Origin of the sequence: Brevundimonas sp., from assembly GCF_035626535.1 — a bacterium.
Classification (GTDB): Bacteria; Pseudomonadota; Alphaproteobacteria; order Caulobacterales; family Caulobacteraceae; genus Brevundimonas.
This window is the reverse complement of record NZ_DASPNO010000058.1, coordinates 1-55,376: the sequence shown is the minus strand read 5'-3', so window position 1 is coordinate 55,376 and position 55,376 is coordinate 1. Positions and strand designations below refer to the sequence as shown.

Genomic DNA, 55,376 nt, shown 5'->3' with positions numbered 1-55,376 from the left:
AAGCTGGTCGACATGATGTCGAACTTCAGACCCTGCTTGCGGCAGATGCCCAGCGCCTTGGGCAGGTTGGGCTGCTCCATGAAGCCGTAGGAGATGATCAGCTTCTTGAAGTCATCCGAGATCGGCTCGATGCGGATCCGGTCGACCTCGGCGACGCGCGGCCGGTCAGTGGTTCGCACGGTCAGGATGACGTTCTTCTCGTGCAGCACCTTGTTGTGCTTGAGGTTGTGCATCAGGGCCACCGGCGCGATGTCCGGGTCCGAGGTCAGGAAAATCGCCGTACCGGGGGCCCGGTGCGGCGGCCGCGCCCGCAGCATCTCGATCAGGTCGGTCAGCGGCAGACTGTCCTTGCGGGTCTTGGCAGTGAGGATCTGCGTCCCCCGCGTCCAGGTCCACATGACCAGCACGATGCCCGCGCCAATGACCAGCGGCGCCCAGGCCCCGTCCGGCACCTTGAGCAGGTTGGAGCCGAAGAAGGCCAGGTCGATGATCAGGAACGGCGTCACGGCGAGCAGGCTGAGCGGCAGGCTCCACTTCCACAGCCGCCGGACGATGAAGAAGGCCAGCAGGCTGTCGACCAGCATGGCGCCGGTCACCGACACCCCATAGGCCCCCGCCAGCTGCGACGAGGTTGGGAACAGCACCAGCAGGACCAGAACGCCGAGCAGCAGCATGGTGTTGACGGAGGGCACGAAGATCTGCCCGGCCTGGCTCTCGCTGGTCTGCAGGATGTTCATGCGCGGCAGCAGGCCGAGCTGCACCGCCTGTTGGGTCAGGGAGAAGGCGCCGGTGATCACCGCCTGGCTGGCGATGATGGTGGCGAGCGTGGCGAGGATCAGCACCGGCCAGTAGATGATCTCGGGGATCATGGCCCAGAACGGGTTCAACCGCGCCGCCGGATCGCTGAGCACCAGCGCGCCCTGGCCGAGATAGGTCAGCATCAGGCAGGGCAGGACGAACCACAGCCAGCCGGCGCGGATCGGCGCCTTTCCGAAATGGCCCATGTCCGTGTAGAGCGCCTCGGCCCCGGTGACGGCGAGGAAGACGCTGCCCAGCAGGATGAAGCCCAGCACGCCGTTGTCGATCAGGAACATGGCGCCGTAGTGCGGCGACAGGGCCCGCAGGATCGAGGGATCGTCGAAGATGTGCCAGACGCCCAGCCCCGCCATGACGAGAAACCAGACGGCCGTGATCGGTCCGAAAGCCCGCGCCATGCTGGCGGTGCCGCGCGACTGGACCATGAACAGGGCGATCAGGATGCCCGCCGCGATCGGCACGATGAAGGGCGTCACCTGATCGCTGACGCCGGGAGCCGCGCCGAGTCCCTCGACGGCGGAGAGCACCGACACCGCGGGGGTCAGAACGCCGTCGCCGTAGAACATGGCCGCGCCGCAGACGCCGAGGAAGAACACCAGGCTGGAGCGTTTGCCTATGGCTCGCTGGGCCAGCGCCATCAGCGCCAGGGTGCCGCCCTCGCCCTTGTTGTCCGCCCGCATCAGGAAGACGACGTATTTGACCGTCACAACCAGGATCAGGGCCCAGAACACCAGCGACACGGTGCCGAGCACGGCCAGCTCTTCGGTGCCGCCGCTGCGCGAATGGGCCAGGGCCTCGCGCATGGCGTAGAGCGGGCTGGTGCCGATGTCGCCGAAGACCACGCCGATCGCGCCGACGACCAGGCCCCACTTGCCCGCGCGGACGTGGCCGCCCTCTCCGGCCGCCGCGGGATGCGGGTGGGCCGGGGCGACGGACTTGTCCTGGGGATTCGGGGAGCTTGCGGCGGCGGGCTTGCCGTCTTCACCTTGGGGAGGGGCCCCGACCATGAAGTGCCTCCGGGACGCCGCACGGCGCGGTTCCCATCAAACGAGCGGCGAGCCTTTAGGCCCTTTCATCGGGCGGTTCAATCGTCCGCAGGGCAGCGCGGCCGAACCCTGTTTGTGAAAGCGCCGTCGTCATCCTATCTTGGGGACAACGCCATGTCCGACAGCCAACGATTTCCCGTCGCCGCCCACGCCCTGGCCTATCTGGCCCACAAGGGCGCCTACTCGCCGGCCGAGGCCGCGCCGAGCGCGGTGCTGGCCGCCTCCATCCCGACCAATCCGGTGGTGGTGCGGCGGGTGACGGCGCTGCTGGCCAAGGCCGGACTGATCGCCACCCGGCCCGGCGCGTCCGGCGGCGCCTGGCTGCTGCACCGGCCCGAGACCATCAGCCTCGACACGGTGCTGCGCGCGGTCAATGGCTGCGCCCACCTCGGTTCGCCCCCCGCCGGCAAGCGCGACTGCCCGGTCAGCACCCACATCCCGCGTCAGGTGGCCAAGGCCCTGACCGCCGCCGACCGCGCCGCCGGCGAGGCGCTGGCGAAGATCACCATCGCCGATCTGCTGGCCGAGAACCCGCCGTCGCTGGCGGCCTTCGCGCCCCACTCGTCCTGCCCGGTCGCCGCCTGACCGGCGCCTTGAGCCCGGTCTGCAGCCCGACAGTGCTCATCACCGGCGCCTCCGCCGGGATCGGTTCGGCGCTGGCCCCGGTGTACGCCATGCACGGTTGGGATCTCGTTTTGACCGCGCGCCGCCGCGACGCCCTGCAGGACCGGGCCGACTTCCTGCGCGACATCTATCAGGCGACCGTCACGGTCATCCCGGAGGACCTCGCCGATCCCGCCGCCCCGCGCCGCCTGTTCGAGGCTGTCCAGGCGAAGGGCCTGACCGTCGACGGGCTGGTCAACAACGCCGGCTTCAGCCGCACCGCCGGCTTCCTCGACACTGACCCGGAGGCTCATGCTGCCATGATCCGGGTCATGCTGACCGCGCCGGTCGAGCTGGCCCGGCTGTTCGCCCCCGGCATGGTCGAGCGCGGCTACGGCCGCATTCTCAACGTCGCCTCCCTGGCCGGGCGGATGCCGGCGACGGGCGGCGACACCCTCTACGGCCCGATCAAATCCTTCCTGATCAAGGCCTCGCAGGGCCTGCATCTGGAGCTGCGCGGGACCGGGGTGCACGTCACCGCCCTCTGCCCCGGCTACACCCTGACCGAGTTCCACGACGCCAACGGCACGCGGGCCGAGGTCTCGGCCGCCTACCCGGGCTGGATGTGGCAGACGGCGGACCACGTCGCCCGCGTCGGCTATGAAGCCTGCGAAGCGAACCGCCCATCTGTCACGCCCGGGATCGTCAACAACCTGCTCGCCGGCCTCGCCAAACACCTCCCCGACCGGCTGGCGCTGGCCATGGTCGGCGGCCACGCGAAACGGCTGAAGCGGATCTAGTGCCCGCCCTGCGGATAGGGCGCCGTCACCGCCCCCGAGATCATCCCCGGAATGGCTTCCGACAGACCGAGCAGGATGAACTGGATGGCCAGGGCGCACAGGATCAGGCCCAGCACCCGCACGATGATGGCCATGCCCACGTCGCCGAGAATGCGCGTCAGCGGTCCGGTCAGGGCGAAGCAGACGAAGGCGACGAAGCCGGCGGCGCCGATCGCGGCCAGGGCCGCCATGGTGCCGGTCGGGCCGATCTGCTCGGCCTCCCCCGCCACGATGATGATGGTCGAGATGGCGCCCGGGCCGATCATCAGCGGGATGGCGAAGGGCACGATCAGCCGCTTGAAGCGGCGGGTGGCGTAGCCGCGCACGTTCTGGGCGTCGGTGGCCGAGTCGACGTCGGCGAACATCTTGAGGAAGTCCTCGCGCACCATGTCGAGGCCGAGCAGCAGCAGCAGGATGCCGCCGGCGATGCGGAAGGCCGCCATCGAGATGCCGAAGAACTGCAGCAGCGCCAGGCCGGTGAACAGGAAGAAGGCCAGGAACAGCACGGCGAACAGGCAGATCAGCGCCGACACCGAAATCCGCTGGCGCAGCGAGGCGCCCACGGTGGCGGCGGCGAAGATCGGCAGGTTGCCGATCGGATCGACCAAGGCGAACAGGGCCACGAACAGGTTGACGCCCAGTTTCACCGCGTCCATGTGCTGACCTCGCCCTGCAATTCACCCGTCCGCGGCCATCAAGGCTGACGCCCGCCCGCGCGTCCAGTCCCTAGCCGACCCCGAGGAGCGACGCCATGACGCCCGTGCTGACCGACCCGCGCCTGATCATCGGCCTCGACCTGCCCTCAATCGACGCCGCCCGCGCCATGGTCGAGCGGCTGGGCTCCACCATCTCGGCCTACAAGGTCGGGCTGACCCTGCTGGCGCGGCCCGGCGGCGTGGCCTTCGCCCACGAACTCCGGACGGCAGGCAAGTTCGTCTTCCAGGACTGGAAGCTGCACGACATCGGGGCCCAGGTGGAAGGCGCCGCCCGCGCCGTGGCCGAGGGCGGCTGCGACCTGCTGACCGTCCACGCCGAACCGCAGGTGATGCGCGGGGCCGTCAAGGGACGCGACGCCGCCGGGACGGGCACGAAGCTGCTGGCGGTGACGGTGCTGACCAGCCTGTCGGACGCCGACCTCGCCGAGATCGGCTACGGCTCGACGGCGGGCGACCTCGTCGAGCGGCGGGTGCGCCAGGCGCTCGACTGCGGCGTCGACGGCGTGGTCTCGAGTCCGCTCGAGGCGGCCCGGGTCCGCCGGCTGGCCAACGAGGCCGGGCGGCCGGACTTCCTGATCGTCACCCCGGGCGTGCGGCCCGAGGGCGCCGAGCTGGGCGACCAGCAGCGCGTGGCCACGCCCCGCGCGGCGCTGCAGGCCGGCGCGACCCATCTGGTGGTGGCCCGACCGGTGGTGGCGGCCGACAATCCGTTGCTGGCGGCCTCCTCGATCGTCGAGTCGATCGACGGGGTCGCCGTCTAGCCCCGCTCTCCGGGCTCCTGCCGGTACTGCTGGCGGGGCGGCGGCGCGTCATGGCGAGGACGCCTCGGCCGGTGCGGACGCGCCGGCGGCGGGGCCGGAGGCCCGTAGCGCGGCGGTTCGGGCAGATAGGGTGGCGGATACGGCGCCCGCTCGCGGCAGTCGCAGTCCCGCCGGTCCCGATCGTCGTGGCCGCGGTCATGGCGGTCGCGGTCGTAGTCCCCGTAGGCGCCGTACTCCTCGTAAGCCCCGTACTCTTCGTAGGCCTCGTACTCCTCGTAGCTTTCGTAGCTCTCGTACGAGCGTTCCTCGTAGCTGTCGTGACGCTCGCTGTAGCCGTAGCGGCCGCCGCGGTCGTAGTCGTCCTCGTAGCCGTATTCGTAGCGCGCGCCGCAGGACGGCGGCTGGCGGCCTTCGCGGCCGAAGCCGCTGACCACATAGCCGAACGGGGCGCTGGCGCAGGCGATGACCCGCCGGTCGATGTCGTAATAGACCGGCGCGCCCGTATAGCCGTAGCCCATGTCGCCGCCGTAGCCGCCGCCGACGTAGACCGTGCCGCCGCCAAAGCCGCGGCCGCGGATTCCGCCGACGTCGAAGGTGCGGGTGTTGAGATGGGATCTGGCCGAGGCTTCCGCGAAGGCGTGGGCGCTGGCGTTCACATTGATGTTCACGTTGCGCGAGCCGCCGCCGTGGCTGCAGCACGGAGGGGGCGGCGGCGGCGGGGGGGTGCAGCACGGACCCCCCGGATGGCCGCCGCCCCTCGGGTCGCCCGCGAAAGCTGGCCCGGCCGCGAGCAGGACGAAGGCGGCGGCGGAAAAGGTTAACACGCGCATGACACGGACTCCGGATGCTGGAGCCACACTAAGTCACTGGAAAGAAAAGGGTTCGGAATGCACCGAGAGGGCGAAAACCGGGCCCCGGCATTCCCCGGACGGCGTCAAAATTAACCTTCTCCGGCCTTCAGCGGTCGTAGAGGTAGACGTCGCCGCAGCCGCAATCGCGGTCGTAGCGGTCGTAACGTCGGTCGCGGTACGCGCGGCGGGACGACGGGTGCCGGTCGTCGTTGTAGCCCCAGACGTCGCGGTAGCCGGGGCGCGGACGGGGTTCGTAGCCGCCGTGATCGTAATGGCGCCCGTATCCGCGCCGATGGTGGCCGTAGCGGTCGCCGTAGCCGTAGCGCCGGTCATGGCCGTAGCCCTGATCATGGTAGCGCTCGCCGTAGACCGGAGCCGGCACATAGACCCAGGCCGGATCCGAATAGCCGTCGGCCCAGCGGCCGGTGTTCACATAGGACCGGGTCTCGACCTCGGACAGGGGCGTGCCGCCGACCACCCGCCCGTACGGGCTGACATAGACTGGCTGGCCCCAGGTCTGGGCCGCGGCCCCGCCCGCCAGTGAAAGGAACGCGAGGGCGCCGGCGACGGCGAGGGGGCGGATCATGGCGGCGAACTCCTGTGCGACAGGGTTAACGCCGTTCGCCCGCCGCGGTTCGCCGGCCTCAGAAATCGACCGCGAGGCCCTTCTTCTCCCAGTCGCCGTAGCGCGTCGGCTCGGGTCCGCGCGGGCCGCCATGCTCGGGCGGAAGGTCCGCTCCGGCCGCGGCCGCCCGGCGCTCCGCGGCTTCCAGCAGGGCCCGGCGCGCAGCCTCGCCGAGCGGCCGCTCGGGCGTGGCGTGCGGCACGTCCGCGTTGAAGGCGGCTTCGGGAGCGGGAGTGTCGGAGGTGGGATGATCGGTCACAGCGTTCGCGTCTTGAGCCAAACCCCGGGGATGCACAAGTTAGCGCCCGGCGCTTTTCGCGCCAGACACCGAGCCAGACACGACGAGAGTTTTCGCCACCGATGAACCACCTCAAGACCTTCGCCTTGCTCGCCGCCCTGACGGCGCTGTTCGCCGGGCTGGGCTATCTGATCGGCGGCGCGACCGGCATGCTGATCGCCCTGGTCTTCGCCGGCGGCATGAACCTGTTCAGCTACTGGAACGCCGACAAGATCGTGCTGCGCATGTACCGGGCCCAGCCGGTCGACGAGCAGCACCCCAACGCGGTGGTGCGCACCTATGTCGCCGACGTGGTCCAGATGGCGCGCGACGCCGGCCTGCCGCGCCCGGCCATCGCCATCATCCCCAACGACCAGCCCAACGCCTTCGCCACCGGCCGCAATCCGCAGAACGCCGCCGTCTGCGCCACCACCGGCCTGCTCGACATGCTGACCCGCGAGGAGATCCGCGGCGTCATGGCCCACGAGCTGGCGCACGTGAAGAACCGCGACACCCTGACCATGACGGTAACCGCCACCGTCGCCGGCGCCATCGCCGCCCTGGCCAATTTCGCCCTGTTCTTCGGCGGCGGCGACGACCGCGAGCGGCCCGGCGGCGTCATCGGCATGCTGGCGCTGATGTTCCTCGCCCCGATGGCCGCGGGCCTGGTGCAGATGGCCATCAGCCGCACGCGCGAATATGAAGCCGACCGCGTCGGGGCGGAGATCGCCGGCGACCCGGCCGCCCTGGCCTCGGCCCTGCAGAAGATCGAGGCCTGGTCGAAGCGGATCGTGAACCCGACCGCCGAGCGCAATCCGGCCTCGGGCCAGCTGTTCATCATCAACCCGCTGGCCGGCCGCGGCGCCGACAACCTGTTCTCGACCCACCCCGCCACGGGCAACCGGGTGCGGGCGCTGATGGAGCTGGGCGCGAAGATGGGCCTGGCCCGGCGCTCCGCGCCCCTCGTCGAGGTTTCGGCCGGACGCGCGACGACCAGCGTGCCGACCACGCCGTCGCACACGCCAGGCCCGTGGGGCTGACGAGCCGGTCTCTTGTCGTTTCAGGGCCGGGCGTTAGTCTGGCCCCATGGCTGACGAACCCACGACGGCTGAAGACGCCGCCGCCGGTCTTTTGAACGGCGTGATGCTCTGCCTTCTGGGCAGCGCCGTTCCGGGCCTCTTCATCTGGCAGCTTGTCAGTCGATGGCGAAGCCAGACACTCGATCTTGGTCTCGCCGCAGGGTCCGAGGCGGTCCCGTTTTTCGCCCTGGTGTTCTTCAGCCTTCTGTTCATCCGCACGGGCGTCCGGCTGCTGCTCGAGAATCTGAAGTATTTCCGGCGCCGTCCGGCTGCGCCGCCCCCGGAATAGGCCCGCCTCAATCGCGCCCTTGCATCGCGGGGCGTCTGGTCCTTTAAGCGCGCGCAACGTTTGAAACGCCTCCCCGCGTTCGAAGGACCCTTCCATGACCCTGCCCGCGCCCAAGAAAGTCGTGCTCGCCTATTCGGGCGGGCTGGACACCTCGATCATCCTCAAATGGCTGCAGACCGAATACGGCGCGGAGGTCGTGACCTTCACCGCCGACCTCGGCCAGGGTGAGGAGCTGGCCCCGGCGCGCGAGAAGGCGCTGAAGCTCGGCATCAAGGAAGAGAACATCTTCATCGACGACCTGCGCGAGGAGTTCGTGCGGGACTACGTCTTCCCGATGTTCCGCGCCAACGCCCTCTACGAGGGGCAGTATCTGCTCGGCACCTCGATCGCGCGGCCGCTCATCGCCAAACGCCAGATCGAGATCGCTCGCCAGGTCGGCGCCGACGCGGTCTGTCACGGGGCCACCGGCAAGGGCAATGACCAAGTCCGCTTCGAGCTCGGCTACTATGCGCTGGAGCCCGATATCCGGGTGGTGGCGCCGTGGCGCGAGTGGACCTTCAAGTCGCGCGAGCACCTGCTCGACTTCGCCGAAAAGCACCAGATCCCGATCTCGAAGGACAAGCGCGGCGAGGCTCCCTTCAGCGTCGACGCCAACCTTCTGCACTCGTCCAGCGAGGGCAAGGTGCTGGAGGACCCCGCCGTCGAGGCCCCCGAGTTCGTCCATCAGCGCACGATCTCGCCCGAGGACGCGCCGGATGCGCCGACCGTCATCAACATCGGCTTCGAGCGGGGCGACGCGGTCTCGATCAACGGCGAGGCCATGTCGCCGGCGACCCTGCTGACCGCCCTGAACCAGTACGGCCACGACAACGGGGTCGGCCGTCTCGACCTGGTCGAGAACCGCTTCGTCGGCATGAAGTCGCGCGGCGTCTACGAGACCCCGGGCGGGACCATCCTGCTGGCGGCGCACCGCGGCATCGAATCCATCACGCTGGATCGCGGGGCCATGCATCTGAAGGACGAGCTGGCGGTCAAATACGCCCACCTGATCTACAACGGCTTCTGGTTCTCCCCCGAGCGCGAGATGCTGCAGGCCGCCATCGATCACTCGCAGGCCAGGGTGTCGGGGACCGTGCGGGTCAAGCTCTACAAGGGCAACGCCACCGTCATCGGCCGCGAGAGCCCGCACAGCCTCTACGACCAGGAGCTGGTCACCTTCGAGGACGGGGCCGTGGCCTACGACCAGAAGGACGCCGCCGGCTTCATCAAGCTCAACGCCCTGCGGCTGCGGGTTCTCGGCAAGCGGGATCAGCGCGGCGAGGGCTGAACCCGCGCGATCCTGAGGATGGTCCCGGCGCGGTCGTCAGCGATCCGGATGGAGCCGTCCCGCGCCCCCGCCAGCCCGGCGGGCGAGCCGCGCGGATGGGCGCCGGGCACGGCGTCCCAGCCGGGGGTCAGAACCAGGGCGCGGCGCGCCGGCGGCGTCGGTCTCGATGGCGACCCGGATCATCGGATTTCCCCCGTCCCGCCAAGCTTGTCCCCTGCGGGTCGGCTCACAAATGGCCTCGCCACCGCCGTGGATTGGCGCCAACTTGCGGGCAGGAGCATGGGCTCCTTCGACCTGTCAGGAATCCTCTATGTCTCTTCGCATCATTCTCGCCGCCTCGGCCGTTCTGGCCTTCGCCGCGCCCGCTCTCGCCCAGGACGCCCCCGCCGCGCCGCCGGCCGCCGAAGCCCCGTCCGCGGCCGAGATCGCCATGGAAGCCAAGGGCGAGGCCTTCAAGGCGCGCATGGAGCAGATGCAGGGTGAGATTGAAGCCGCCATCAGCGGCGCCGGAACCGACCAGACCAAGGGCCTGGCCGATGTCGACGCCATTCTCGCCCGCTACGAGCCGGACATCGAGGGCTTCATCGTCGATTTCGAGGCCTTCATCGACGCAGAGGCCGCCGCCGAACCGGACGAGACCAAACGCGCCGAGATGTCGGGCGCCAAGATGGGCGTGCGTATGGCCCTGAGCGGTCTGCCGGCCCAGATCCGCGCCGCCGCCCAGTCCGCGCTGACGGCCCAGGCCACGGCTGCGACCGCCCCCGCGGCCGCCGAGTAACGCGCCATCCGGAAGGCGGCGGGCCGGTGCCCCCGCCGCCTTACGGCGATTTCACTTGAGACTGGACGATGTTCGGCGGATTTTGGCGAGGTCCCTCAGGAGCCCCGCCATGATCAAGGCCCTTTCCCTCGCCGCCGCCCTCGCCCTTCTGCCCCTCTCCGCCTCGGTCGCCGGGGATGTGCGGGGCCCGTCCGAAGACGCGCTCGAAGCCGCCGCCGAGGCCTTCGAGGCCCGGATGGAATCCTTCGGCGAACGCGCCGAGGCCATTTCCGACGATGAGAGCCTCACCGACGCCCAGCGCGAGCAGCGCATCGCCGCCCTGTGGGCCGAGTATCAGCCGGACGTGAACGCCTTCACGGCCGTGGTCACCGAGCACGCCGCCGGGATCGCCGCCGAGGCTCTGGCCGAGATCGATATCGAGGCCATGGTCGCCGAGGCGCTCGAGGGCGTCGACGCGGCCGCCCTGTCGGCCGAGGCCTTCGCGGGCCTGGACCTCGAGGCCATCACCGAGGAGGCCCTCGAGGGCGTCGAGGAGTCGGGCGGGGTCGAGGGCGCCCTCGCCACCGCCCAGGGCGTGGCCATGAACGGCTCGTGGGCCTCCAACGATCCCGAGCACATGGCCACCTACGGCCTCGTCGCCGAATACGCCCTCGGCGAGGCGCTGGATGCGGGCGACGCGGCCCTGGCTGCAGAAGTCGAGGCGACCGAGGCCGTCGAGGTCGACGTCGACGCCGACCCGGACCACGACGAGGGCTGAGCCTTCCGGGCTTGACCGCGGCCGCCGCTGACGCGACACGGCGGCCATGTCAGGCCTGCCCGTCGATCCGCACCTCTATCTGACCTTCCTCGGGGTCATGGCCGTCATGGCCGTGACGCCGGGGCCGGCCAACCTGTTCTCGGTCGCAAACGGGGTGCAGCGCGGCCCGGCCGGGGCCATGGCCGGCGTCGTCGGCATGAACGCCGCCACCCTGGTGTGGTTCGGCGCGGCGGCGCTGGGACTCGGCGCGCTGGTGGTCGCCTTTCCGCAGGTGTTCCGGCTGGTCTCGATCGGCGGCGCCCTCTACGTCGCCTGGCTGGGGCTCAACGCCCTGATCGGCGCCTTCCGCACCGCCGCCGATCCGCACGCCGCGACGATCCGGCTCGGCCGCAGCGCGCTGCTGGACGGCTTCATGGTCTAGATCGCCAACCCCAAGGCCGTGCTGTTCTTCACCGCCGTGCTGCCTCCGTTCCTCGACGTGGACCGGCCGGCCGCGCCCCAGCTGGCGCTGTTCGCCCTCGCCACCATCGGCATGGACGTGCTGTCGATGTCCGCCTACGGTCTGGGCGGCGCGGCGCTGGCCCGGCGCATGTCGGAGCCGCGTTTCCGGCGCGGTTTCGCCCTGGTCACCGGCGGACTGCTGCTGGCCGCGTCGGTGCTTATTGTCACGCGTTTATAAAGGCTTGTCCGGTGGCGGAACCGCGTTGTTCATGTGCCGTTCAGCAGCCAAGGCGTTTTCTGGGCGCCCAAGGAGAATTCCCATGAAGACTCGCGTCCTCAAGCCCGTCCTGCTGGCCATGACGGCGGCGCTGGCGCTCTCCGCCTGCGCGACGGCGACCCCCTACGGCCCGGCCGGACACGGCAGCCGCTACGGCTATTCCGACATGCGGGTCGACGACGACCGCTTCCGCGTCAGCTTCGCCGGCAATTCGGTGACCTCGCGCGAGCAGGTCGAGATGTCGCTGCTGCTGCGCGCCGCCGAGGTCACGCTGGAGAGCGGCCACGACTGGTTCGCCACCGTCAACCGAGTCACCGATCGCGACGTGCGCTACTCGGCCTCGCCCGACCCGTTCTATTACGACCGCTACCGCCCGTTCTGGGGCCCGTCGTGGCGCTACTACCGCCGCGGCTACTGGAGCCCGTGGCGCGACCCGTTCGGCCCGGAGATGGATATCCGCGAGATCGACCGGTACGAGGCCACCGCCGAGATCGTGGTCGGCAACGGGCCCAAGCCGGCCGGCGATCCGAACGCCTTCGACGCCCGCGAGGTGATCCAGAACCTCGGTCCGCGCGTGCCGCGGCCCATGTAGGACCGGAAGGCCCCTTCGCCGCCGGCGGAGGGGCTTTTTGTCACCCCAGCCTCGGCGTCTTCAGCCGCCGCTTGTTCGAGTGCGTCTCCGGCGCCGTGCCCAGCTCCTCGGGCAGTTCGCCCTTGAAGTAGAAGCGCTGCCACGCCTCCTTGGCCGCGTCGGGATCGCCCGAGGCCAGCCGCCGGTTGAAGTCGGTGCGCTGACGATTCCAGGCCTCGAACTGCCCCTTCATCACCGGATTGGAGTCGATCGAGCGGATCACCGGCTCGAAGGCCTCGGCCTTGCGGTGCTCGATCGGGGTGATGAAGCAGAATGGCTCGCCGCGTTCGAACTTGACCCGCCCGGGCCGGGTGAACAGCCAGTTCATGGTGAAGGGGAAGGGCAGCCAGTCCGTCTCGATCAGGCCCGTCAGCGGGGCGATGCCGTCCTTGACGTGGTTGGGCGCGCCGGTGGCCAGCAGCCCCCAGCCGGGCGGTGTGCGGAACAGATACTGCGGGTGCATCGTGATCACCCCGCGCGAGAAATGCGAGGTGACGATGTGGTGCAGGTTCGGCGCGTGCCGGTCGGGCGTGATGACGATGTCGTTCTGGCTCGGGCCGCCGTTCCACTCGGCGGTGAAGGCGATCGGGCACAGCACCTCCCAGCCGGTGGTGTTGGCCATCGACAGCGGCAGGCAGCGGTAGGGGTGCCGGCTGGGGAAGGCGTCCATCCAGTCGCGCGCCTGCCGGCCCGGCACCAGGTCGCACGGCTGGTCCGACATCGGATAGCATTCCAGTTCCACGGCGGCGCTCCGGACGGTATCGGGGGTTCTCGTTCCTCACTAGCTGCGCCCCATGACCGAACACAAGACGCCCGCTTTCGACCGTGACCGCCTGCTGGCGTGGCTGGCGCAGAACGGTGTGGCCGCGACCACGCACGACCATCCCGCCGTCTTCCGCGTTGACGAGGGCCACGAGCTAAAGGCCGCCATGCCCGGCGCCCATACCAAGAATCTGTTCCTCAAGGACAAGAAGGGGAAACTCTGGCTGATCTCCGCCCGGCAGGACACGGTGGTCGACCTGAAGCGCGCCCCGAAGGTCATCGGCTCCGACCGGTTGTCGTTCGGAAACGAAGCCCTGCTCTACGAGACCCTCGGCCTGACCCCCGGCTCGGTGACCGCCCTCGGCCTGATCAACGACCCGGACCAGCGCGTCACCTTCGTCCTCGACAAGGCCCTGTGGGACGCGGACATCGTCAACTTCCACCCCCTGACCAACACCGCCACGACGGCCCTGACGCAGGCGGACTTCCGGAAGTTTCTGGCGCTGATCGGGCGGGAGCCGATGGTGGTCGATTTCAGTCGGCTGAATGGCTGAGACCCGGCGCGCGGCCCACGGCGCCGCTTGCGCCTTCCCCCGCGGCATCTAAGGTGGAGCCCGGCCTCCCTGGCCGGAGGGCTGACGTGACCGCCACCGAACGACACAACGTACGAGTGCGTGGCCGCGGGGACGCGCCCATGATGTTCGCGCACGGCTTCGGCTGCGACCAGAACATGTGGCGGTTCGTGGCCCCGGCGTTCGAGGACGATTTCCGGACCGTGCTGTTCGACTTCGTCGGAGCCGGCGGATCGTCGCTCGATGCCTATGATCCGGAGCGGTACTCTCAGCTGTCCGGCTACGCCGACGACGTGATCGATGTCATCGAGGAGCTCGGGCTCAGCGGCGTCGTCTTCGTCGGCCATTCGGTCAGCGCCATGATTGGCGTTCTCGCCGCCCTGAAGAAGCCGGACCTGTTCTCCAAACTCGTCCTCGTCGCCCCCTCGCCGCGCTATATCGACGACGAGGGCTACGTCGGAGGGTTCACGGTCGATCAGATCGAGGAGTTGCTGGCCTTCCTCGGCGAGAATCCCATGGCCTGGTCCCAGGCAATGGCGCCCGCGATCATGGGCAACGCCGATCGGCCCGAGCTGGGCCAGGAGCTGACGGAAAGCTTCTGCCGCATGGATCCGGAGATCGCCAGGGGGTTTGCGCGGGTGACCTTCACCGCCGACAATCGCGAGGATCTCGCGAGGGTGTCGCATCCGACCCTGATCCTGCAATGCAGCGACGACATCATTGCGCCGCTCTCCATCGGCGATTTTCTGCGGGACCAGATCGCCGGCAGCCGGCTGATCGTGCTGAAGGCGACGGGACATTGCCCGAACCTGAGCGCGCCCGAGGAGGTCGTCGAGGCGATCCGCGGATTTGTCTGACACCACCAAAGGCGCGCCGGGGCGTCCCGGCTACGACGAGCTTGAAGCGCTCTTCGAGGACGCGCCCTGTGGCTATGTCATTTTGTCGCCCGACGGTCGCATCACGCGCGCCAACCGCACTCTGGCAGGCTGGATCGGGGCCGATCCGGACGAGCTGGCCGGAAAACACCTGCGCGATCTGCTCACGCTTCCGGGCCGCATTTTTTACGAGACCAATTTCGCTCCCGCGCTCAGCCTGCAGCGGGAGCTGGAGGAAGTGGCCCTCGATCTGGCCACAGGGCCGTCGGAGCGGCTGCCGGTCCTGATCAGCGCCCGCGCGTTGCGGGATGGCGAGGACCGGCACGTCGGCGCCCGGATGATTCTGGTCCGCGCCGCCGAACGGCGAAATTACGAACGCGACCTGCAGGGCCGGGAGGCGGAGGCGATCCAGCGCCTGAAAGACGAGAAATCTACGGCGGAGCTCCGGGAGCAGTTCATCGCCGTGCTGGGCCACGATCTCCGAAATCCCCTCGCGTCCATCGTCGGCGCGACGCGTCTCCTGCGTCGGGAGACCACCAGCGAAAAGACCCTCCGGGTGCTGGAGATGATGGAGACCAGCGTCCATCGTATGGCCGATCTGATCGACGATGTGATGGACTTCGCCCGGGGCCGGCTGGGCAGCGGCATTTCCATCCAGCGCGAGGTCGCTCCTCTGGAGCCGGTGCTGCGTCAGGTGATGGCGGAGCTGGAAATCGCCCAGCCGAGCCGAACCTTCGTCTGCGATTTCGCCCTGAAGGAACCCGTCAGCTTCGACGAGGGCCGGATCGGCCAGCTCGTCTCCAATCTCCTCGGCAACGCTGTCGCCCATGGCGATCCCCGCGGCCCGATCGGCCTGTCCGCATCGACGGCCGACGGACGGCTGACCCTGTCCGTCAGCAACGCCGGCGAGCCGATCCCCGCGGCGGCGATGGAGCGGCTGTTCCAGCCCTTCTTCCGTGGCCAGGTGCGCCAAAGCCGCCAGGGGCTCGGGCTCGGTCTCCACATCGCTTCGGAGATCGCCAGAGCGCACGGCGGCCAACTCACGGTCCGCTCAGACCGCACGGAGACACGCTTCACCCTGACCATGCCCTGCCGCTGAACGGCGGCGGTTCAATCCGCGCGCGGACAGTGCTAGACGCGCCCCGTCTCCCCGACCTCCAGCATTACGGACGCCGCCATGCCCGCCGCTCCCGACTTTCCTCCCGCGCCCGACTGCGTGGCGCCGAAGCGCGCGCTGATCTCGCTGAGCGACAAGACCGGGCTGGAGGCGGCGGCGCGCGCCCTGCACGATCTCGGCGTCGAACTGGTCTCGACCGGCGGCACTCGCGCCGCCATCGCCGGCTTCGGCCTGCCGGTGAAGGACGTGGCCGACCTGACCGGCTTCCCCGAGATGATGGACGGCCGGGTCAAGACCCTGCACCCGGTGGTCCACGGCGGCCTGCTCGGCGTGCGCGACGAGCCCTCGCACGCGCGGGCGATGCAGGAGCACGGCATCGGCGGCATCGATATCGCCTGGATCGATCTGTACCCGTTCGAATCAACAGTTGCTTCCGGGGGCGGTTTCGAGGCGGCGGTCGAAAACATCGACATCGGTGGCCCGGCCATGATCCGCTCGGCCTCCAAGAACCACGGCTACGTCGCCGTCTGCGTCGACAAGACCGGGCTCGACGAAGTGCTGGCGGCCCTGAAGGCCGACGGTGCCACCAGCCTGGAACTGCGCAAGCGCCTCGCCGCCCGGGCCTTCGCCCGCACCGCCGCCTATGACGCTGCCGTTTCAGGCTGGTTCGCCGGACAGGTCGGCGACGCCGCCCCGGCGCGCAAGTCGGTCGCCGGTTCGCTGGTCCAGACCCTGCGCTACGGCGAGAACCCGCACCAGACCGGCGCCTTCTACCGCACCGGAGAGTACCGCCCCGGCGTCGCCAACGCGCGCCAGCTGCAGGGCAAGGAGCTCGGCTACAACAACATCGCCGACGCCGACGCCGCCTACGAACTGGTCGCCGAATTCGAGGCCCCGGCCTGCGTCATCGTCAAACACGCCAATCCCTGCGGCGTGGCGGTCGGCCACGACCTGACCGAGGCCTACGCCCGGGCGCTGGAGTGCGACGCCGTCTCGGCCTTCGGCGGCGTGGTGGCGGTGAACCGGCCGCTGTCGGGCGCCGACGCGAAGCTGATCACCGACATCTTCACCGAGGTCGTCATCGCCCCCGGCGCCTCCGACGAGGCCCGGTCGATCTTCGCAGCGAAGAAGAACCTGCGCCTGCTGCTCACCGACGGCCTGCCCGATCCGCTGGCGGCCGGCGAGGTGTTCCGTTCGGTCGCCGGCGGCTTCCTCGTGCAGGGCCGCGACCGCTCGCGTATCGCCCCGTCGGACCTGAAGATCGTCACCCGCCGCCAGCCGACGCCGCAGGAGATCGAGGACATGCTGTTCGCCTTCACCGTGGCAAAGCACGTCAAGTCCAACGCCATCGTCTATGCCAGGGACGGCCAGACCGCCGGCATCGGCGCCGGTCAGATGAACCGCCGCGACAGCGCCCGCATCGCGGCCATCCGCGCCCACGAGGCCGGCGAGGCGAAAGGCTTGGCCCACTCCCTCGCCCAGGGCTCCGCCTGCGCCTCCGAAGCCTTCTTCCCCTTCGCCGACGGCCTGCTCGAAGCCGTCGCCGCCGGCGCCACCGCCGTGATCCAGCCCGGCGGCTCCATCCGCGACGACGAGGTCATCGCCGCCGCCGACGAACAGGGCGTCGCCATGGCCTTCACCGGCGTGCGTGTGTTCCGGCATTGATCAGAACGGCGCCCATCATCCGCGTTGAAGCCGCCGACCCCGGCGATGAGGCGGCGCGCGCCCTGCTGGACGCCCTGTCGCGGACGCTTGAGGCGCTCACCGGCGCAAGCGGTCGGGCGTCGTTCGACCCCGACGATGTGCGCGGCGCCGGAGCCTGTTTCCTGCTGGCTCATGGCCCCGAGGGCGAGGCGCTCGGTCGCGGAGGCTACCGGCCGCTGGAGCCCGGCGTCGCCGAGATAAAGCGGATGTATGCGGTCCCGGGGAGTCGCGGCGTCGGGGCCGCCCTTCTGGTCGCGCTGGAACGCCGGGCGCGGTCCGATGGGTATGAAACAGTCCGACTGGAGACGCGCCGGGTGAACAGCCGGGCCGTCGCCTTCTACGAACGCTCGGGCTATGTCCGGATCGCCGCCTACGGTCGCTACATCGGTCGGTCCGACGCCGCTTGTTTCGGAAAGTCGCTGCAGGACGGTTGAACCCAAGCTCTGCCGTTCCACCTTCTCGCTTCCTGGAGCATGCTGGCTATCCGCCGCCAGCCATCACACTTTCGCGGACGAGCTCTGGCGATTCCAACGGCTTGCGAAAAAGTCAGCGCCCTGAACGCGCCTGAGGAAGCGGCGGCCCCATAATGCCCGCCGGTCTTTGACATCGCAGCTCTCCCGCCCGCCGCCCAGGCCGGTGTCCGTCTCCCGCCCATCCCGGGCCATGCCGACTCTGCCCACTCTGACACAGCGAATTCCGGCGCCGACCCTGCCGACTCTGACACACCGAAATTCCGGTTTCACCCGGATAAAACCTGCCAGACCGATCCCGCCTTCCTCCACCCCCGCCCTTCGCTATGGTGGCGCCTATGGACACCCTCTCCCAGCGCTGGGCCCGGCTTGAGCCCCACACCACCATGGTCGGCCCCGACGACGACCGGCCGCGTCCCGCGGTGCTTCTGTTCCACGGCTGCGGCGGCCTGCGCGGCCATCTGCCGAAATACGCCGAAGTGGCCAGACAGGCGGGCTGGCGCGCCTTCACCGTTGACTCCTACGGCCCGCGCGGCTGGAGCCGGGCGTTCGCCATGGCCACCGTCTGCACCGGCCTGCTGCTGCGCGGCCACGACCGGGCCGGCGACATTCTCGCCACCCTGCAGGCCGTGTCGCAGCGCCCCGACGTCGACGCCTCGAAGATCGCCCTGGCCGGCTGGAGCCACGGCGGCTGGGGTATCATGGAGGCCATGAGCGCCGACCGCTCCCGGCCGGCGCTGGGCGTCGCCGATCCCGGCGCAGTCAGCCTCGATGGCGTCATCGCCACCTACCTGGCCTATCCGTATGTCGGCGTCGCCGCCTTCAACCGGATGCGGCCGTGGCGGCACTGCCCGAAGACCCTGGCGGTGATCGCCCGCTCCGATCACCTCACCACGGTCCGCAACGCCGAGCGGGTCCACGCCATGATCCGCGACTGCGGCGCCGAGGTCGAGACGTGGATCGCCGACGGCACCCACAGCTTCGACGAGCCGATGACCGCCCCGCCGATGCGCTATGACCCGGTGCTCAGCGACGAGGCCCTGCGCCGCTTCGGGGCCCTGCTCCACGACGTGGCGGTCGCGCCCGCCGCCTGAGGCCGCTATAGGCCGGGAATGACCACCCTTATCGTCCTGTACGGCCCCCCGGCCGTCGGCAAGCTGACCGTGGCCCGCCGGCTGGCCGAGCGCACGGGATTTCGACTGTTCCACAATCATCTGACGGTCGACCTGGCGCTCAGCCTGTTCGACTTCGGCACACCCGGTTTTCGCGATCTGCGGGCGGCGGTCTGGCGCACGGCGTTCGAGGCCGCGTTCGCCGCGGGGATCGATGGCCTGATCTTCACCTTCACACCCGAGCCGTCGGTGGATTCCGGTTTCATCCCGGGCCTTCTGGATCAGGCCCGCCGCGCCGGCGGCCGAACCCTGCTGGTGGAGCTGACCGCTCCGGCGGAGGTGCTCAAGGCGCGGATCGGGACCCAATCCCGCCGGGACACCGGAAAACTCACCGATCCGGTCCTGTTCGCCGACTTGCTGGACAAGGGCGTGTTCGCCACCGGCGGCATGCCCCCGCCTTCGCTGGCGGTGGACACCAGCCAGTATTCGCCGGCCGGGGCCGTCGACCAGATTGCACAGGCCCTTTGATGACGACCCTCCTCTACGGCCGCCCCCCGGCGGTGTTCGATCCCCCCGGCGACGCGATCCAGACCTCGCCCCTGATCCCCGGCTCCACGCCGCTCGAGTCCGTGCCCGAAAGCTCGGCCGACGCCGCCATGATCTACGCCCCGCCCGGGGTGCTGGAGCGGCGCCATACCCTCGCCCTCGCCCTGCGCGCGCTGAAGCCCGGCGGCCGCCTCGACGTCATGGCCCCCAAGGACAAGGGCGGCTCCCGCCTGAAGAAGGAGCTGTCCGCCTTCGGCCTCGAGGTCGGCGAGAGCGCCAAGGCCCACCACCGCCGCTGCGTGGTCGTGAAGCCGCAGACGGTCGAGGGTCTGGAAGAGGCGATCGAGGCCGGGGCGCCGCGAGCCGTCTCCGGTCTGGAGGCCTGGTCCCAGCCGGGCGTCTTCGCCTGGGACCGCGTCGACGCCGGCACTCTCCTGCTGGCCCAGGCCCTGCCGCCGCTGAAGGGCGTAGGCGCGGATCTCGGCTGCGGCTACGGCGCGCTGGCCACGGTGGTGCTGCGCTCTCCGGCCGTGACCGCCCTGCGCCTGATCGATCTCGACCGCCGCGCCGTCGAGGCCGCCCGCCGCAACGTCGAGGATCCCCGCGCGAGCTTCGAATGGGCCGACGCCCGCACCGTGGAGGCGAGTGGCGACCTCGACTTCGTGGTCATGAATCCGCCCTTCCACGACGGCGGCGCCGAGGACCGCCGGCTCGGCCAGGCCTTCATCCGTCAGGCCGCGGCCATGCTGAAGAAGGGCGGCGTCCTCTGGCTCGTCGCCAACCGCCACCTGCCCTACGAGGCCGACATCGCCGGCGCCTTCAAACGCTCGCGCCCCGTGGCCGACAAGGGCGGCTACAAGGTGATCGAGGCGGTGAAGTGAGCAAGCCCGTGAGCATGCGCGTCGACCGCCTGCTCGGCTCCATGGGCTACGGTTCGCGAACCGAGATGGCCCGGCTTGGCAAGGCCGGCGGCATCGTCCTCGACGGCGTCGAGGTGACCGAGGTGTCGAAGCGCATTCCGGTGACGCCGGATCTTCCCTCCCGGATGCAGGTCGACGGCCGGCCGCTCGATCCGCCGCCCGGCCTCGTCCTGATGCTGCACAAACCGCTGGGCATGACCTGTTCGCACAAGGAGGACGGGGCGCTGGTCTATGACGTCCTGCCCGACCGCTGGCGCCGCCGCGACCCCGCCATCTCGACCATCGGCCGCCTCGACAAGCAGACGACCGGCCTGCTCCTGCTTACCGACGACGGCGACCTGCTCCACAGGGTCATCTCCCCCAAACGCCACGTGGCAAAGGTCTACCGCGCCACGCTGGCCCGGCCACTGGCCGGAACCGAACAGGCCCTGTTCGCCGCCGGTGGACTGGTGCTGGAGGGCGAGGACAAGCCGCTCGCCCCCGCCGAACTGGAGGTGCTGTCGCCGACCGAGGCGCGGCTGACGGTCACCGAGGGCCGCTATCATATGGTCCGCCGCATGTTCGCCGCCGTCGGCAACCACGTCGAGACCCTGCACCGCGAGCGCATCGGCGGCCTCGTCCTTCCCGACGATCTCGCTCCCGGCGAATGGCGTCTGCTGGACTCGGCGCAGATCGACGCCATCTTCGCGGCATGACCTCCGTCAAGATCTGCGGCCTGACGACGCCGGAAACGCTCGACGCCGCCCTCGCCGGCGGGGCGGCCTTCGTCGGCGCCGTGATCTTCCCGAAGAGCCCGCGCCACCTCGATCCGCTGCACGCCGCCACCCTGTTCGAACGGGCCCGCGGCCAAGGTCCAGGAAAGGCGAAGATCGTGGCCGTGACCGTTGACGCCGACGACGCCCTGCTGACCGAGATCGCCCTGATCCTGAAGCCCGACCTGATCCAGCTGCACGGCGCCGAGAGCCCGGCCCGGGCGGAACAGGTTCGCACCCTCACCGGCGCCGGTATCGTCAAGGCCCTGCCGATCCGCGCGCACGAGGACTTCGCCGAAGCCGAGGCCTGGGAGCCGTTCGCCGATCACCTGATGTTCGACGCCAGGCCGCCCGAAGGCTCGAACCTGCCCGGCGGCGTCGGGGTCCGGTTCGACTGGACCCTGCTCGCCGACCGGACCTTTCGCCGCCCATGGTTCCTCGCCGGCGGGCTGACCCCGGACAATGTCTCCGACGCCGTCCACATCTCCGGCGCGCCCGCGGTCGATGTGTCCTCTGGCGTGGAAACCGCCCCGGGTGTTAAGGACGCTGCCCTGATCGCGGCCTTCCTCGAGGCGGCGCGTTCGGCCTGATTTCCGCCGCTCCCCAAAAAGCCCAGATCGTGGGCGAGACATTTCCCGTGAACGCCATCCTTCCCAACAGCTACGCCATGCCCGACGCCGAAGGCCGCTTCGGCCCCTACGGCGGCCGGTTCGTGGCCGAGACGCTGATGCCGCTGATCCACGAGCTGAACGCGGCCTATGAGGCGGCGAAAGCGGATCCATCTTTCCAGGCCGAGCTGGACGGCTTCCTGACCGACTACGTCGGCCGCCCCAGCCCCCTGTATCTGGCCGAGCGGCTGACAGCGCACCATGGCGGCGCCGACATCTGGTTCAAGCGCGACGAGCTGAACCACACCGGCGCCCACAAGGTGAACAACTGCATGGGCCAGATTCTGCTGGCCATGCGCATGGGCAAGACGCGGATCATCGCCGAGACCGGCGCCGGCCAGCACGGCGTCGCGACGGCGACGGTGTGCGCCCGCTTCGGCCTGCCGTGCGTGATCTACATGGGCGCCACCGACGTCGAGCGACAGCAGCCCAACGTCTTCCGCATGAAGCTGCTCGGCGCCGAGGTCGTGCCGGTGACGGCCGGGCGGGCCACGCTCAAGGACGCCATGAACGAGGCGATGCGGGACTGGGTGACCAATGTCGAGGATACCTACTACCTGATCGGCACCGCCGCTGGCCCACATCCCTATCCGGCCATGGTGCGCGACTTCCAGGCGGTGATCGGCCGCGAGGTCCGCGCCTCGATGCTGGCCCGCAAGGAGAAGCTGCCGGACGCCTGCGTGGCGGCCATCGGCGGCGGCTCGAACGCCATTGGCCTGTTCCACCCCTTCATCGAGGACGCCGGCGTGCGCCTGATCGGCGTCGAGGCGGCCGGTCGCGGGCTCGACGGTCCGGACCACGCCGCCTCCCTGCAGGGCGGCCGTCCCGGCGTGCTGCACGGCAACCGCACCTATCTGCTGCAGGACGACGACGGCCAGATCCTCGAGGGCCATTCGATCTCGGCCGGTCTCGACTATCCCGGCATCGGGCCCGAGCACGCCTGGCTCAAGGACATCGGCCGCGCCGAATATAGGGCCGCGACCGACGCCGAGGCGCTGGAGGCCTTCCAGCTGTGCTCCAGGCTCGAGGGCATCATTCCCGCCCTGGAGCCCAGCCACGCCCTCGCCCGGGTCGGCGAGGTCGCGAAGGAAGTGGGCAAGGGGGGCGATGTCGTGCTCAATATGTGTGGGCGGGGCGACAAGGACATCTTCGCCGTGGCGAAGCATCTGGGCGTGGAGCTCTAGGACTTATGAAACTCATTCTTCTAGCCGCCTCGGCGGCGCTTCTGGCCGGCTCGGCCGCGGCCCAGACGGCGGCTCCGGAGAGCCTGGTGCTGCCGGGCGCGACGCCGGCGCCCGATTGCGGCAACCTCTACGGTCTGGCCGGCAAGGCCTTCTGCGTCAGCGCCCCGCTGGTCGCCATCGGGACCCTGGCGGACGCCTATGTCGCCGAGTTCCAGGCGCAGGGATGGCTCCCGGCCGGCGGCGACGACAACCGCGTGGTCTTCGTGCGCCGGCGCGACGGCGGCGGCTGCGACGGGCTGCAGATGCAGGCCTTCTACGACACCTCGCGCCCGGCCGGACCGGAAGCGACCGGCTACCTCGGCTTCGCCCCGATCCCGGGCGACGTCTGCGCCGCCGGCCAGCCGGGAGCGGCGGCCCCGCAGCAATGACCACCGCGCGTATCGACGCCCGTTTCGCGGCGCTGAAGGCCGAGGGCCGGGCCGGGTTCGTGGCCTATGTCATGGCCGGCGATCCCACCCGCGAGCAGGCGCTGGAGATCCTGCGCGGCCTGCCGGCGGCCGGGGCCGACTTCATTGAGCTGGGCTTCCCCTTCTCCGATCCGATGGCCGAGGGACCGCCGATCCAGCGCGCCGCCCTGCGCGGGCTCAGGGCGGGGCTGACGCTGAGAGGCACGCTCGATCTGGCGAAGGCGTTCCGCGACGGCGACGCCGACACGCCGGTGATTCTGATGGGCTACCTCAATCCCATCGAAACCTACGGCTACCAGACTTTCGCCGGGGACGCGGCGGCTTCGGGCGTGGACGGGGTCATCGTCGTCGACTGCCCGCCGGAGGAGGCGGGACCGCTGTCGGACGCGCTGGACGCGGCGCGGGTGTCGCTGATCCGGCTGGCCACGCCGACTTCGGACGACGCCCGGCTGAAGATCATCGCCGAACGCACCTCGGGCTTCGTCTACTACGTCTCGGTGGCGGGCGTGACGGGGGTCAAGGAGGCGCAGGCCCTGTCGGTGGCCCCCGCCGTCGAACGTGTGCGCAAGGCCTCGGGCCTGCCGGTGGCGGTCGGCTTCGGGGTGAAGACGCCGGAGCGGGCGGCCGAGATCGCCCGGGTGGCCGACGCCGTCGTGGCCGGATCGGTGCTGGTCGACGAGGTGGCGGCGGCGCTGGGGGCGAACGAACCCGTCGCCGGGCGCGTTCTGGCCAGGGTCAGGGCCCTCGCGGACGCGGTCCGGGGTGCAAGGACGTCGGAAACCGTCTAAAGCGCCGCTCATGGTCGACAAGAACAAACCCCAGCAGGAGAAGCGCGGCGGCTGGCTGAGCCGTTTCGCGCCCGGCGTGCGCAAGATCGTCAGCCGGCGCGACACGCCCGACAACCTGTGGGTCAAGGATCCCGACACCGGCGAGATGCTGTACCGCTCCGACCTCGAAGGGTCGCTGTGGGTCACGCCCTCGGGCCGGCACATGCGCATCGACGCCCCTACGCGGCTGCGCTTTACCTTCGACGACGGCGAGTACGAGCCGATCGACACGCCCGAAGTTCCCGAGGACCCGCTCAAATTCTCCGACGGCAAACCCTACAGGGAGCGGCTGGCGGCGGCGCGCAAGGCGGCCGGACGCAAGGACACCATGGCCATCGGCTTCGGCGAGCTGGACGGCACGCCGGCGGTGGTCATCGTGCAGGACTTCACCTTCATGGGCGGGTCGCTGGGCATGGCCGCGGGCGAGGCCTTCATCGCCGCGGCCCGGGCCGCCATCGAACGCGGCGTGCCGCTGGTCTGCTTCACCGCCGCCGGCGGGGCGCGGATGCAGGAGGGCGCCCTCAGCCTGATGCAGATGGCGCGCACGACGCTCGCCATCCAGGAACTGAAGGCGGCGCAACTGCCCTTCGTCGTGGTGCTGACCGACCCGACCACCGGCGGCGTCACCGCCAGCTACGCCATGCTCGGCGACGTCCACCTGGCCGAGCCCGGCGCCCTGATCGGCTTCGCCGGTCCGCGCGTCATCGAGGCGACAATCCGCGAGAAGCTGCCGCCGGGATTCCAGCGCGCCGAATACCTGCAGGAGAAGGGCATGGTCGACCGCGTGGTCACGCGGGCCGAACTGCCCAAGGTCCTGGGCCGGATCCTGTCGATGCTGATGGGCGGGAAGCGCCGGGCGGCCTGACGCCCGTGGATCCGATCTCCGAACGCCTGCGCGCCCGCCACCCGCAGCGCATCGACCTGTCGCTGGACCGGATGCGGGTGCTGTGCGCCGCCCTCGGCGAGCCCCAGCACCGCCTGCCGCCGGTGATCCACGTCGCCGGCACCAACGGCAAGGGTTCGACGGTCGCCTTCATCCGCGCCATCGCCGAGGCGGCGGGCCTGCGCGTCCACGCCTACACCTCGCCCCACCTGGTTCGGTTCAATGAGCGAATCCGGCTGGCGGGGCGGTTGATCGACGACGCCCCGCTGAACGCCATCCTCGACCGGGTCGAGGCCGCCATCGACGCTTCCGGCAGCAAGGCCACGGTGTTCGAGAGCACCACCGCCGCCGCCTTTGTCGCCATGAGCGAGACCCCGGCCGATCTGGCTGTCGTCGAGGTCGGGCTCGGCGGCGTTCTGGACGCCACCAATGTCATCGAGCGCCCGCTGCTCAGCGTCATCACGCCGGTGGACCTCGATCATGCGGAGTTCCTCGGGACCAGCCTGCGCGGCGTCGCCGTCGAGAAAGCCGGCATCCTCAAGGCCGGCGCGCGCGGACTGGTCGCCCGTCAGCTGGAGGAGGCGATGGCCGCGATCGAGATCGCCGCCGACGCGGTGCGGGCGCCGCTGACGGTGATGGGGGTGGATTTCGACGCCTGGGCCGAGCGCGGCGGCCTGGCGTTCCAGGACCAGAGCCGCTTCCTCGACCTGCCCGCCCCGGCGCTGGCGGGGCCGCACCAGATCGCTAACGCGGGGCTGGCCGTCGCCGTGGCGCTGGAACTGGACCTGCCGGAGGCCGCCATCGCCCAAGGCCTGCGGACGGTTCACTGGCCGGCGCGGATGCAGCGGCTGACGGCGGGACCGTACGCCGGGGCGGCGCGGGTGGCGGACGCCGAGCTATGGCTGGACGGCGGGCACAATCCGCACGCGGGCCGGGCCTTGGCCGAGGCGCTGCTGGAGCGGCAGGCCCGCGCGCCCCGGCCGTTGGCCCTGATCGTCGGCATGCTGGCCAACAAGGACGCGGGCGGCTTCTTCGAAGCGCTGAAGGAGACCGGCGCGGCCATCTTCACCGTCCCGTTCGAGGGCGCGGCGGCCGAGCCGGAGGCTCTGGCGGCGGTGGCGCGGGGACACGGGCTCGGAGCGACCGCCTGCGCCTCGGCCACGGAGGCGCTGGACCGCGCGCTCCGTCTCGGGGCCGGGCGGGTGGTCATCTGCGGCTCGCTCTACCTCGCGGGCGAGGTGCTGGGCGCGAGCCGCGAGACCTGGCCCGACTGAGGCCTCGACCGGATCAGGCGGCCGAGATGCCGGCTTCCGCCAGCCATTCGACGATCTTGCCCTTGGGCATGGCGCCGACCTTCATCGAGGCCAGCTGGCCGTCCTTGAACAGCATGAGGGTCGGAATGCCCTTCACCCCGAGGCGCGACGGCGCCATCGGGCTGTCGTCGATATTGACCTTGGCGATGGTGACCTTGCCCGCCAGTTCGTCGGCGATCTGCTCGAGGGCCGGTCCGATCTGCTTGCAGGGGCCGCACCACTCGGCCCAGAAGTCGACCAGCACCGGGGTGGACGATTTCAGGACGTCGGCGTCGAAGCTGTCGTCGGTGACCTTGACGGTGGCCATGGGCTCTCCTTGGCGTCGCTCGGACGCGCGGTTCAGTTTTCAGCCGGGCATCATGGAATGATTCCGGCGGTTCGGAAGCGATGTGGGGCGCGTCGCCGATCAAATCAACGCGTCGCGAGAGCGGCGTCCATCAGCGTCTCGGGAACCGGCATCAGTTTCGGCCCGTCGGTCCACACCAGCGCCGCCTCGACCGGCCGGTCGGGGTAGAGCCGCTTCAGCACCGCGACATAGACCGCCAGCTGCAGCACATAGGCGGGGTCCGCGTCCTCGATCCGTGCGGGCGCCGGGCGGTTGGTCTTGTAGTCGATGACCAGCACCCGCTCCGGCGTGATCACCAGCCGGTCGATGCGCCCCGAGACGGCGACGCCCGGGGGCAGTTCCGGGGCCCTGCCCGACAGGGCGACCTCGGCGCGTGAACCGGGACTGAACACCGGCGCGAAACGGACGTCGTCCAGCACCGAGAAGGCCGCGGCGATCATCTCCCCGCGCTGCTCGTCGGTGAGGTCCCGCTCGCGGGACAGCATGCGCGACGCTGCCTCAGCCCGGGCCTCCGGGACAATCTCCGGCAGCCGCTCCAGCAGGCGGTGGATCAGGTCGCCGCGCCGGAACCGCCCCAGCGGCGCGCCGGGGCCCGCCGTCATGGCGAGCGGCGAGGGCGCGGGGATGCGGATCGGCCCCTCCATCTGCGACGGGGCGGCGTAGCGGGCGGCGTGGTCCGGGGCGGGCGTGGCGCGGGCCCAGTCGGGCGCGACGGCCCGGGCGGCGGCGCCGGCGCGTCCGGGCGCCAGCCGGACGGGGTCGACTCCGAACCGCCGGACCCCGTCCCCGATCTGGCGCGCCCCGTCGCCGAGCCGCTCGAAGGTCTCCGTCAGAACATCCCACCAGCTGCCCTTGTCATAGCCGAGCTTCGAGTTGCCGCAGGCCCGGCCGAGAACGATCAGCCGGTCACGGGCCCGTGTCAGGGCGACATAGAGCAGGCGCAGGGTCTCGGCGTCGGTGCGCGCCTGCCGGGCTTCGCGCGCGGCCCTTGAGGCGGGGCAATCCTCCTTCGCGGGGCCGGGACACATCAGCCACGCCTCGGAGCCGTCCTCCAGCTCCACCGGCATCAGCGACGGCCCCTGGGCCTTCGCCCGCGAGGTGGTGTCGGGCAGGATGACGATCGGAGCCTCCAGGCCTTTCGCTCCATGCACGGTCATGACCCGCACCTCGCCGCGCGGCCCCTCCAGTTCCCGCTTCACCTCGACGTCGGCGGCTTCCAGCATCGCGACGCAGGTCTCCAGATCGACCGCGCCCCGGTCCTCGGCCGCCAGCACCTGGTTGAGGGTTTCGTCGATCGCCTCCTCGGCCTCGCGGCCCAGCCGGCGGAGCACCCGCGCCCGGCCCGAGACGCCGGTCGCGTCGACCCGGTTGAGCAGGCCCGAGAAGAAGGCGAACGGGTCGCGGTCCCGGCTGTCCAGCGCGAACGCCAGAAGATCGCGCGCGTGCGACCATTCCGGCCGCTCATCCGCACGGTCGCGCAGCTCCCGCCACAGCTTTCGGCGGTCCTTGCCGCCGGCAAGGGCGAACAGGCTGTCCTCGTCGACGTCGCAGAACGGGCTCCGCAACACCCCGGCGAGGCTGAGGTCGTCGTCCGGAAACAGGGCGAACCGGGCGAGGGCGATCAGGTCGTCGAAGACGATGTGCGACGACAGCTTTAACCGGTCGGCCCCGGCCACCGGCACGCCGGCCGTCTTCAAGGCCCGGATGATCTCCTCGAAGGTGGCGTCGCGGCGGCGCACCAGAATCAGGAAGTCACCGTAGCCGCAGGGCCTCGGCGCCCTCGTCTTGCGGTCGTACACCGCCTCGCCGGTTTCCACCTGCCGACGGATTTCGGCGGCCAGCCTCGCGGCCAGCTGCTTGCGCCCGCTGGTGCCCGGCTCCTGATCGACGGGATCCCAGACGTCGGGCTCCGGCGGCTTGATGTCCTCGAACAGGGGCCACAGGTCGACGCAGCCCGCATCGCCTTGGCGTTTCGCGACATGCGGCGGGATGGCGCCGATCTCCTCGCCGACCAGAGCGGCGGTGCGCTCGGCCCCCTCGAACACCGCGTCCACGAACTTCAGCACCTCGGGCGTGGAGCGGAACGAGGTCGCCAGTTCGACGCCCTTGAACGTCGTCCCGGAGCCGGTCACCAGCGTGTCGTAGCGTTGGGCCTCCTGCCGCAGGCGCTCGGGCCGGGCGCCCTGGAAGGAGTAGATCGATTGCTTCTCGTCTCCCACCGCGAAGACGGTGCGGCCGAGGCGCTGTCCCGAAACCGGAATCGGGGTGAACCGCTGCCCGCCCTCGCCGGCGAAGAAGCCTTCCGTCAGCGCCCGCAAGATGTCCCATTGCTGGGGCGCCGTGTCCTGCGCCTCGTCGACGAGCACGTGCTCGATACCGCCGTCGAGCTTGTAGAGGACCCAGGCGGCGGAGGCCTTCTCCGTCAGCAGATCGACGGTGCGGGCCACCAGATCGCCAAAGTCGAGCGCCCCCTTCGCCGCCTTGGCGTCGTCGTAGAGTCGGGCGTGGGCCTCGGCCAGCAACAGGACGTGGCGGGTATCGGCCGCGACTCGCGCGCTGCGCAGCATCTCGAGCGTCGACAGGTATTTCAGTTGCAGGTCGGCCAGCCAGGCGCCGGCGAGGGGCGGGGCCTTGGTGGTGGCCATGGCCTTGCGCGGCTCGCCGCCGGTCAGGAAGACGTCGCCGATCCCGGCGAAGGTCCAGTCGGCGGCGCGCATCCGGTCGGCGCATTTCTGGTCGTTGGCCGAACCGGTCGCCATCAGCGACGCCGTCTCCAGCCATTCTGTCCGGTCGAGCGAGCGCATGAAGTCGGCCTCGATCGTCTCCGGCGTCTCCTCCGGATGGGCCCCGACGAGGATGTGCGGCGCGGGCGCCTGGCCGGCGAGCATGCGGGCCGTGTAGTCGGTCAGCCTGGCGCGGTCGGCCTCGACCATGGCCAGCAGCGACTGGAAGGCGCCCCAGTCGAGCTCGACGGCGAAATGGCTGTAGGCCCGGCCCAGCGGCCCATCTGGATCGGCCAGCGCCAGCCGGGCCAGCGCCTCCCGCGCCTCGTGCGACAGGGCCAGCGCCGCCTCGTTCTCCAGCACGGTGAAACCGGGCGTGACGCCGGCCTCGATCGGGAAACGCTTCAGCAGCTTCTCGCAGAAGGCGTGGATGGTCTGGATCTTGAGGCCGCCGGGCGTTTCCAGCGCCTTGGCGAACAGGCGGCGCGCCCTGGACAGGTCAGGGCCGGTCAGACTGGCCGGATCGCGGCCGTCGAGATCGGCCAGGGACTGCGCCAGCTCGGCGTCGTCCATCACCGCCCACGCTCCGAGCCGGTCGAACAGCCGCGCCTGCATCTCGGCGGCCGCGGCCCTGGTGTAGGTGACGCAGAGGATCTCGCCGGGCTGGACCTCCTCCAGCAGCAGCCGCGCCACCCGGTCGACCAGCGTCGACGTCTTGCCCGATCCGGCGTTGGCGGTGACGAACACCGACTGACGCGGGTCGGCCGCGGCGATCTGATGCGGGTCGGGCAGGATGCGGGCGCTCATTCCGCCTCCCCCCCGTCTTCGCCGCCGACCACGTGCCATTCCCAGACCCGCGCCAGATGGTCGTAGTTGCCTCCGAAGGAGCCCATGAACTGCGGAGCCACCCAGGACAGATAGGGGGTGGCGGGGTCGTCGAACCGGGCGATGCGGGTCTTCAGCCCTTCCAGCGCCGCTTCGGACAGGGCGACGGCTTCGTCGCCGCTCGCCCTCACGGCGGCCTGACCCGGAACCTTGCGGCCGACGACGCGGACGTAGGTCAGCTCCTCCGGCCGGACGGGCCCGGTGTCGGACAGACCTTCATGGGCGAGGATGGCGCCCGTCAGGGTCAACTGCGGCGAGAAGCCGGACTTCACCTGCTTCGGCGACGGGATCTGTCCGGTCTTGAAGTCGAGCACGGCCGCGCCCGTGGGCGACAGCTCGATCCGGTCGGCCTTGGCGGTGAGCGTGAACGGGCCGGCCGGCGCCGGGATCGTCATCCGGACCTTTTCCTCGACCCGGATTTCGGCGCCCCGCGCCCGCCGTTCGGCTTCCCAGTCCGACAACCAGCGGGCGCAGTTGCGGGCCAGCGGCGCCTCCCGCGCCATGGCGGCGTCCTCGAAACCGTGATGGCCCAGCTCTTCCAGCAGCAGGGTCTCCATCTGGTCGGCGCAGTCGTCGGGCAAGACCTCGGGCCATGACAGGGTCAGGCGCTCGACCGCCTTGTGTACGGCGTTGCCCCGCGCCATCGCCTCGGCCGACTGTCCCGGGCGGTCCATCTGTCTCAGGTTCAGGACATAGCGGGCGTAAATGGCGTAGGGGTCGCGCACCCAGCGCTCCACGCCGGTGACGGGCAGTTCGCGTGGGCGGCGCCTAACCGGCGGTTTCGGCGCGGGGCGGGGGGCGTAGTCGGGCGTGGCGCGGACCGGCGCGTCCAGGGCCCGAGCCTGCTCGAGGTGGGCCGACGGCCGCTCCAGCCGCACCGGCGTGTCCTCGGCGTGCGCGCCGCGGGTCAGCATCTCCAGCCGCCACAGCCAGCGCGACTTGACCGCCGGCTGACCCCCGCGGCGCTCGGAATGGACGAGAATGGCCTCGTCGGCGCAGGCGGCCTGGACGAAGTCCTGGGCGGTCTGCCCGAGGCGCCGCTCGGGCGGGGGCAGGCCGAGGGCCTTCCGCATCGGCCGCGACAGAAAGGGGTCGGTCGGAGCGGCGTTGGGCCAGACAGTCTCCTCAAGCCCCGCGAGGATCATGCGGTCGGCGCGCACCAGCCGCGCCTCGATCGCGCCGAGGATGCGCAGTCGCGGCTGGTTGGCCCCGCCGGTGCGAACGGTCTCCTCCGTCAGCAGGCCGTGGACCAGTTCGGCGAAGTCCGGGCGTGAGACCTCGCCGAGGGAGGCGCCGCCGTCGATAAGCCCGGCCAGCAGGACCGCCGCGGCTTCGCCGTCGGGCCCGGCCCACGCCTCCTGACCCGCCAGCGTCTCGACCAGCGCGGCCAAGGCGCGCGCCGCGGCGTCCAGCGGCGCGGCGGGGACGAAGGGCGCGCGGGCGGCGCCGGACAGGGTCTCCAGCCGGTCGAGCAGGGCGCGCGCCGCGGCGACGCGCCCAAGGGTGGACTCCGACCGCGCCTCGCCGTCGTCGCGCGGTTCGGTCGCCCTGAGCAGGGTGCGGCGCGCCCGGGACCAGTCGCGCAGGCGAGGACCGCGCAGGGCGTATTCCTCCAGCGCCCCGGCGGCCGCCGGGCCCCCGGCGTCGAGGCGGACCAGCGGGTGCTTCAGCAGACCGAGCAGGGCGTGAGGGTCGAGCGGATCGACGATGAAGCGGGCGGCGAGATCGACCAGCCGCCCCGCCGGCATGCGCGACAGCGGCTGGCCCGAGGAGTTGTCGGCGGCCACGCCCCAGCGCTCCAGCCGCGCCGCCACGCGGCGGCCCAGCGCCAGATCGGGCGTGACGAGGGCGCAGGTCTTGCCCGGCGTCTCCAGCGTCTCGCGCATCATCAGGGCGAGCGTGGCGGCGGCGTCCTCCTCGGCGCGGACGGTGATCACCGACAGGCCCTCGAGCCCCCCGGCGATCGGATCGGCGGAGCGCTCGCGGAAGGCGTCGGCGCGCAGGGTCCTGATCAGGTCGCGCCAGTCGTCGGTGGCGTCGGCGGGACGCAGGGCCTCGTTGAGCAGCCGCTGCCGGGCGCGGCCCCGGATCGCGAGTGCAGGCTCTTCCGGCGGCTGGAACCAGGGCCGCACCGCTTCGCGTCCGACGCCGTGCCGGTCGAGCAGCCGCCACAGGGCGTTCTGCGGGTGCTGTTCATTGTCACGAAGCCGGGACCAGACCTCGGAGTCGAGGTCTCGGTCGAGACCCGGCAGGACGACGCAGCCTTGCGGCGCGGCGGCGACGGCGGCGAGCACGTCGGCGGCGCCGGGGGCGGTGCCGGTCGAACCGGCGGCGATGACCGGCTGGGCCGGCGGCCGTTCCGTCCAGGCATCCGCCAGCAGGCGCAGCAGACGGGCGCGTCGCCAGGCCGGATCGACGAGCCCAAGAGCCTCCAGCCGCTTCGGCCAGGCCTCGACGGCGAGGCCGAGGAAGCGGGCCGACTCCTGCCAGTGCCCGGCCAGATCGCCCTCGACCAGGGTGGCGATCCGTTCCAGTTCGCCGATCTCCTCCAGCTGGCAGGAATCGAGGAAACCGCCGAGGGCGTCGGCCATCTCCAGCGCCCGCAAGGGGGCGAGGCCGGGGCGGAAATCCTCGACGATCATCCGCGCCATTTCGAAGCGGCGCGCCAGCGGGGCGATGGCGGGCGGCAGGTCGAGGCCCAGTTCGCCGGGCGCGAACGGCGGCTCGTCCTCCTCCAGATCCCCCAGCGGCCGGACCTGCGGCAGCAGCACCGGCCGGTCGCCGGCCAGCTTCGTCAGGGCCGAGGTGAAGGCCCGCGCGGCGCGGCGGTTGGGCAGCAGGATGACCGCATCGGACAGGGCTTCGGGCGGATGCTCGCCGAGCCAGTCGAGCACCCCCGCCGCCAGGTCCTCGAGGAAGGGTCGTCGCGCCTCGATGGCGTACCAGCGCGGCCCCGGAGGTCCGAACGGGTCGAACCGGCCGGTCATCCGCCGGCCAGCCGGGCCTCGGCCTCGTCGCGCGCCTGCGGGTCGCCGACGTGCATCCAGTCGCCGTCCAGCACGCAGCCGAACAGCCGCCCCGCCGCGGCGGATTGCCGCCAAAGCCCGCTCAGCGAGAACGGTCCCTCGGGCCCGTCGGCGACGTAGTCGGGCCGGCAGATGTGGATGCCCATATAGGCGTAGGGCGCCTCGGGCGCGTCGCCGCGGAAGGTCAGCCGGCCGTCGTCAGCCAGAAAGACGTCGCCGGCGCCCTCGAAGCCGATCGAGCCTTCCCGCTTCGCCAGCAGCAGGGCGGCGTCCATGATTGACGGATTCCACAGGCGAGCGAGTTGATTCAGCGCGGAATTCCCCTCGCGGCCGTTATCGGTCCAGACGCTGTCGATATTGGCGACGAAGACCGGATCCGGGCCCAGCAGCGGCGCCGCCTTCTTCAGCCCGCCGCCAGTCTCGAGCAGTTGCGGCCGCTCGTCGGAGATAACGATGGCCGGTCCGCGCCCGCGCGCGGCGAGGTGATGCTCCAGCCGGTGGGCGTACCAGTGGACATTGACCACCGCCCGCTCGACCCCGGCGTCGGCGAGCCGGTCGAGCACGTGATCGATCAGTGCGCGCCCGGCCACCTCGACCATCGCCTTGGGCCGGTCATCGGTCAGCGGCCGCATGCGGGTCCCGAGCCCCGCGGCCAGCACCATGGCGGTCTTCGGAGCGCCAATCATTCCCGTCTCGCCTTCGGGACATGACGCGCGAACCATCCCGCCACGTCTTCGAGACCCGGTTGTCGCAGATTGGCGTCCAGATGGGCCCAGACGCGCGGCATGAACTGGCGGTAGCGCGGCTTGCCGTCGCGGGCGATCAGCCGGGCGAAGACGCCGAGGATGCGCGTCTCGTTCAGCGCCGCCAAGGCCACATAGTCGCGCCGGTAGGCCTCACGGTCGACCATCATGACCTCGCAATAGTGGTCGAAGGCGACTTTCTCGAGTTCGGGCGGAACGTCCCGGCGCGCGTCCTGCAGCAGGGAGTGCAGGTCCCAGACGGGATGGGCCAGCACGGCGTCCTGGAAGTCGATCAGGCCGACGCGGCGATGGTGGGTCCGCTCCGGCAGCCAGATCAGGTTCTCGGCGTGATAGTCCCTGTGGGCGACGACCCACGCCTTCTGCTCGCCCATGGCCGCGAGCGGCGCCCAGACAGCGCGCCATTCCTCGATCGCGTCCGGCCCGAAGTCGAGGTCTGGATGCAGCTTCGGCAGCCATTCGACGAACAGGTCAGCCCCGCCTTGCAAGGCCACGGCGTCGTAGGTCAGCAACGGCCATTCGCCGGCCGGCCCCTGCATCGTCGGCGGCAACAGGCCGGCCATATGCAGGCGGGCGAGCGCGTCGACCGCGGCCAGATAGAGCGGAGCCTGCGGCTCCCCCGCTTCTATGACGCGGGCGAACAGATCGTCGCCGAAGTCCTCGATCACCGCAAGCCCGGCGGGGGCGTCGACGGCGATGATGTCCGGCGTCGACAGGCCCGCGTGGCGCATATGCTCGGCCACCGCCGCGAAGGCCTCGATCCGGCCCGCCGACAGGCGGGCTACGGCGTTCCAGCCCGCGGCGCGGCGCTGCTCAGGCGTCCAGGAGGGGTCACAGGGCCGGGACTCCGCCGCCGGGGGCTGATCCATCAGCATCAGCGTCGCCCCGGCGGCCGTGGTCAGCCGCTCATAGCGGCGCGTCGAGGCGTCGCCGGGCAGGGGGGCGCGCACGGCGTCGGCGAGGCCGGCCGCCTTGAGGAAATCGAGGCGCTGTTGTTCGCGGTCAGACATGGAGGTTCTTCAGCTTGCTGTCCCACGTCCCTACGCCAGAAACGGTCGCAACGCGCCCCGGCCCGTCCTCCGCGAGCCTGACGCTCAGCCGGTCGGGCCCCAGCCAGACCGACGGATCGTCCCCCAGCCGCTCGGGCCATTCGATGAGGGCGCAGCCCTCGTCCAGCGCCTCGTCGAGGCCGATCTCGGCCGCCTCCCCGGCGCGGGTCAGGCGATAGAGATCGAAATGCGCCACCGGCGGCTCGCTTTCGTAGAATTGGACGAGGGTGAAAGTCGGCGACGGCACATCTTCGTCCGGCCGGGTCAGCGCCCGGATGAGGCCGCGGGCCAGCGTCGACTTGCCCATGCCCAGGGGCCCGTAGAGCAGCACGGTCTCGCCCGGCTCCAGCCACGGGGCGATGGCCGCGCCGAGCCGCCCGGTGGCGCCGGCGTCGGGGAGCGCCACGGTGACCTCGACCGGCTCAGGCAAAGTCCGCGTCCGGCTGGCTGGGCAGGACCCGCTCGGTGAAGGCCTTCAGCGCATAGGTCGCGCGGCCGGCGTCGATGTCGAGCCGCGACGGCGGGATCGGCTTGCCGACCTTGAGGAAGAACCGCTTGCGCTTCTTGTTGAGCAACTCGTGGAACAGGGTGACGTCGCGCAGCTCCTGCGAGACGCGGTCGAACCAGTGGAACAGGCGCGAATTCGGTCCCGCCACATGGATCGGCACGACGGGCGCCCCGTATTTGCGCGCCAGCGAAGCGGCTGTCGGGGCCCATTCCGGGTCTGTGACCGACCCGTCCTTCGCGACTCGCGCCAGCCGCCCGGCCGGGAACATGACCAGGCAACGCTCCGCCTCGAACGCCGCCTTCGCCGCCAGCAGCGTGGCGCGGGTCTTCTCGCGGGTGCGCTTCTCGACCACCCATTCGACCGGGATCACCGCCTCGCCCAGCCGCGGCGACACGCGCAGGGCGTCGGCGTTGGCGAAGAAGATGGCGTCCTGGCGCCGCGCCCGAATGGCGTCGAACACCGCGATGCCGTCGGCGATGCCGGTCGGATGATTGGCGACGACGATGCAGCGGCCCGTCGCCGGAATCCGCTCGGCGTTCATCACCGAGACCTTCAGGTCCAGCAGGTCGCTCATATAGTCGAGGGCGTCGGACCCGGAGAGCGGCCGCACCGCGTCGGCCATGCGCACGGCCTGGCGGTAGTTGAGCAGATTGTAGAGGAACGGCCGGACCAGCGGCCAAAACGCCGACCGGGTCAGGTGCGGCGCGCGCTCGGCGATCAGCACATCGCAGATGTGGGGCCCCTCGCGGCTGGGGGGCGCTCCGGACGGGGTCAGGGCGACGGCGGTCATTCGCCCCGGTTGTCGCCGGTCCCGGGACGGTCCGCAAGCGCCGAGACGGGCCTGGCGGCATTGACGCGCGGCCCCCGCGGCGCCACCCCTTCGCGCCGTGAAATCCGCTCAACGCCGAGGATCCCCGCGCATGCGTCCCATGACCCGCCTCCTGACCGGCCTCAGCGCCGCCGCCCTGCTTGCGACCGCCGGCCTGCCCGCGATCGCGGAGACGCCCGCCCCGGTCGCCGAGGCTCCGGCCGCCCCCGCCCCCACACCCGTCCAGGCGGCCGAACCGTTCACCTACCGCGACATGATCAGCGCCAATCGCCTTGGCGATCCGCAGGTGTCGCCGGACGGCCGCTGGGTGGTCTATTCGGTGACCACCACCGACGTCGAGGCCAACCGCCGCCAGGGCTCGCTCTACATCATGGACCTGCAGGACCCCGGCGAGGGCCGGCGTCTGGCGATCAGCGAGGGCGGGGCCAACACGGCGCGCTGGGGCTCGGACGGCAAGCTGTATTTCCTGTCTGGCCGCTCGGGCTCGAGCCAGGTCTGGCGTGCCGAGGCCGACGGAACCCGTCCGGTCCAGGTCACCGACCTGCCGGTCGACGTCAACGCCTACCGGCTCAGCCGCGACGCCGGCAAGGTGGCGGTGTCGCTGGCGGTCTTCCCGTCCTGCGCCGACCTCGCCTGCTCGGTCGACCGGGCGAAGGCCGAGGCGGACAGCCCGAGCACCGGCCAGGTCTACGACCGCATGTTTGTACGCCACTGGGACACCTGGAACGACGGAACCCAGAACCACCTGTTCGTGGTCAATACGGACGGTTCGGGCGAGCCGGTCTGGGTGACGAAGGGCTTCGACGGCGACACGCCCTCCAAGCCGTTCGGCGACGAGAGCGAATTCACCTTCACGCCCGACGGCGACGCGGTGGTGTTCTCGGCCCGGCTGGCTGGCCAGAGCGAGCCGTGGAGCACCAATTTCGATCTCTACCGCACCAACGGCCTGAGCGGCGACGGAACGTTCGAGAACCTCACCGACGACAACGACGCCTGGGACACCGGTCCGGTGTTCTCGCCGGACGGCCGCACCCTGGCCTGGCGCGCTATGGCCCGCCCCGGCTTCGAGGCCGACAAATTCGCCATCTTCCTGCGCGACATGGACACCGGTCAGGTGCGTCAGGTCGCCGCCGACTGGGACCGTTCGGCCGACAGCCTGCAATGGTCGCGCGACGGGAACACCCTGTACGTGACCGCCGGAGACGTCGGCCAGACGCGGATCTTCTCGATCGACACGCGCAACGGCGTGGTCGTGCCGGTGACCGGCCCCGGCCACGTCTCGACCTTCGCCCAGACGCCAACGGGTTTCGTCTTCGCCCAGGATACGCTGACCCGTCCCAGCGAACTGTTCGTGAAGACCTTCCTCGGCCGCGAGATGCCGCGCCGCATCACCGACGTGAACCCGCAGCTGGACGAGAAGGCGTTCGGCGAGGCCGAGCAGTTCAGCTTCGCGGGCTGGAACGGCGAGACGGTGCACGGCTACGTCATCAAGCCGGCCAACTATGTCGAGGGCCGGAAATACCCGGTCGCCTTCCTGATCCACGGCGGGCCGCAGGGCTCGTTCGGCAACAGCTGGTCCTACCGCTGGAACCCGTCGACCTACGCCGGCGCCGGCTATGCGGTGGTGATGATCGATTTCCACGGCTCGACCGGCTACGGCCAGGCCTTCACCGACTCGATCAGCCAGCACTGGGGCGACCGCCCGCTGGAAGACCTTCAGAAGGGCTGGGCCGCGGCGCAGCAGCGCTACGGCTTCCTCGACGGCGACCGCGCCTGCGCCCTCGGCGCCTCCTACGGCGGCTATATGATCAACTGGATCGCCGGCAACTGGCCGGGTGAGTTCCGGTGCCTGGTCAACCACGACGGCGTCTTCGACATCCGCGGCATGGGCTACGGCACCGAGGAACTGTGGTTCACCGAGTGGGAATACGGCGGCACGCCCTACGAGAACCCGGAGGGCTACGAGCGTTTCAACCCGGTCCACCACGTCACGAAATGGCGGGACCCGATGCTCGTGATCCAGGGCGACCGCGATTTCCGCATCCCGACCTCGCAGGCCCTGTCGACCTTCACCGCCCTGCAGCGGCGCGGCGTCGAGAGCCGGCTGATCGTCTTCCCGGACGAGAACCATTGGGTGCTCAAGCCGGCCAACAGCCTGCAATGGCACACCGAGGTGTTCGGCTGGCTCGACAAACACCTGAAGCCGGTGGAATAGGGCCGGAAATTCCGGGCTGAAGAAGGGGCGTCTCCGCCGGCGGGGACGCCCTTTCGCTTGGGCCGCGGCGCCGGTCGTCTGAGCCTTTCCCCATGCTCGTGCGTTGTCTCCGCTCGACGGAGCGCCCGCGTGCAGAACCCCTTGAAGGATAATCCGAACTGGCTCGTCGTGCGGGACCGCGCCCTTGTCCCGGCCGGCGCCCGGGTGCGCACTTGGCGCGACTGGGTAGTGGCCAACGATCCGGTCTACGCCGCCGCCCGCCGTCCGGGCCTGCCCGAAAAGGTCGCCGCCTCCATCACCCTGGTGCTGGTCGCCGCCATCGTGCTGTTCCTGATTCTGTTCGACTGGAACATGCTGCGCGGGCCGATCGGCCGCTGGGCCTCGGCGCGCTATGACCGCGAAATCCAGCTGAACGGCGATCTCGACGTCAATCTTTTCAGCTGGACGCCGTCCGCCCGGGTGCAGAACCTGCGCATCGGCGGCCCGGACTGGGCCCGCGAGCAGGACACGCTGAAGGTCGACGACCTGCGCGCCTCGGTCCGTCTGCGCGCCCTGTTCGGCGGTCACATCGAGATGCCGCTGGTGCAGATCACCCGCCCGGAGGTGGTGCTGATCGCCACCGGGGACGGCCGCAAGAGCTGGCGGCTGAACCCGGACGCGCCGGACACCGGCGAGGGACTCAGACTGCCGCCAATCAACCGGCTGCTGATCCAGGACGGCAAGGTCTCGCTCGATGAACAGCACCGCAAGATCAGGCTGGACGCGACGATCAACGCCCGTGAAGGCTCCGACGGCCAGGCAGGCTTCCATCTCGACGGCAAGGGCACGATCAACGGCACGCCGCTGACCGTGCTGGTCCGGGGCGGACCCTTCATCAACATCCGTCGCGACCGCCCCTACACCTTCCACGGCGAGATCGCGGGGGTCGGCACCCGGCTGATCGCCGACGGCTCGATCACCCGCCCGTTCGACCTCGGCCAGTTCAACGCCACCCTGCGCCTGCAGGGTCGGGACCTAGCGGATGTCTATCTGCTGACCGGCGTGACCACGCCCAATACGCCGCCCTACCGGCTGGCGGGCAGGCTGACCCGCGACGACGCCAAATTCACCTTCGCCGATTTCAGCGGCCGCGTCGGCTCGTCGGATCTGTCGGGGGACGTGGTGGTCAACAAGGTCGGCGACCGCCGCCGCGTCGACGCAGAACTGCGTTCGCGTCTGCTCGACATCGACGACCTGATGGCCGTGCTGGGCGCCGAACCGCGGGTCACTTCGGGCGGCGACACGGTGGTGTCGTCCGGCGCTCCGGGCCGGCTTCTGCCCGACGCGCCGCTGAACGTCGACCGTTTGCGCGTCATGGACGGCACGCTGCGCTACAAGGCGGCGCGGGTGAAGCGCAACGAACTCGACGTGCGCCAGGTCGACATCGGCGCTGACCTGAAGCGCGGCATCCTCAATCTCGATCCGGTGGCCTTCACCTTCAACCGCGGTGAACTGCGCGGCACGGCGAAGATCAACGCCACGCGGGACCGGCCCTACAGCGCCATCGACTTCCGCCTGCGCGGCTATCCGCTGGAGTCGATCATCCCGGCCCGCAACGGCGTTCCGACCGTGACGGGCCGGGCGCTGGGCCGGGCGCAGCTGGAAGGCCCGGGCGCGTCGGTGCACGACTTCGCCGCGTCCTCGAAGGGGACCATCAGCCTGGTCGTACCGCAGGGCCGGATGCGCGCCGCCTTCGCCGAACTGATGGGCATCAATGTGCTCGCCGGCCTGCTCAAGATGAACGACAACTCCACGGCCGAGATCCGCTGCGCCGTGGCCGATTTCACCGTCAGCGGCGGGACGGCGACGGCGCGCACCTTCGTCATCGACACGACGCCGGTGGTGGCGCAGGGCACGGGCGCCATCGACCTCGGCGCCGAGACCCTGGACCTGCGCATCGATGGCGAAACCAAGGAGGCGCGTCTGATCCGGCTGTGGGCGCCGATCATCATCCGCGGGCCGCTGACCGGACCGAAGATCGACGTCGACCGCGGCGCGGTGGCGGCGCAGGTCGGGGTCGGCGCGCTTCTGGGGGCGCTGGTCAATCCGTTCGCCGCCCTGGCCGCCTTCGTCGATCCGGGCCTGGCTGAGGACGCCAACTGCGGCGCCCTGATCTCCTCGGCGAGGTGAATGAGCCAGGAGCCTGATCGGCTGAAGTGGAATCGCTTCGCGATTCCGCTGATGCCATGAAGCAGGCTCCAGCATAATTCTGGAGCGAATATCTGGGTTCAGATGCGATCGCATCTGACCGATTTCGCTTCAGGCCCCGCTTCGTGCCTATCCTGTACGAATGACGCGAAGAGGGTTTCTCGTTTCCGCCGCCGCCGCGCTCGCCGCCGCCTGCTCCCCGCTGGCGGCGCTGAACGCGCTCGGCCCGCGCGACCGGGGCGCGCGGCGGCTGGCCAGCGGCGTCCGCTACGGCGACGACCCGCGCCAGCGGATGGACGTGCTGGTTCCCACGGCGGCCCCGGAACGGCCGTGGCCGGTGCTGGTCTTCTTCTACGGCGGCGGCTGGGACTCGGGCGAGCGTGGTCATTACGGCTGGGCGGCCCATGCGCTGGCGGCGCGAGGCTTCGTCGTCGCCATGCCGGACTACCGGCTGGTCCCGACGGTGCATTTTCCCGGCTTCATCGAGGATGCCGCGGCGGCCACGGCGCGGGCGGCGGAACTGGCCGGGACCTGGGGCGGGGACCGCGGCCGGCTCGGGGTCGTCGGCCACTCGGCCGGCGCCCATCTGGCGATGATGATCGCCCTCGACCGGCGCTACATGGCGGGGGCCGGGGCGCCGGGCGTGATCCGCGCGGCGGCCGGGCTGGCGGGGCCGTACGACTTCCTGCCGCTCGACGTGCCCGCCTCGATCAACGCCTTCGGCCGCGCGCCGGACCTGACCCTGACCCAGCCGGTCACCTTCGCCCGCGCCGACGCTCCGCCGCTGTGGCTGGGGCACGGGACCGACGACGAGGTGGTTCACGCCGAGGACGCCACCATCCTGTGCGAGCGGATGCGGGCGGTCGGCGGCCGCTGCGAGGCGAAGCTCTATCCCGGTCTCAACCACGCCGATCTGATCGCGACCTTCTCGCCGCTGTTCCGCAAGAAGGCGCCGGTGCTGGACGACGTCACCGCCTTCCTGCGCCGCGAATTGGCCTGACGCGCCCGGGGACGGGGGCTCCTGTCTCGCCAAGGTCATTTTTGTCCGCTATCTGGGGCCATGACAGACATGATGACCGGCCCGATGACGGGCCCGGCGGCTCTGGACCGCCTCGAAACCCTCTACAACCAATCCGTCGCCAACCTCCGACAGGCTGTGCAGACCTTCCTCGCCACCGGCGAGAAGCCGGACCCGGAGGCGCGCGCCCGCGGCCTGTTCTCCTATCCGGAACTGAGGGTCAGCTGGTTCGGCGACCGGCCCGCCAATCTGGCCAGCCGGGCCTACGCCCGCCTTTCGCGCCCCGGCGTCTATTCGACCACCATCACCCGGCCCGAGCTGTTCCGGCCCTATCTGACCGAGCAGCTGGGTCTGCTCGAGGCAGACTACGGCGCCACCTTCGATGTCGGCCCGTCGGAGCAGGAGATCCCCTTCCCCTATGTGATGGACGGCTCGGACGTAGCGCTGGACCGCAGCCAGACCGCCGCCGTGGCGCGCCATTTCCCGACCACCGACCTGGCCCACATCGGCGACGAGATCTCCGACGGCCTGTTCGACATCGGCCGCGACTTCCCGCTGGCCCAGTTCGACGGCCTGCGCACCGACTTCTCGCTGGCCCGCCTGCGCCACTATACCGGCACGCCGGTGGAGGATGTGCAGTCCTACATCCTGTTCACCAACTACAATCGCTACGTCGACGAGTTCGTGCGCTGGGCCTGCGCCCAGGTGGCCGATCCGGCCAGCCCCTACGACCGGCTGGTCTGCGCCGGCGGCGTGGTCGTCACCCGCGACACGCCGAACCCCGGCGAGGTGGTCATGGACGCCGCCTGGAAGAAGCACCAGATGCCGGCCTATCACCTGACCGCGCCAGGCTGGAACGGCATCAGCCTGGTCAATATCGGCGTCGGCCCGTCCAACGCCAAGACCATCTGCGACCACCTCGCCGTGACCCGGCCCCACGCCTGGATGATGATCGGCCACTGCGGCGGCCTGCGCGACAGTCAGGTGATCGGCGACTACGTCCTGGCCCACGCCTATCTGCGCGACGACCACGTGCTCGACGCCGTGCTGCCGCCGGACATCCCCATCCCGTCGATCGCGGAGGTCCAGCGCGCCCTCTACGACGCCGCCAAGATGGTCTCTGGCGCGCCCGGCGAGGAGGTCAAGCGCCGCCTGCGCACCGGCACCGTGGTCACCACCGACGACCGAAACTGGGAGCTGCGCTACGCCAGGTCGGCCCAGCGCTTCAACCAGAGCCGGGCCGTGGCCATCGACATGGAGAGCGCCACCATCGCCGCCCAGGGCTACCGCTTCCGCGTGCCCTACGGGACACTGCTGTGCGTCTCGGACCGGCCGCTGCACGGCGAGATCAAGCTGCCGGGCCAGGCCAACCGCTTCTACGAGGGCTCGATCTCCGAACACCTGCAGATCGGCATCCAGGCCGTCGACCTGCTCCGCGCCGAGGGCTCCCGCCTGCACTCCCGCAAGCTCAGGGCCTTCGACGAGCCCCCGTTCCGGTAGTGACAGCGGGTCTCCCTCACCGAACGGGGAGGGAGAGCGACGGCTCCTGCTTCTTCAACCGCTTCGCATTGGCGACGGCGGCGGCGTGGATCGGCGAAAGCGCCTCGGCCTGAAGCTTCAGCATCGTCGCCCCGAAGGCCCAGCCGTCGCTGACCGCCCGGCCCATCGCCGCCGTGGCCCAGGCCCCCTGCGCCAGCGCCGCCTCGGCGGGACTGGACGCCTTCAGCACGGCGCCGAGCGCGTCCTGCGCCGCCGCGGTCTCGCGGCTGACGACGGCGGCGGTGGTCGCCGCCATGCCCGCCGCCGTGTTCAGCCCGACGGCGGCCGAGGCGGTCAGGGCCTCGACCTTTTCCGAGCCCATCAGGCTGAGTTCGCGCAGATCGGCCTTCAGCGGATCGCGCAGGCCGTCGGCGACGATCTCGAGGCGCCGCGCGATCACGTCGCCCGAGGCCTGGAGCAGTTCCTGCCCGGCGCGGGCGGTGCGGGCGGCGTGTTTGATCGGCGACATCGGTCGACCGTGCGCCGCGCCGCCGCCTACGGCAAGACCTCGGCGGTGAAGTCGGCCACATCCTTCAGCAGGGCGGTGACGGCGGCGTCGATGATCTCGCGGCCCTTCTCCGGGCTGGCCAGCAGCGGGTCGGAACCGATGCGGCCGTCCGGGAACCGGGCGCGGTAGTCCAGCGCGTCGCGGATCGGCCCGACCGGCGCGATCTGCGGGCTCATCTCCGCCGTCTTGATGCGGTCGGGATAGGCCGCCTGGGTGACCGCGATCTCCGACGGCGTGGCGTGCATGCCGTGGCCCTTCGGGAACATCCGGTTGCACAGGCTGGTCACGCCCGGCAGGTCCCACCAGTTGCGCAGCTTCAGCACGAACGGCGGCCGCTCCTCGACGAAGCTCCACTCGGCGTAGATCTCGGCGAAGGTCGCCTCGATGGTGGCGACGTTGCCGCCGTGGCCATTGAGGAAATAGATCCGTTCGAAGCCGTGCCGGCTCAGCGACGAGACCCAGTCGGTGATCGCGGCCATGAAGGTCGACGGGCGCAGGCTGATGGTGCCCGCGAAGGCCAGGTGGTGCTGCGCCATGCCGATGTTGAAGGTCGGCGCCACGATCAGGTTCTCGTCCTGCTTCTCGGCCGCATGGGCGATGATCTCGGGGCACAGCCAGTCGGTGCCCAGAAGGCCGGTCGGCCCGTGCTGCTCGTTCGAGCCGATCGGCGCCACCACGGTCTTTGTGGTCTTCAGCCGCGCATCGATCTCGGGCCAGGACGACAGGTGAATCAGCATGGGGAACTCCGGGGAACAGACGGGGGCTGCCTAAACCCCGCGGGCGCTCGCGCCAAGCCTTGGGGCGCTTGCGCTGCCGTCGTCGCGCACCGAAGTACCCCGCATGAGCCCCGCCACCCTGCCGTCTTCCGTCGATGTCGCCGTGATCGGCGCGGGCGCGGCCGGCATCGCGGCCGCCCGCCGGCTGGTGCGGCCGGGGCTGTCGGTAATCGTCCTCGAGGCGCGGGACCGGATCGGCGGCCGCGCCCACACGATCGAGCGTGACGGCGTCGCCCTCGACCTGGGCTGCGGCTGGCTGCACTCCGCCGACGAGAACCCGCTGGCGAAACTTGCGGAGGCCGCTGGCCTCACCATCGACCGCACCCCGCCGCCGTGGGAGCGCCAGGCCTTCGATCATGAGATGTCGGCCGCCGAACAGGCCGAGTTCGGCGCCTTCGAGAAGCGGGTTGCCGAGGCGGCGGCGCAGGGCCGCGAAGGGCCCGCTTCCGAACTGTTCGACCCGGACAGCCGCTGGAACGCCCGCATCGACGCCATCTCCGGCGCCCTGAATGGCGCGCGCTTCGCCGAGGTGTCGATCCAGGACTACGACGCCTACCGCGACACGGACGTGAATTGGCGGGTGGTCGAGGGCTACGGCCGACTGGTCGAGCGGCTGGGTGCCGGCGCGCCGGTCGTGCTGGACTGCCCGGTCAGCCGCGTCGACCGCTCCGGCCCGACCCTGCGGCTGGACACGGCGAAGGGTAGCGCCGAGGCCCGCGCCGTCATCCTCACCCTGCCCACCGATCTGATCGCGGCGGAGGCGGTGCGCTTCGACCCGCCTCTGCCGGAGCTGGCGGAGGCCGCCGCCCACCTGCCGCTCGGCCTGGCTTCCAAGCTGCACCTGAGCGTGACCGGCGCGGAGGACTTCCCGAAGGATAGCCAGCTGTGGGGCCGCTCCGACACGCCCGAAACCGGCGGCTATCACCTGCGCCCGTTCGGCCGGCCGATGATCGAGGCATGGTTCGGCGGCGGCATCGCCCGCCAGCTGGAGGCCGAGGGCGAGGCCGCCCTCTTCGCCTTCGCCTCGGAGGAACTGGCCAACCTGCTCGGCTCGTCCTTCCGCAAGCGCATCGCAGCTGTCGCCGCCTCGATGTGGGGCGCCGACCCGTGGTCCCGCGGGGTCTTTTCCCACGCTCTCCCGCATCACACTGGTGATCGGGCGCGACTGAAGGCCCCGGTCGACAACCGCATCTTCATCGCCGGCGAGGCGACGTCGCAGAGCTTCTACGGTACGGCGCATGGCGCGTGGCTGGAGGGCGAACGGGCGGCGGAGGAGGCGCTGGCTACCCTCGGTCTCGTGAGCGGTTGACGCCTTGCCGCCTGTGTTCCCGAGGGGACCTTCCTGCGCCGGGCCTGTTCGGCAGGTGCGGCGACCCTAGGCTTCCGCCTGGGCCCGCCCCTGAACATATCCGGCGTCCGCCCGACGGCGTAGCTTGAGGGCCTTGCGGGCGAACAGGCGTGCTGCGTTGTCTACACTGCACCACAGGCGACGCAGGGGCTGCTCGGGCCGTCCGGTGAACGAGGTGACGTGGTAATATTCTTCCCCGTTCGGTGATGCTTCAGAGAAATAGTAGTTGGACACACAACACCGCGGCGGCCCGGCGACTACGGGGCTGACCGAATGCCACGACCGGTCATTGGTTTCCATCAGGACAAGCCGGTTGAAGGTTGAGACGATGGTCACCGGCTCGGAGACCTTGTCGTCCCACAGCTCCAGGTTCCCGCCATTAGACTCGACCCAGTCCGGGGTCACATAGAACAGGGAGTTTATCCGCCGGTATTTACGCCGCGTCGCCTCGTGACTGTTATCGATGTGCGGGTTGAGGAAGTCGCCCGGCAGCATCATCGACACCCCGCCGGCGTACAGGGTGGGGTCGCCATCCAGCCCCTCGATCCCGGTCAGCTCTCCAATCCGCTCCACGACGGGTTTTGATTGCAGAGCATAGACGATGTCCGCCAGCAGCTCCGGTCGGTTCGACAAGTCGAACGCCTGTCGCTTTTTTTCCCGGAACGAGTCGAGGACCCTGAAGCCCTCGGCCTGCGGGGGGAAACAGCCGTGGATGCGCCGGGTGATCTCCTCCGGCAACAGATCGTCGATGATGGCGTAGCGGGTCGGAGTTCCCTCCGCCGTCTTGGACCAGTCGACTGCGACATTTTCATCCAGCCGGGACAAAATAGCCCGGATAAGCTCGACGCGGCTCATGAACTCTCAGCTTTCCCTTGCGCCACGGACTTTTGTTTTGAAGGACGGACCGCGTCAAGGCCGTCAGCGAGCCTTCGGCAGAGGCGCCGTATATTCGTCTGGACCAGTTTCGCCCAGCGCAGACGGTATCTCGCAGGTGCTGAAGCCGAGCGGCTGATGAAACCGGCGACGCCACCCGACCCGCACGGAGCGAGCAATGCACCGGGCGCATCCGGCCAGGTAGCGAACCAAGGGCGGCCGCCTGGAACGTCGGGCAACCGTCGTCAGCGGGCTTGACCCCGGCGCTCGAAACCCGACGGTGGCCTCCCTTGGCGGAACCCGCCCGATTGATGAAACCGGATGGCCAGACCCGTGACATCGAAACCGCGTTCCCGGACGGCGAAGCCAGCGCCCAGACGCCCCGCCGTCATGACGGGCGCCATCGTCCCCGTCCTCGGCTGGCCGCCGGGCGAGGACCGGGTCGAGGCCATCTTCGAACGGTTGTCGCGGGTCATGCCGGACCCGAAGACCGAGCTGAACTTCTCCAGCCCCTTCACCCTGGTCGTCGCCGTCGCCCTGTCGGCCCAGGCCACCGACGTCTCCGTCAACAAGGCCACCGACCGCCTGTTCGCCGTCGCCGACACGCCGCAGAAGATGCTGGCGCTGGGCGAGGAGGGGTTGATCCCGTTCATCTCGTCCATCGGCCTCTACCGCGGCAAGGCCAGGAACGTCATCGCCCTCAGCCGCATCCTGCTGGAGCGATACGGCGGCGAGGTCCCGCTGAACCGCGAGGCGTTGCAGGCCCTGCCCGGCGTCGGCCGCAAGACCGCCAGCGTGGTGCTGAACGAGCTCGGGATCGAGCCGGCCATCGCCGTCGACACCCATGTGTTCCGCGTCTCGCACCGGCTCGGGCTCGCCAACGCCGCCACCCCCGACACGGTCGAGGCCCAGCTGCACAAGGTTGTGCCTGATCCGTGGCTGCCCAAGGCGCACCACTGGCTGATCCTGCACGGCCGCTACACCTGCACGGCGCGCAAGCCGAAATGCAGCGCCTGCGTGATCAGCGACCTGTGCCCGTGGCGGGCGGGGCTTCAGGCGCTGGGGGAGGCGGTCTAGAGCCGCGCCCTCACCGCCTCCGCGAACCGATGTCCGCCCTCCGGCGCCGAGCCGAGGTAGAAGTCCGGCTCGATCAGTTCGGCCTCCATCAGCAGCCAGCCGCCGTCCGGTCCCTGCGCCATGTCTATGCGGGCGTAGAGCAGGTCCTCGTCGATGGCGGCGAGCGTCTTTTCCGCCAGCGCCAGCGCGCCGGCCGGCGGCTCCGCCAGCGCCGCGTACTGACCGCCGAACTGGACCTGGATGCGGAATTCGCCCGCCACTGGCCGCTTGTTGACCGCGTGGCTCAGCCGTCCGCCGAAGAAGAGCAGCGAGGTCTCGCCCTCGGTTTCAATGGACGGCAGGTAGGGCTGGATCATCGCCGGCCCCTCCGGCGCATCGGCCAGCCGCTCGCCGCGCGACAGGCGCAGCGTCTTCCACGCCCCGCCCGACACCCGCGGCTTGACGATGATCACCTCCGTTCCGAAGCGGACGAAGGCCGCGTCGACGTCGGCCTGATCGACGCCCTCCACCCAGACCGTCGGGGGTATGGCCACGCCCTGATCCGCCAGCCGCCCGAGGTAGGCCTTGTCCGAGTTCCAGCCGATCACCGACGGCGGATTGAACATCCGTACGCCGGCCTCGACCCAGGTCGCGCAGGCCTGAAGCCAGCGGCCGTGGTCGCGGTGATAGCCCCAGACGATCAGCGGCAGGACCAGCGGATAGCCGCTCAGGCCGTCGGCGCGGTCGACATGGTCCGTCCACGGGGTCGGCACGACCGTGATGTCCGCCCCGGCCAGGGCTAGCGAAAGGCGCTCGAGCACGGTCGGCCACTGGCCGGCGTAGGAGGAATCGGCGGGGTCGGGGGTCAGCACGGCGATACGGGTCATGGCCGGCTCTTCGCCGGAAAGCCGGCGCTTCGCAACATGGCTCTCCTTGTCGGCCCATAAGGAGGGCGGCGCCCCGGCTGGCCATTCCCGCCCGCAGCCGCTATGGCCCGCGGCCATGACCCGGACCCCCTCCTTCGACGTTTGCGCCGTCGGCAACGCCATCGTCGACGTCCTCGCCCCCTGCGACTCCGGCTTCCTCGAGGCGCAGGGCCTGACCGCCGGCTCGATGCAGCTGGTCGACGCGGAACGAAGCGCGGCGCTCTACGCGGCGATGGCGGCGGGGGTCGAGGCCTCGGGCGGCTCGGCCGGCAACACCGTCGCCGGCGTCGGCTCCTTCGGCGGCCGCGCGGCCTATATCGGCAAGGTGGCCGACGACCAGCTGGGCGGCGTCTTCACCCACGACATCCACGCCGTCGGCGTTCACTTCACGACCCCGCCGCTGGCCGGAGGCGCCACCGGCGTCTGCATGATCAACGTCACCCCGGACGGCCAGCGCACCATGTGCACCTTCCTCGGGGCCGCCAACCAGCTGCGGGTCGAGGACATCGACGCGGACCTGATCGGCGCCTCCGCCATCGTCTACCTCGAAGGCTATCTGTTCGACCCCGCCCCGGCCCGAGCCGCCTTCGAGGCGGCCGCCGCCGCCGCCCACGCCGCCGGCCGCAAGGTCGCCATCACCCTGTCGGACAGCTTTGTGGTCCATCGCTGGCGGGCCGAACTGTTGGCCTTCATCGAGGCCTCGACCGACATCGTGCTGGCCAACGAAGCCGAGCTGCACGCCCTGTTCGAGACCGAAGACTTCGACCACGCCGCCGCCCACCTGGGCCGCATCGTCGACGTCGCCGCCGTCACCCGCGGGCCGAAGGGCTCGGTGGTGTTCGGCGAGGGCGGCGCCGAGCGGGTCGAGGTCGCCGCCTTCCCGGTCGACAAGGTGGTCGACACCACCGGCGCCGGCGACCAGTACGCCGCTGGCTTCCTGCTCGGCCTCGCCCGCGGCCTGTCCCTGGAGGACGCCGGCAAGCTGGGCTCCCTCGCCGCCGCCGAAGTCATCGCCCACTGGGGGCCGAGGCCGATGACCTCGCTGGAGCAGCTGGCGAAAGGGGCCGGTCTGGCGCTAGGCTCCGGCCCGGACTGATCGATGCATGGGGGCGGGGGCATGGAGCGCAAGAGTCGCGGACTTGAGGATCCAAAGCCCTGGTGGGAGGCGCGCATGCCTTTCATCATCGGCGGCGTAGCGGCGGCAGTCGCCCTCGCTGGCGGGATCGCGCTCCTTCAGCCACGGTTCGTGCTGCGGGAGGTCCATGTCGCGAACCCTGTGGCGGCCGCGGCGGACACGGTTGTCGCTCCGTCGGCGGCGCCGTCCACCCATCCGGAAAACACCTGGATCGAATGGTCCAGCGACACTGGCGGGGGCCCCTATCGCATCGCCGGCCTGACCCTCGCCATGGCGGTGGTCAAGGTCGACGATATCGACGCGCCCCGCCTGACGGTGCGGCCCGACGACGGCACGGTCACCGGGATCACGGGGGAGGCGGCGGGATGGACCAACACCGCCGGCCAGTTCGCGGTCGTCCAGCTTCGAGCGGACGATCCGTCCCGCCAGGTGCTGTTCTCCAGCTTCAGTGGCGGCGCGCACTGCTGCACGGCCCTGGTCGTTCTGGAGCGGGACGGGGACCGCTGGCGGCGCATCGATCTTGGCAATTTCGACGGCGACGGCATGTCGCTGCCCAGAGATATCGACGGAGACGGCGTCAAGGAGTTCGAGTTCGTCGATCAACGCTTCCTGTACGCCTTCACCAGCTACGCCGGCAGCTGGGCGCCGCCGACCATCCGGCAAGTCGTCGAAGGCCGGGTCAGGGATGTCTCGGCGGAGCCGCGCTTCAGGTCCGAGTTCGCGGCCTATCTTCCGGAAGCGCGACAGGCCTGCGCCGGCGGTTCCAACGGAGCGTGCGCGGCCTTCGTCGCGGCGGCTGCGAGGACGGGCGCCCTGGAGTCCGCCTGGGCCTTCATGCTGCGTTCCTATGACCAGATGGACGACTGGGACTATCCCGCCGCGTGCCGGATCAGGACGGCGGGCGCCTGCCCGGAAGGAGTGGAGCAGGTTTTCGCCACGTTCCCGGAGGCCCTGCAATGGTACCTCGGTGAACTCGGCTATACGCCGCCCTCCTATGTCGAGCCTCTGAACGCGCGCGGTCCGAGCTTCGATTGCGGCGGCGCCCGCACTCCCGCGGAGCGCCTCATATGCGGCGATGCGGCTCTGGCCGGTCTCGATCGAAGGATGGCGGCGGCCTACACCCGGGCGAGGGCCCTGAGCGCCGCCCGGACCACTCTGCGGGCCAGCCAGCGCGAGTTTCTCGCGGAGAGAAACCAGTCGCTCGACCCGGCGGCGATGGCGGCCCTTTACTCGGCCCGCATCAAGCAACTGGCCGCGGTGGGGTGACGAGCCGTCAGACCCTCCGGATCGTCACATACAGCGCGCCGTCGCCGCCGTGCCGGCGCGCCGCCGGGGCGAACCCCGAGACGACCCCGCGCAGGCCGGGGCTCTGCAGCCATTCGTGGACCGAGGCGCGGATCACGCCGCCGCCGCGCCGGCCTTGGCCGGTGATGACCAGCACCGACCGGTAGCCTCTCGTCTGCGCCGTGGTCAAGAAGGCGGTCAGGGCGTCCTGGGCCTGGAAGCGGCCGAAGCCGTGCAGGTCGATGCGGGCCTCGATCGGATCGCGCTCGCGCGACAGGCGGCGCTGGCGGCGAGGCTCCAGTTCCTCGGGCAGGCCCCGCGGTCGGGTCGGGGCCGGGCTCGCCGGGACATAGGGGGCCGGGACTGCCCGGGCCTTCACGGGCCCTTTCGGCGGCGGCGCGGCCGGCGGTTCGGGATCGGCGACGCCGGGCATGATGCGCAGCGCCTTCTTCGGCTTCGACGGCTTCACCGAGCCCGCGACCCGCGCCCAGATCCGGCGGTCCTCCGGGCTCAGGTCGTCGCGGCGGCTCATGTGGTGCCGGGGGCGTTTCCGTCCGGGTCCTCGTCGGAGCCGGGATCCTGCGGACCGGGCGTCTGCGTCAGCAGGTCGCCGGGCTGGCAGTTCAGTTCGCGGCACAGGGCGTCCAGGGTCGTGAAGCGGATGGCCCGCGCCTTGCCGGTCTTGAGGATCGACAGATTGGCCAGGGTCACGCCGACGCGGTCCGCCAGCTCGGTCAGCGACATGCGCCGTTCGAGGAGGATGCGGTCGAGCTGTACGCGGATGGCCATGGGACCTCTCTATACCGATGGGCGCGGCGACGAAAAGCCGGCCGGCTGTCCTTTCAGATGGTCAGTTCCGACTCGCGGCGCAGGCGCGCGCCCTCGCGGAAGACCTCGGCGATGACGACGATGATGACGACGGCGAACGACGGGGTGATCAGGTCGAACAGGCTGGGCGCCGCCATGGCCCCGCGCACGAAGCGGGCGACCAGAAACTGGCCGGCCCAGACGCCGAGCGTGACCGTGGCGAAGGCTGCGCCGATCTGGTGCAGGCGGCGCACGTTCTGCGGATGAAAAGGGTCGCCGACGCGCAGCGTCGCGACGATGCCGATCAGCAGGCGGAAGATCAGGGCGGAGGTGGCCAGGTAGGCGAAGGCGGCGATGGCCACCAGCAGCACATAGGCCCAGGGCAGGGGGATCACGATGGCCTCGTCGCCGGTCCCTGCGGTCACCACGGGGGTGCCGAAGACTTTCAACGCCACGACGGCGGACGGGATGAGGACGGCGCCGATGGCCAGGACCCAGAAGGCGACGGCGCACGCCGTTCCAGCCACGCTGGAGATCGAGACCAGGTTCAGACGGGGAAGGGAAGGGGTGCGGATCCCGAGCGATGTCGTCTTCGGGAATCGCATGCGGGCCTCGTTCAGGCCGGAAGTCCAGGCGAGGATGCCGCGTGGGGTCCGGCGAACCCGCACGCGGTCTTATACATCGCGTTTGTCATGCAGATCGTCAAAGCTCCGGTGAGCAGAAGCAGGATCACAGGGCCTGGACGAGCGTGGCGACCAGCGCGGTCGGCAGGGCGGCGAGCAGGAAGGCGTTGAGGATGCCGTGGCCGACCTTTTCGATGAAGTAGGAAGCGTTCATGGTGTTCATAGTCGTTCTCTGTTGATCCTGAGTGAGGGATGTTTTCACCCCTCGTTGGTTGTGCCGCTGCATCGATCTTGCCGGTTTGGCCCGTATCGGGGAACGTTGCGGCGTCCGTCCTTGGGTTAATAGATAGGCCGTGCATGGCTGGAAGTCATGTTACATATCGTTTAACGATATTAAACTTTGGCAATGGATTGTTGCAGGGCGCGTGATCGGCATGAAACTCAAGCTTATCAAGGGGATGCGGATCGTCGCGGCGACCCATAATCCGGGCAAGGTCCCCGAGATCGAGGCCCTGCTGGGCGGACATTACGAGGTGGTCACCGCCGCCGCGCTGAATCTGCCGGAGCCGGACGAGACCGAGACCACCTTCGCCGGCAACGCCCTGCTCAAGGCGCGCCACGCGGCGGACCGCTCGGGCGAAGTCGCCCTGGCCGACGACTCCGGCCTGTCGGTGGCCGCCCTGGGTGGAGCCCCAGGCATCTTCTCCGCCCGCTGGGCCGGACCGGACAAGGATTTCGCCTTCGCCATGCGCCGGGTCGAGGAGCGGCTCGACGAGGCCGGCTCGGACGATCGCCGCGCGTGGTTCACCTCGGCCCTGGCGGTGGCCTGGCCCGACGGTCCCGCGGTGGTGGTCGAGGGCCGTGTCGAGGGCCGGCTGACCTTCCCGCCGCGCGGCGACCGCGGCTTCGGCTACGATCCGATCTTCCTTCCGGACGGCCATGACCAGACCTTCGGCGAGCTGGACCCGGCGGTGAAGGACTCGATCAGCCACCGCGCGAGGGCGTTCGAGAAGCTGAAGGCGGCGCTCATCGATTGACCCTCTCCCGCCGGGAGAGGGCTTGAGCGCACGGCGGCGCCGGCCGTCGTCCTTGTGCGGAAGGGTGAGCGTCGACAGTCCGGGGGCGGCTTGGCCGCTTCGCCATCGACCCTCATCCGGCGCCATGCGCCACCGTCTCCCATCGGCAGAAGGAACCGTTTAGAGCATCGGCGATGATCCCCGACCCCGGCACAGATCTCGCCCTCTACGTCCACTGGCCCTACTGCGCCCGCATCTGCCCCTATTGCGATTTCAATGTCGTGCGCGCCCGGGGCCGGCGGGAGGAACAGGCGGCGCTGGTCCAGGCCATTCTCGCCGATCTCGAGGCGCAGGCCGCGCTGACCGGCCCCCGCCGGCTGGCCTCGATCTTCCTCGGCGGCGGCACCCCGTCGCTGATGCAACCGGAAGCGGCCGCGGCGGTGATCGAACGCGCGCAAGCCCTGTTCCCGCCGCGCGGCCCGGTCGAGATCACCCTCGAGGCCAATCCGACCGACGCCGAGGCCGACCGGTTCGCGGCGCTTGCCGCCGCCGGGGTCAACCGCCTGTCGATGGGGGTGCAGGCGCTGGACGGCGCGGCCCTGGCCTTCCTCGGCCGCAACCACTCCGCCGACGAGGCGCGCCGGGCCGTGGCCATGGCGGCGCGCGCCTTCGACCGCCTCTCGATCGACCTGATCTACGCCCGCCCGGGTCAGACCGTGAGCGGCTGGACCGCCGAACTGACCGAGGCGCTGGATCTCGGCTTCGAGCACGTCTCGCCCTACCAGCTGACCATCGAGCCCACGACCGCCTTCGGCCGCGCCGTCGCCCGGGGCGACTGGACGCCGCCCGATGAAGACACAGCGGCCGCCCTCTACGAGACCACCCAGGCAGTGCTCGAGCGGGCGGGGTTCGAGGCCTATGAGGTGTCCAACCACGCCAGCGGCGTCCCGGCCCGCTCGGCCCACAACCTCCACATATGGCGTGGCGGCGACTATCTCGGCGTCGGCCCCGGCGCGCATGGGCGGCTGACGCTGGAGGGTATGCGAACGGCCACCGTGGCCCATCGGGGGATCGCGGACTACGTCAGCGGAGTCGAGGCGGGTGCGCCCTGGTCCGAACGTGAGGTGCTGGACCCGCGGGCGGCCGCCGAGGAACGGGTCCTGCTGGGCCTGCGTACCGTCGAGGGCGTCCCGCTCGCCGCCCTCTCCGCCCTCGGGCTGACCTTCGCCGCCCCGCCGCTCGCCGACCTCCTCGCCGACGGCTTCCTCGCCCTCTCCGGGGAAAACGTCGCCGCCACGGCGCAAGGCCGCCCCGTGCTGGACGCGGTCCTGAAGACCCTGCTGACCTGAGGCTCTCAAGCGGTTCACCTCCCATTCGGGCGGCCGACGGGGAGGTGAGCCGTGACGCTGTGCCGGCATTTCCCGGAATTATAGTCCGATAGTCACAAAACCCTCTCGCGCGATCAAAGACATCGCCTTTTCCCGAGGCGATCTGCCGTCCGCGTAGAGGGGGGGCGTATAATCTCTCCATCCCGTCGGACGGGGAGGGCGTCGGATCCACGTTCTCGATGACGGCGGGCTGTGGTCGAGCGATGAAGCCCGGGCGATGGAGAGTCCGGGGGTCCTCGCGGAGGTCGATGGATGGCCTCTGCTT

The 55,376-nt window shown here is 70.5% G+C and carries 54 protein-coding genes and 1 pseudogene (1 of these 55 running past the window's edge); 35 read left to right on the top strand and 20 right to left on the bottom strand.

Translation table 11 applies throughout. The annotated features are described in order from the left end of the window. Positions 1-1,823 carry the 5' portion of a potassium transporter Kup gene (locus VEC04_RS08765; RefSeq protein WP_324775897.1) on the bottom strand. Its footprint begins 163 nt before the window's first position, so only the first 1,823 of its 1,986 coding nucleotides appear in the window; it begins with the start codon at positions 1,821-1,823; the stop codon falls past the left edge of the window. A gap of 153 nt (positions 1,824-1,976) precedes the next feature. Between VEC04_RS08765 and VEC04_RS08760 the strand changes: the two genes are divergently transcribed. After that, positions 1,977-2,447, top strand: coding sequence for an Rrf2 family transcriptional regulator (locus tag VEC04_RS08760; protein WP_324775895.1), 471 nt, complete (start codon positions 1,977-1,979; stop codon positions 2,445-2,447). 32 nt (positions 2,448-2,479) lie between these two features. Then, on the top strand, positions 2,480-3,265 hold the full coding sequence (locus VEC04_RS08755) for an SDR family oxidoreductase (RefSeq protein ID WP_324775893.1): 786 nt from the start codon (positions 2,480-2,482) through the stop codon (positions 3,263-3,265). On the opposite strand, the gene VEC04_RS08750 is transcribed toward VEC04_RS08755, so the two are convergent. After that, entirely contained in the window at positions 3,262-3,960 is a 699-nt protein-coding gene (locus VEC04_RS08750) for a MarC family protein (RefSeq protein ID WP_324775891.1), read from the bottom strand. The two genes, VEC04_RS08755 and VEC04_RS08750, sit on opposite strands and share 4 nt — an antisense overlap. A gap of 104 nt (positions 3,961-4,064) precedes the next feature. Between VEC04_RS08750 and pyrF the strand changes: the two genes are divergently transcribed. Beyond that, positions 4,065-4,781, top strand: coding sequence for an orotidine-5'-phosphate decarboxylase (gene pyrF / locus VEC04_RS08745; RefSeq protein ID WP_324776023.1), 717 nt, complete (start codon positions 4,065-4,067; stop codon positions 4,779-4,781). On the opposite strand, the gene VEC04_RS08740 is transcribed toward pyrF, so the two are convergent. The 3 genes from VEC04_RS08740 to VEC04_RS08730 form a co-directional block, all read right to left on the bottom strand. Further along, a complete protein-coding gene (locus tag VEC04_RS08740; protein WP_324775889.1) occupies positions 4,778-5,611 on the bottom strand; it encodes a hypothetical protein in 834 nt (277 codons plus the stop codon). The two genes, pyrF and VEC04_RS08740, sit on opposite strands and share 4 nt — an antisense overlap. A gap of 127 nt (positions 5,612-5,738) precedes the next feature. Beyond that, positions 5,739-6,218: a hypothetical protein gene (locus VEC04_RS08735; protein ID WP_324775887.1), complete on the bottom strand. Its 480-nt coding sequence runs from the start codon at positions 6,216-6,218 to the stop codon at positions 5,739-5,741. Between the two features lie 58 nt (positions 6,219-6,276). Next, positions 6,277-6,516, bottom strand: coding sequence for a DUF1674 domain-containing protein (locus tag VEC04_RS08730; RefSeq protein WP_324775886.1), 240 nt, complete (start codon positions 6,514-6,516; stop codon positions 6,277-6,279). Positions 6,517-6,617: 101 nt separating this feature from the next. Here VEC04_RS08730 and htpX point away from each other — a divergent pair, with 101 nt between their 5' ends. From htpX to VEC04_RS08695, 7 genes and pseudogenes are all read left to right on the top strand, one after another. After that, entirely contained in the window at positions 6,618-7,574 is a 957-nt protein-coding gene (gene htpX / locus VEC04_RS08725; RefSeq protein WP_324775884.1) for a zinc metalloprotease HtpX, read from the top strand. 46 nt (positions 7,575-7,620) lie between these two features. Continuing rightward, positions 7,621-7,902: a hypothetical protein gene (locus VEC04_RS08720; RefSeq protein WP_324775882.1), complete on the top strand. Its 282-nt coding sequence runs from the start codon at positions 7,621-7,623 to the stop codon at positions 7,900-7,902. Positions 7,903-7,996: 94 nt separating this feature from the next. After that, positions 7,997-9,229: an argininosuccinate synthase gene (locus tag VEC04_RS08715; RefSeq protein WP_324775881.1), complete on the top strand. Its 1,233-nt coding sequence runs from the start codon at positions 7,997-7,999 to the stop codon at positions 9,227-9,229. 310 nt (positions 9,230-9,539) lie between these two features. Continuing rightward, complete coding sequence (locus tag VEC04_RS08710; RefSeq protein ID WP_324775879.1) at positions 9,540-10,007, top strand: translation initiation factor IF-2; 468 nt, start codon at positions 9,540-9,542, stop codon at positions 10,005-10,007. Positions 10,008-10,116: 109 nt separating this feature from the next. After that, entirely contained in the window at positions 10,117-10,764 is a 648-nt protein-coding gene (locus VEC04_RS08705) for a hypothetical protein (protein WP_324775877.1), read from the top strand. Between the two features lie 46 nt (positions 10,765-10,810). Next, positions 10,811-11,443, top strand: a pseudogene (locus VEC04_RS08700) (LysE family translocator). An 82-nt stretch (positions 11,444-11,525) separates the two neighbouring features. Next, on the top strand, positions 11,526-12,074 hold the full coding sequence (locus VEC04_RS08695; RefSeq protein WP_324775875.1) for a CC0125/CC1285 family lipoprotein: 549 nt from the start codon (positions 11,526-11,528) through the stop codon (positions 12,072-12,074). A 40-nt stretch (positions 12,075-12,114) separates the two neighbouring features. On the opposite strand, the gene VEC04_RS08690 is transcribed toward VEC04_RS08695, so the two are convergent. Continuing rightward, entirely contained in the window at positions 12,115-12,855 is a 741-nt protein-coding gene (locus tag VEC04_RS08690; protein ID WP_324775873.1) for a DUF6065 family protein, read from the bottom strand. 52 nt (positions 12,856-12,907) lie between these two features. On the opposite strand from VEC04_RS08690, the gene VEC04_RS08685 reads away from it, so the two are divergent. The 15 genes from VEC04_RS08685 (at position 12,908) to VEC04_RS08615 (ending at position 26,246) form a co-directional block, all read left to right on the top strand. Continuing rightward, a complete protein-coding gene (locus VEC04_RS08685; protein WP_324775871.1) occupies positions 12,908-13,429 on the top strand; it encodes a prolyl-tRNA synthetase associated domain-containing protein in 522 nt (173 codons plus the stop codon). A 140-nt stretch (positions 13,430-13,569) separates the two neighbouring features. After that, the gene (locus VEC04_RS08680) at positions 13,570-14,304 is read left to right on the top strand and encodes an alpha/beta hydrolase (RefSeq protein WP_324775869.1); all 735 of its coding nucleotides are present in this window, start codon (positions 13,570-13,572) and stop codon (positions 14,302-14,304) included. After that, positions 14,297-15,421 carry a PAS domain-containing sensor histidine kinase gene (locus VEC04_RS08675; protein ID WP_324775867.1) on the top strand — a complete coding sequence of 375 codons (1,125 nt, stop codon included), beginning with the start codon at positions 14,297-14,299 and terminating at the stop codon, positions 15,419-15,421. Before VEC04_RS08680 ends, VEC04_RS08675 begins: the two co-directional genes overlap by 8 nt. Before the next feature lie 78 nt (positions 15,422-15,499). After that, positions 15,500-17,104, top strand: coding sequence for a bifunctional phosphoribosylaminoimidazolecarboxamide formyltransferase/IMP cyclohydrolase (purH, locus tag VEC04_RS08670; RefSeq protein ID WP_324775865.1), 1,605 nt, complete (start codon positions 15,500-15,502; stop codon positions 17,102-17,104). Continuing rightward, entirely contained in the window at positions 17,101-17,577 is a 477-nt protein-coding gene (locus tag VEC04_RS08665; RefSeq protein ID WP_324775863.1) for a GNAT family N-acetyltransferase, read from the top strand. Before purH ends, VEC04_RS08665 begins: the two co-directional genes overlap by 4 nt. A 374-nt stretch (positions 17,578-17,951) precedes the next feature. Then, the gene (locus VEC04_RS08660) at positions 17,952-18,707 is read left to right on the top strand and encodes a dienelactone hydrolase family protein (RefSeq protein ID WP_324775861.1); all 756 of its coding nucleotides are present in this window, start codon (positions 17,952-17,954) and stop codon (positions 18,705-18,707) included. An 18-nt stretch (positions 18,708-18,725) separates the two neighbouring features. Continuing rightward, positions 18,726-19,253, top strand: a complete 528-nt coding sequence (locus VEC04_RS08655) for an AAA family ATPase (RefSeq protein WP_324775859.1) — start codon at positions 18,726-18,728, stop codon at positions 19,251-19,253. Continuing rightward, on the top strand, positions 19,253-20,152 hold the full coding sequence (locus VEC04_RS08650; protein WP_324775857.1) for a class I SAM-dependent methyltransferase: 900 nt from the start codon (positions 19,253-19,255) through the stop codon (positions 20,150-20,152). The genes VEC04_RS08655 and VEC04_RS08650 overlap by 1 nt, the downstream gene beginning before the upstream one ends. A gap of 14 nt (positions 20,153-20,166) precedes the next feature. Next, the gene (locus VEC04_RS08645; RefSeq protein ID WP_414642665.1) at positions 20,167-20,886 is read left to right on the top strand and encodes a pseudouridine synthase; all 720 of its coding nucleotides are present in this window, start codon (positions 20,167-20,169) and stop codon (positions 20,884-20,886) included. Beyond that, positions 20,883-21,533 (top strand): phosphoribosylanthranilate isomerase, encoded by a 651-nt coding sequence (locus VEC04_RS08640; protein WP_324775853.1) that lies wholly within the window; start codon positions 20,883-20,885, stop codon positions 21,531-21,533. Before VEC04_RS08645 ends, VEC04_RS08640 begins: the two co-directional genes overlap by 4 nt. A gap of 77 nt (positions 21,534-21,610) precedes the next feature. After that, entirely contained in the window at positions 21,611-22,795 is a 1,185-nt protein-coding gene (gene trpB / locus VEC04_RS08635; RefSeq protein WP_414642664.1) for a tryptophan synthase subunit beta, read from the top strand. Between the two features lie 5 nt (positions 22,796-22,800). Further along, entirely contained in the window at positions 22,801-23,223 is a 423-nt protein-coding gene (locus VEC04_RS08630; protein WP_324775849.1) for a hypothetical protein, read from the top strand. Next, positions 23,220-24,050, top strand: coding sequence for a tryptophan synthase subunit alpha (trpA, locus tag VEC04_RS08625; RefSeq protein WP_324775847.1), 831 nt, complete (start codon positions 23,220-23,222; stop codon positions 24,048-24,050). The genes VEC04_RS08630 and trpA overlap by 4 nt, the downstream gene beginning before the upstream one ends. Before the next feature lie 10 nt (positions 24,051-24,060). Next, positions 24,061-24,954 carry an acetyl-CoA carboxylase carboxyltransferase subunit beta gene (locus tag VEC04_RS08620; RefSeq protein WP_324775845.1) on the top strand — a complete coding sequence of 298 codons (894 nt, stop codon included), beginning with the start codon at positions 24,061-24,063 and terminating at the stop codon, positions 24,952-24,954. A gap of 5 nt (positions 24,955-24,959) precedes the next feature. After that, positions 24,960-26,246: a folylpolyglutamate synthase/dihydrofolate synthase family protein gene (locus tag VEC04_RS08615; RefSeq protein ID WP_324775843.1), complete on the top strand. Its 1,287-nt coding sequence runs from the start codon at positions 24,960-24,962 to the stop codon at positions 26,244-26,246. Positions 26,247-26,259: 13 nt separating this feature from the next. On the opposite strand, the gene trxA is transcribed toward VEC04_RS08615, so the two are convergent. The 7 genes from trxA to VEC04_RS08580 all read right to left on the bottom strand — a co-directional run bounded on the left by trxA (position 26,260) and on the right by VEC04_RS08580 (position 36,373). Continuing rightward, positions 26,260-26,592, bottom strand: a complete 333-nt coding sequence (gene trxA / locus VEC04_RS08610; protein WP_324775841.1) for a thioredoxin — start codon at positions 26,590-26,592, stop codon at positions 26,260-26,262. A 104-nt stretch (positions 26,593-26,696) separates the two neighbouring features. Continuing rightward, positions 26,697-30,161 carry a double-strand break repair helicase AddA gene (gene addA / locus VEC04_RS08605; RefSeq protein ID WP_324775839.1) on the bottom strand — a complete coding sequence of 1,155 codons (3,465 nt, stop codon included), beginning with the start codon at positions 30,159-30,161 and terminating at the stop codon, positions 26,697-26,699. After that, a complete protein-coding gene (gene addB / locus VEC04_RS08600) occupies positions 30,158-33,226 on the bottom strand; it encodes a double-strand break repair protein AddB (RefSeq protein ID WP_324775837.1) in 3,069 nt (1,022 codons plus the stop codon). The genes addA and addB overlap by 4 nt, the downstream gene beginning before the upstream one ends. Then, on the bottom strand, positions 33,223-33,927 hold the full coding sequence (murU, locus tag VEC04_RS08595; protein WP_324776021.1) for an N-acetylmuramate alpha-1-phosphate uridylyltransferase MurU: 705 nt from the start codon (positions 33,925-33,927) through the stop codon (positions 33,223-33,225). Before murU ends, addB begins: the two co-directional genes overlap by 4 nt. Positions 33,928-33,947: 20 nt before the next feature. Continuing rightward, positions 33,948-35,036, bottom strand: a complete 1,089-nt coding sequence (amgK, locus tag VEC04_RS08590) for an N-acetylmuramate/N-acetylglucosamine kinase AmgK (protein WP_324775835.1) — start codon at positions 35,034-35,036, stop codon at positions 33,948-33,950. Beyond that, positions 35,029-35,505 carry a tRNA (adenosine(37)-N6)-threonylcarbamoyltransferase complex ATPase subunit type 1 TsaE gene (gene tsaE, locus VEC04_RS08585; RefSeq protein WP_324775833.1) on the bottom strand — a complete coding sequence of 159 codons (477 nt, stop codon included), beginning with the start codon at positions 35,503-35,505 and terminating at the stop codon, positions 35,029-35,031. The genes amgK and tsaE overlap by 8 nt, the downstream gene beginning before the upstream one ends. Then, positions 35,498-36,373: a GNAT family N-acetyltransferase gene (locus VEC04_RS08580; RefSeq protein WP_324775831.1), complete on the bottom strand. Its 876-nt coding sequence runs from the start codon at positions 36,371-36,373 to the stop codon at positions 35,498-35,500. Before VEC04_RS08580 ends, tsaE begins: the two co-directional genes overlap by 8 nt. A 130-nt stretch (positions 36,374-36,503) precedes the next feature. On the opposite strand from VEC04_RS08580, the gene VEC04_RS08575 reads away from it, so the two are divergent. The 4 genes from VEC04_RS08575 to VEC04_RS08560 all read left to right on the top strand — a co-directional run bounded on the left by VEC04_RS08575 (position 36,504) and on the right by VEC04_RS08560 (position 43,332). Next, positions 36,504-38,627, top strand: coding sequence for a prolyl oligopeptidase family serine peptidase (locus tag VEC04_RS08575; protein ID WP_414642663.1), 2,124 nt, complete (start codon positions 36,504-36,506; stop codon positions 38,625-38,627). Between the two features lie 129 nt (positions 38,628-38,756). Further along, a complete protein-coding gene (locus tag VEC04_RS08570; protein WP_324775829.1) occupies positions 38,757-40,796 on the top strand; it encodes an AsmA family protein in 2,040 nt (679 codons plus the stop codon). Between the two features lie 160 nt (positions 40,797-40,956). Continuing rightward, a complete protein-coding gene (locus VEC04_RS08565) occupies positions 40,957-41,814 on the top strand; it encodes an alpha/beta hydrolase (RefSeq protein WP_324775827.1) in 858 nt (285 codons plus the stop codon). A 60-nt stretch (positions 41,815-41,874) separates the two neighbouring features. Further along, positions 41,875-43,332, top strand: a complete 1,458-nt coding sequence (locus VEC04_RS08560) for an AMP nucleosidase (RefSeq protein WP_324775825.1) — start codon at positions 41,875-41,877, stop codon at positions 43,330-43,332. A 16-nt stretch (positions 43,333-43,348) separates the two neighbouring features. Here VEC04_RS08560 and VEC04_RS08555 read toward each other — a convergent pair whose 3' ends face one another. Next, entirely contained in the window at positions 43,349-43,840 is a 492-nt protein-coding gene (locus VEC04_RS08555; protein ID WP_324775823.1) for a phasin family protein, read from the bottom strand. A 26-nt stretch (positions 43,841-43,866) separates the two neighbouring features. Then, positions 43,867-44,616: a creatininase family protein gene (locus tag VEC04_RS08550; protein ID WP_324775821.1), complete on the bottom strand. Its 750-nt coding sequence runs from the start codon at positions 44,614-44,616 to the stop codon at positions 43,867-43,869. A 103-nt stretch (positions 44,617-44,719) separates the two neighbouring features. Between VEC04_RS08550 and VEC04_RS08545 the strand changes: the two genes are divergently transcribed. After that, positions 44,720-45,964, top strand: coding sequence for an NAD(P)/FAD-dependent oxidoreductase (locus tag VEC04_RS08545; protein WP_324775820.1), 1,245 nt, complete (start codon positions 44,720-44,722; stop codon positions 45,962-45,964). A 66-nt stretch (positions 45,965-46,030) separates the two neighbouring features. Here VEC04_RS08545 and VEC04_RS08540 read toward each other — a convergent pair whose 3' ends face one another. Further along, positions 46,031-46,858, bottom strand: coding sequence for a 2OG-Fe(II) oxygenase (locus VEC04_RS08540; protein ID WP_324775818.1), 828 nt, complete (start codon positions 46,856-46,858; stop codon positions 46,031-46,033). Between the two features lie 408 nt (positions 46,859-47,266). Between VEC04_RS08540 and nth the strand changes: the two genes are divergently transcribed. Further along, entirely contained in the window at positions 47,267-47,953 is a 687-nt protein-coding gene (gene nth / locus VEC04_RS08535; protein WP_324775816.1) for an endonuclease III, read from the top strand. Here nth and VEC04_RS08530 read toward each other — a convergent pair. Beyond that, on the bottom strand, positions 47,950-48,819 hold the full coding sequence (locus tag VEC04_RS08530) for a transporter (RefSeq protein WP_324775814.1): 870 nt from the start codon (positions 48,817-48,819) through the stop codon (positions 47,950-47,952). The genes nth and VEC04_RS08530 overlap by 4 nt on opposite strands. A gap of 115 nt (positions 48,820-48,934) precedes the next feature. Here VEC04_RS08530 and VEC04_RS08525 point away from each other — a divergent pair, with 115 nt between their 5' ends. Beyond that, complete coding sequence (locus VEC04_RS08525; protein ID WP_324775812.1) at positions 48,935-49,954, top strand: adenosine kinase; 1,020 nt, start codon at positions 48,935-48,937, stop codon at positions 49,952-49,954. A 75-nt stretch (positions 49,955-50,029) separates the two neighbouring features. After that, complete coding sequence (locus VEC04_RS08520; RefSeq protein WP_324775810.1) at positions 50,030-51,259, top strand: lysozyme inhibitor LprI family protein; 1,230 nt, start codon at positions 50,030-50,032, stop codon at positions 51,257-51,259. A gap of 7 nt (positions 51,260-51,266) precedes the next feature. Here the strand turns inward: VEC04_RS08520 and VEC04_RS08515 are convergent, their stop codons facing one another. Genes VEC04_RS08515 through VEC04_RS08505 form a run of 3 tightly spaced genes read right to left on the bottom strand, consistent with a single transcriptional unit; the run spans position 51,267 to position 52,689 of the window. Then, positions 51,267-51,809 carry a Smr/MutS family protein gene (locus VEC04_RS08515; RefSeq protein WP_324775808.1) on the bottom strand — a complete coding sequence of 181 codons (543 nt, stop codon included), beginning with the start codon at positions 51,807-51,809 and terminating at the stop codon, positions 51,267-51,269. Beyond that, positions 51,806-52,066: a helix-turn-helix transcriptional regulator gene (locus VEC04_RS08510; protein ID WP_324775806.1), complete on the bottom strand. Its 261-nt coding sequence runs from the start codon at positions 52,064-52,066 to the stop codon at positions 51,806-51,808. Before VEC04_RS08510 ends, VEC04_RS08515 begins: the two co-directional genes overlap by 4 nt. A 53-nt stretch (positions 52,067-52,119) precedes the next feature. Next, positions 52,120-52,689: a DUF2975 domain-containing protein gene (locus VEC04_RS08505; protein WP_324775804.1), complete on the bottom strand. Its 570-nt coding sequence runs from the start codon at positions 52,687-52,689 to the stop codon at positions 52,120-52,122. Between the two features lie 452 nt (positions 52,690-53,141). Between VEC04_RS08505 and rdgB the strand changes: the two genes are divergently transcribed. Both rdgB and hemW read left to right on the top strand, forming a co-directional pair. Then, a complete protein-coding gene (rdgB, locus tag VEC04_RS08500) occupies positions 53,142-53,744 on the top strand; it encodes an RdgB/HAM1 family non-canonical purine NTP pyrophosphatase (RefSeq protein ID WP_324775802.1) in 603 nt (200 codons plus the stop codon). A 173-nt stretch (positions 53,745-53,917) separates the two neighbouring features. Beyond that, complete coding sequence (gene hemW, locus VEC04_RS08495) at positions 53,918-55,072, top strand: radical SAM family heme chaperone HemW (protein WP_324775800.1); 1,155 nt, start codon at positions 53,918-53,920, stop codon at positions 55,070-55,072. Positions 55,073-55,376: the final 304 nt, after the last annotated feature.

Bases quoted from the DNA above. Each gene is read 5' to 3' on its own strand.
- VEC04_RS08760 (WP_324775895.1), top strand. From the start codon at position 1,977: ATGTCCGACAGCCAACGATTTCCCGTCGCCGCCCACGCCCTGGCCTAT.
- VEC04_RS08750 (WP_324775891.1), bottom strand. From the start codon at position 3,960: ATGGACGCGGTGAAACTGGGCGTCAACCTGTTCGTGGCCCTGTTCGCC.
- VEC04_RS08740 (WP_324775889.1), bottom strand. From the start codon at position 5,611: ATGCGCGTGTTAACCTTTTCCGCCGCCGCCTTCGTCCTGCTCGCGGCC.
- VEC04_RS08735 (WP_324775887.1), bottom strand. From the start codon at position 6,218: ATGATCCGCCCCCTCGCCGTCGCCGGCGCCCTCGCGTTCCTTTCACTG.
- htpX (WP_324775884.1), top strand. From the start codon at position 6,618: ATGAACCACCTCAAGACCTTCGCCTTGCTCGCCGCCCTGACGGCGCTG.
- VEC04_RS08720 (WP_324775882.1), top strand. From the start codon at position 7,621: ATGGCTGACGAACCCACGACGGCTGAAGACGCCGCCGCCGGTCTTTTG.
- VEC04_RS08715 (WP_324775881.1), top strand. From the start codon at position 7,997: ATGACCCTGCCCGCGCCCAAGAAAGTCGTGCTCGCCTATTCGGGCGGG.
- VEC04_RS08710 (WP_324775879.1), top strand. From the start codon at position 9,540: ATGTCTCTTCGCATCATTCTCGCCGCCTCGGCCGTTCTGGCCTTCGCC.
- VEC04_RS08705 (WP_324775877.1), top strand. From the start codon at position 10,117: ATGATCAAGGCCCTTTCCCTCGCCGCCGCCCTCGCCCTTCTGCCCCTC.
- VEC04_RS08695 (WP_324775875.1), top strand. From the start codon at position 11,526: ATGAAGACTCGCGTCCTCAAGCCCGTCCTGCTGGCCATGACGGCGGCG.
- VEC04_RS08685 (WP_324775871.1), top strand. From the start codon at position 12,908: ATGACCGAACACAAGACGCCCGCTTTCGACCGTGACCGCCTGCTGGCG.
- VEC04_RS08680 (WP_324775869.1), top strand. From the start codon at position 13,570: ATGATGTTCGCGCACGGCTTCGGCTGCGACCAGAACATGTGGCGGTTC.
- purH (WP_324775865.1), top strand. From the start codon at position 15,500: ATGCCCGCCGCTCCCGACTTTCCTCCCGCGCCCGACTGCGTGGCGCCG.
- VEC04_RS08660 (WP_324775861.1), top strand. From the start codon at position 17,952: ATGGACACCCTCTCCCAGCGCTGGGCCCGGCTTGAGCCCCACACCACC.
- VEC04_RS08655 (WP_324775859.1), top strand. From the start codon at position 18,726: ATGACCACCCTTATCGTCCTGTACGGCCCCCCGGCCGTCGGCAAGCTG.
- VEC04_RS08650 (WP_324775857.1), top strand. From the start codon at position 19,253: ATGACGACCCTCCTCTACGGCCGCCCCCCGGCGGTGTTCGATCCCCCC.
- VEC04_RS08645 (WP_414642665.1), top strand. From the start codon at position 20,167: ATGCGCGTCGACCGCCTGCTCGGCTCCATGGGCTACGGTTCGCGAACC.
- VEC04_RS08640 (WP_324775853.1), top strand. From the start codon at position 20,883: ATGACCTCCGTCAAGATCTGCGGCCTGACGACGCCGGAAACGCTCGAC.
- trpB (WP_414642664.1), top strand. From the start codon at position 21,611: ATGCCCGACGCCGAAGGCCGCTTCGGCCCCTACGGCGGCCGGTTCGTG.
- VEC04_RS08630 (WP_324775849.1), top strand. From the start codon at position 22,801: ATGAAACTCATTCTTCTAGCCGCCTCGGCGGCGCTTCTGGCCGGCTCG.
- trpA (WP_324775847.1), top strand. From the start codon at position 23,220: ATGACCACCGCGCGTATCGACGCCCGTTTCGCGGCGCTGAAGGCCGAG.
- VEC04_RS08620 (WP_324775845.1), top strand. From the start codon at position 24,061: ATGGTCGACAAGAACAAACCCCAGCAGGAGAAGCGCGGCGGCTGGCTG.
- trxA (WP_324775841.1), bottom strand. From the start codon at position 26,592: ATGGCCACCGTCAAGGTCACCGACGACAGCTTCGACGCCGACGTCCTG.
- addA (WP_324775839.1), bottom strand. From the start codon at position 30,161: ATGAGCGCCCGCATCCTGCCCGACCCGCATCAGATCGCCGCGGCCGAC.
- addB (WP_324775837.1), bottom strand. From the start codon at position 33,226: ATGACCGGCCGGTTCGACCCGTTCGGACCTCCGGGGCCGCGCTGGTAC.
- murU (WP_324776021.1), bottom strand. From the start codon at position 33,927: ATGGTGCTGGCCGCGGGGCTCGGGACCCGCATGCGGCCGCTGACCGAT.
- amgK (WP_324775835.1), bottom strand. From the start codon at position 35,036: ATGTCTGACCGCGAACAACAGCGCCTCGATTTCCTCAAGGCGGCCGGC.
- VEC04_RS08580 (WP_324775831.1), bottom strand. From the start codon at position 36,373: ATGACCGCCGTCGCCCTGACCCCGTCCGGAGCGCCCCCCAGCCGCGAG.
- VEC04_RS08575 (WP_414642663.1), top strand. From the start codon at position 36,504: ATGCGTCCCATGACCCGCCTCCTGACCGGCCTCAGCGCCGCCGCCCTG.
- VEC04_RS08565 (WP_324775827.1), top strand. From the start codon at position 40,957: ATGACGCGAAGAGGGTTTCTCGTTTCCGCCGCCGCCGCGCTCGCCGCC.
- VEC04_RS08560 (WP_324775825.1), top strand. From the start codon at position 41,875: ATGACAGACATGATGACCGGCCCGATGACGGGCCCGGCGGCTCTGGAC.
- VEC04_RS08555 (WP_324775823.1), bottom strand. From the start codon at position 43,840: ATGTCGCCGATCAAACACGCCGCCCGCACCGCCCGCGCCGGGCAGGAA.
- VEC04_RS08550 (WP_324775821.1), bottom strand. From the start codon at position 44,616: ATGCTGATTCACCTGTCGTCCTGGCCCGAGATCGATGCGCGGCTGAAG.
- VEC04_RS08545 (WP_324775820.1), top strand. From the start codon at position 44,720: ATGAGCCCCGCCACCCTGCCGTCTTCCGTCGATGTCGCCGTGATCGGC.
- VEC04_RS08540 (WP_324775818.1), bottom strand. From the start codon at position 46,858: ATGAGCCGCGTCGAGCTTATCCGGGCTATTTTGTCCCGGCTGGATGAA.
- nth (WP_324775816.1), top strand. From the start codon at position 47,267: ATGACGGGCGCCATCGTCCCCGTCCTCGGCTGGCCGCCGGGCGAGGAC.
- VEC04_RS08530 (WP_324775814.1), bottom strand. From the start codon at position 48,819: ATGACCCGTATCGCCGTGCTGACCCCCGACCCCGCCGATTCCTCCTAC.
- VEC04_RS08525 (WP_324775812.1), top strand. From the start codon at position 48,935: ATGACCCGGACCCCCTCCTTCGACGTTTGCGCCGTCGGCAACGCCATC.
- VEC04_RS08520 (WP_324775810.1), top strand. From the start codon at position 50,030: ATGCCTTTCATCATCGGCGGCGTAGCGGCGGCAGTCGCCCTCGCTGGC.
- VEC04_RS08515 (WP_324775808.1), bottom strand. From the start codon at position 51,809: ATGAGCCGCCGCGACGACCTGAGCCCGGAGGACCGCCGGATCTGGGCG.
- VEC04_RS08510 (WP_324775806.1), bottom strand. From the start codon at position 52,066: ATGGCCATCCGCGTACAGCTCGACCGCATCCTCCTCGAACGGCGCATG.
- VEC04_RS08505 (WP_324775804.1), bottom strand. From the start codon at position 52,689: ATGCGATTCCCGAAGACGACATCGCTCGGGATCCGCACCCCTTCCCTT.
- rdgB (WP_324775802.1), top strand. From the start codon at position 53,142: ATGAAACTCAAGCTTATCAAGGGGATGCGGATCGTCGCGGCGACCCAT.
- hemW (WP_324775800.1), top strand. From the start codon at position 53,918: ATGATCCCCGACCCCGGCACAGATCTCGCCCTCTACGTCCACTGGCCC.